69 protein-coding genes and 4 pseudogenes (1 of these 73 running past the window's edge) are annotated in these 56,753 nt (G+C 38.5%); 26 read left to right on the top strand and 47 right to left on the bottom strand.

The annotated features are described in order from the left end of the window. Positions 1-516, top strand: a 516-nt coding sequence (locus MMY81_RS20910) for an alpha/beta fold hydrolase (protein ID WP_252314372.1), incomplete at its 5' end; no start/stop codon positions are given. 843 nt (positions 517-1,359) lie between these two features. Here MMY81_RS20910 and MMY81_RS20915 read toward each other — a convergent pair. Continuing rightward, on the bottom strand, positions 1,360-2,133 hold the full coding sequence (locus MMY81_RS20915; RefSeq protein WP_252314373.1) for an anti-sigma factor: 774 nt from the start codon (positions 2,131-2,133) through the stop codon (positions 1,360-1,362). Continuing rightward, positions 2,123-2,692 carry an RNA polymerase sigma factor gene (locus tag MMY81_RS20920; RefSeq protein ID WP_252314374.1) on the bottom strand — a complete coding sequence of 190 codons (570 nt, stop codon included), beginning with the start codon at positions 2,690-2,692 and terminating at the stop codon, positions 2,123-2,125. Before MMY81_RS20920 ends, MMY81_RS20915 begins: the two co-directional genes overlap by 11 nt. Positions 2,693-3,103: 411 nt before the next feature. Between MMY81_RS20920 and MMY81_RS20925 the strand changes: the two genes are divergently transcribed. The 4 genes from MMY81_RS20925 to MMY81_RS20940 all read left to right on the top strand — a co-directional run bounded on the left by MMY81_RS20925 (position 3,104) and on the right by MMY81_RS20940 (position 5,187). Next, on the top strand, positions 3,104-3,565 hold the full coding sequence (locus tag MMY81_RS20925) for a DoxX family protein (protein WP_252314375.1): 462 nt from the start codon (positions 3,104-3,106) through the stop codon (positions 3,563-3,565). After that, on the top strand, positions 3,562-3,813 hold the full coding sequence (locus tag MMY81_RS20930; RefSeq protein ID WP_252314376.1) for a DoxX family protein: 252 nt from the start codon (positions 3,562-3,564) through the stop codon (positions 3,811-3,813). Before MMY81_RS20925 ends, MMY81_RS20930 begins: the two co-directional genes overlap by 4 nt. Positions 3,814-4,128: 315 nt before the next feature. Continuing rightward, positions 4,129-4,758 carry a CHRD domain-containing protein gene (locus MMY81_RS20935; RefSeq protein WP_252314377.1) on the top strand — a complete coding sequence of 210 codons (630 nt, stop codon included), beginning with the start codon at positions 4,129-4,131 and terminating at the stop codon, positions 4,756-4,758. A 138-nt stretch (positions 4,759-4,896) separates the two neighbouring features. After that, on the top strand, positions 4,897-5,187 hold the full coding sequence (locus MMY81_RS20940; RefSeq protein ID WP_252314378.1) for a c-type cytochrome: 291 nt from the start codon (positions 4,897-4,899) through the stop codon (positions 5,185-5,187). A 134-nt stretch (positions 5,188-5,321) separates the two neighbouring features. Here the strand turns inward: MMY81_RS20940 and MMY81_RS20945 are convergent, their stop codons facing one another. After that, positions 5,322-6,320, bottom strand: a complete 999-nt coding sequence (locus tag MMY81_RS20945) for a class F sortase (RefSeq protein ID WP_252314379.1) — start codon at positions 6,318-6,320, stop codon at positions 5,322-5,324. Between the two features lie 485 nt (positions 6,321-6,805). On the opposite strand from MMY81_RS20945, the gene MMY81_RS20950 reads away from it, so the two are divergent. The 3 genes from MMY81_RS20950 to MMY81_RS20955 all read left to right on the top strand — a co-directional run bounded on the left by MMY81_RS20950 (position 6,806) and on the right by MMY81_RS20955 (position 8,568). Next, a complete protein-coding gene (locus tag MMY81_RS20950; RefSeq protein WP_308215425.1) occupies positions 6,806-7,885 on the top strand; it encodes a copper amine oxidase in 1,080 nt (359 codons plus the stop codon). Then, entirely contained in the window at positions 7,869-8,159 is a 291-nt protein-coding gene (locus tag MMY81_RS34385) for a hypothetical protein (protein WP_308215426.1), read from the top strand. Before MMY81_RS20950 ends, MMY81_RS34385 begins: the two co-directional genes overlap by 17 nt. A 208-nt stretch (positions 8,160-8,367) precedes the next feature. Further along, positions 8,368-8,568 carry a hypothetical protein gene (locus MMY81_RS20955; protein WP_252314380.1) on the top strand — a complete coding sequence of 67 codons (201 nt, stop codon included), beginning with the start codon at positions 8,368-8,370 and terminating at the stop codon, positions 8,566-8,568. Between the two features lie 589 nt (positions 8,569-9,157). Here the strand turns inward: MMY81_RS20955 and MMY81_RS20960 are convergent. Together MMY81_RS20960 and MMY81_RS20965 are read right to left on the bottom strand one after the other, a co-directional pair. Continuing rightward, positions 9,158-9,604, bottom strand: a complete 447-nt coding sequence (locus MMY81_RS20960; RefSeq protein WP_252314381.1) for a GNAT family N-acetyltransferase — start codon at positions 9,602-9,604, stop codon at positions 9,158-9,160. Between the two features lie 105 nt (positions 9,605-9,709). Next, positions 9,710-10,384: a hypothetical protein gene (locus MMY81_RS20965; protein ID WP_252314382.1), complete on the bottom strand. Its 675-nt coding sequence runs from the start codon at positions 10,382-10,384 to the stop codon at positions 9,710-9,712. A 681-nt stretch (positions 10,385-11,065) separates the two neighbouring features. On the opposite strand from MMY81_RS20965, the gene MMY81_RS20970 reads away from it, so the two are divergent. Further along, positions 11,066-12,094: a hypothetical protein gene (locus tag MMY81_RS20970; protein ID WP_252314383.1), complete on the top strand. Its 1,029-nt coding sequence runs from the start codon at positions 11,066-11,068 to the stop codon at positions 12,092-12,094. Between the two features lie 670 nt (positions 12,095-12,764). Here MMY81_RS20970 and MMY81_RS20975 read toward each other — a convergent pair. Then, positions 12,765-12,923 (bottom strand): hypothetical protein, encoded by a 159-nt coding sequence (locus MMY81_RS20975; RefSeq protein WP_252314384.1) that lies wholly within the window; start codon positions 12,921-12,923, stop codon positions 12,765-12,767. 474 nt (positions 12,924-13,397) lie between these two features. Here MMY81_RS20975 and MMY81_RS20980 point away from each other — a divergent pair, with 474 nt between their 5' ends. From MMY81_RS20980 to MMY81_RS21000, 5 genes and pseudogenes are all read left to right on the top strand, one after another. Continuing rightward, the gene (locus MMY81_RS20980) at positions 13,398-14,084 is read left to right on the top strand and encodes a restriction endonuclease (protein WP_252314385.1); all 687 of its coding nucleotides are present in this window, start codon (positions 13,398-13,400) and stop codon (positions 14,082-14,084) included. After that, positions 14,084-15,406, top strand: a complete 1,323-nt coding sequence (locus MMY81_RS34390) for a helicase-related protein (RefSeq protein ID WP_252314386.1) — start codon at positions 14,084-14,086, stop codon at positions 15,404-15,406. The genes MMY81_RS20980 and MMY81_RS34390 overlap by 1 nt, the downstream gene beginning before the upstream one ends. A gap of 175 nt (positions 15,407-15,581) precedes the next feature. Further along, a pseudogene (locus MMY81_RS35610) lies at positions 15,582-15,862 on the top strand (hypothetical protein). Between the two features lie 105 nt (positions 15,863-15,967). Next, complete coding sequence (locus MMY81_RS20995; protein WP_252314388.1) at positions 15,968-17,233, top strand: type ISP restriction/modification enzyme; 1,266 nt, start codon at positions 15,968-15,970, stop codon at positions 17,231-17,233. A gap of 17 nt (positions 17,234-17,250) precedes the next feature. Beyond that, positions 17,251-18,075, top strand: coding sequence for a type ISP restriction/modification enzyme (locus MMY81_RS21000; protein WP_252314467.1), 825 nt, complete (start codon positions 17,251-17,253; stop codon positions 18,073-18,075). An 11-nt stretch (positions 18,076-18,086) separates the two neighbouring features. Here the strand turns inward: MMY81_RS21000 and MMY81_RS21005 are convergent, their stop codons facing one another. Then, positions 18,087-18,257 (bottom strand): hypothetical protein, encoded by a 171-nt coding sequence (locus MMY81_RS21005; protein ID WP_252314389.1) that lies wholly within the window; start codon positions 18,255-18,257, stop codon positions 18,087-18,089. A 730-nt stretch (positions 18,258-18,987) separates the two neighbouring features. On the opposite strand from MMY81_RS21005, the gene MMY81_RS21010 reads away from it, so the two are divergent. The 3 genes from MMY81_RS21010 to MMY81_RS35620 all read left to right on the top strand — a co-directional run bounded on the left by MMY81_RS21010 (position 18,988) and on the right by MMY81_RS35620 (position 20,357). Continuing rightward, a complete protein-coding gene (locus tag MMY81_RS21010) occupies positions 18,988-19,188 on the top strand; it encodes a hypothetical protein (RefSeq protein ID WP_252314390.1) in 201 nt (66 codons plus the stop codon). Between the two features lie 69 nt (positions 19,189-19,257). Then, positions 19,258-19,572, top strand: coding sequence for a Y-family DNA polymerase (locus MMY81_RS35615; protein WP_374562494.1), 315 nt, complete (start codon positions 19,258-19,260; stop codon positions 19,570-19,572). A 155-nt stretch (positions 19,573-19,727) separates the two neighbouring features. Continuing rightward, positions 19,728-20,357: a DinB/UmuC family translesion DNA polymerase gene (locus MMY81_RS35620; RefSeq protein ID WP_374562496.1), complete on the top strand. Its 630-nt coding sequence runs from the start codon at positions 19,728-19,730 to the stop codon at positions 20,355-20,357. A gap of 452 nt (positions 20,358-20,809) precedes the next feature. On the opposite strand, the gene MMY81_RS34395 is transcribed toward MMY81_RS35620, so the two are convergent. The 10 genes and pseudogenes from MMY81_RS34395 to mobP2 form a co-directional block, all read right to left on the bottom strand. Next, the gene (locus MMY81_RS34395) at positions 20,810-20,995 is read right to left on the bottom strand and encodes a toprim domain-containing protein (RefSeq protein WP_308215429.1); all 186 of its coding nucleotides are present in this window, start codon (positions 20,993-20,995) and stop codon (positions 20,810-20,812) included. Then, positions 20,971-21,144, bottom strand: coding sequence for a toprim domain-containing protein (locus MMY81_RS34400; RefSeq protein ID WP_308215427.1), 174 nt, complete (start codon positions 21,142-21,144; stop codon positions 20,971-20,973). The genes MMY81_RS34395 and MMY81_RS34400 overlap by 25 nt, the downstream gene beginning before the upstream one ends. 1 nt (position 21,145) lies before the next feature. Continuing rightward, positions 21,146-21,298, bottom strand: coding sequence for a hypothetical protein (locus tag MMY81_RS21030; RefSeq protein WP_252314391.1), 153 nt, complete (start codon positions 21,296-21,298; stop codon positions 21,146-21,148). Positions 21,299-21,308: 10 nt separating this feature from the next. Beyond that, positions 21,309-21,749 carry a hypothetical protein gene (locus MMY81_RS21035; RefSeq protein ID WP_252314392.1) on the bottom strand — a complete coding sequence of 147 codons (441 nt, stop codon included), beginning with the start codon at positions 21,747-21,749 and terminating at the stop codon, positions 21,309-21,311. Between the two features lie 179 nt (positions 21,750-21,928). Then, entirely contained in the window at positions 21,929-22,129 is a 201-nt protein-coding gene (locus MMY81_RS21040) for a hypothetical protein (RefSeq protein ID WP_252314393.1), read from the bottom strand. Further along, on the bottom strand, positions 22,126-23,214 hold the full coding sequence (locus tag MMY81_RS21045; RefSeq protein WP_252314394.1) for an ImmA/IrrE family metallo-endopeptidase: 1,089 nt from the start codon (positions 23,212-23,214) through the stop codon (positions 22,126-22,128). The genes MMY81_RS21040 and MMY81_RS21045 overlap by 4 nt, the downstream gene beginning before the upstream one ends. Continuing rightward, positions 23,135-23,863, bottom strand: a complete 729-nt coding sequence (locus MMY81_RS21050; protein ID WP_252314395.1) for an ArdC-like ssDNA-binding domain-containing protein — start codon at positions 23,861-23,863, stop codon at positions 23,135-23,137. Before MMY81_RS21050 ends, MMY81_RS21045 begins: the two co-directional genes overlap by 80 nt. A gap of 11 nt (positions 23,864-23,874) precedes the next feature. Then, positions 23,875-24,153 (bottom strand): hypothetical protein, encoded by a 279-nt coding sequence (locus tag MMY81_RS21055; protein WP_252314396.1) that lies wholly within the window; start codon positions 24,151-24,153, stop codon positions 23,875-23,877. 21 nt (positions 24,154-24,174) lie between these two features. After that, the gene (locus MMY81_RS21060; RefSeq protein ID WP_252314397.1) at positions 24,175-24,600 is read right to left on the bottom strand and encodes a hypothetical protein; all 426 of its coding nucleotides are present in this window, start codon (positions 24,598-24,600) and stop codon (positions 24,175-24,177) included. Then, positions 24,597-25,633: pseudogene (gene mobP2, locus MMY81_RS21065) on the bottom strand (MobP2 family relaxase); the annotation flags it as partial. The gene MMY81_RS21060 and the pseudogene mobP2, both read right to left, overlap by 4 nt. A gap of 78 nt (positions 25,634-25,711) precedes the next feature. On the opposite strand from mobP2, the gene MMY81_RS33450 reads away from it, so the two are divergent. After that, complete coding sequence (locus MMY81_RS33450) at positions 25,712-25,837, top strand: hypothetical protein (protein ID WP_256497976.1); 126 nt, start codon at positions 25,712-25,714, stop codon at positions 25,835-25,837. Positions 25,838-25,893: 56 nt separating this feature from the next. Here MMY81_RS33450 and MMY81_RS33455 read toward each other — a convergent pair whose 3' ends face one another. From MMY81_RS33455 to MMY81_RS21185, 23 genes and pseudogenes are all read right to left on the bottom strand, one after another. Continuing rightward, positions 25,894-26,022, bottom strand: a complete 129-nt coding sequence (locus MMY81_RS33455) for a hypothetical protein (RefSeq protein ID WP_256497977.1) — start codon at positions 26,020-26,022, stop codon at positions 25,894-25,896. 248 nt (positions 26,023-26,270) lie between these two features. Further along, the gene (locus MMY81_RS21070; protein WP_252314398.1) at positions 26,271-26,477 is read right to left on the bottom strand and encodes a hypothetical protein; all 207 of its coding nucleotides are present in this window, start codon (positions 26,475-26,477) and stop codon (positions 26,271-26,273) included. After that, the gene (locus tag MMY81_RS21075; protein ID WP_252314399.1) at positions 26,465-26,944 is read right to left on the bottom strand and encodes a hypothetical protein; all 480 of its coding nucleotides are present in this window, start codon (positions 26,942-26,944) and stop codon (positions 26,465-26,467) included. The genes MMY81_RS21070 and MMY81_RS21075 overlap by 13 nt, the downstream gene beginning before the upstream one ends. 234 nt (positions 26,945-27,178) lie before the next feature. Beyond that, positions 27,179-27,751 carry a hypothetical protein gene (locus MMY81_RS21080; protein WP_252314400.1) on the bottom strand — a complete coding sequence of 191 codons (573 nt, stop codon included), beginning with the start codon at positions 27,749-27,751 and terminating at the stop codon, positions 27,179-27,181. Between the two features lie 26 nt (positions 27,752-27,777). Continuing rightward, positions 27,778-27,924 carry an NlpC/P60 family protein gene (locus tag MMY81_RS21085; RefSeq protein WP_252314401.1) on the bottom strand — a complete coding sequence of 49 codons (147 nt, stop codon included), beginning with the start codon at positions 27,922-27,924 and terminating at the stop codon, positions 27,778-27,780. Between the two features lie 71 nt (positions 27,925-27,995). Next, positions 27,996-28,856, bottom strand: a complete 861-nt coding sequence (locus MMY81_RS21090) for a lysozyme family protein (RefSeq protein ID WP_252314402.1) — start codon at positions 28,854-28,856, stop codon at positions 27,996-27,998. Positions 28,857-28,859: 3 nt separating this feature from the next. Beyond that, positions 28,860-30,807, bottom strand: a pseudogene (locus MMY81_RS34410) (VirB4 family type IV secretion system protein). A gap of 269 nt (positions 30,808-31,076) precedes the next feature. Further along, positions 31,077-31,460: a hypothetical protein gene (locus tag MMY81_RS21110; RefSeq protein ID WP_252314406.1), complete on the bottom strand. Its 384-nt coding sequence runs from the start codon at positions 31,458-31,460 to the stop codon at positions 31,077-31,079. After that, on the bottom strand, positions 31,444-31,770 hold the full coding sequence (locus tag MMY81_RS21115) for a DUF5592 family protein (RefSeq protein ID WP_252314470.1): 327 nt from the start codon (positions 31,768-31,770) through the stop codon (positions 31,444-31,446). The genes MMY81_RS21110 and MMY81_RS21115 overlap by 17 nt, the downstream gene beginning before the upstream one ends. A gap of 20 nt (positions 31,771-31,790) precedes the next feature. Next, entirely contained in the window at positions 31,791-32,654 is an 864-nt protein-coding gene (locus MMY81_RS21120) for a hypothetical protein (protein ID WP_252314407.1), read from the bottom strand. Next, positions 32,651-33,148: a hypothetical protein gene (locus MMY81_RS21125; protein ID WP_252314408.1), complete on the bottom strand. Its 498-nt coding sequence runs from the start codon at positions 33,146-33,148 to the stop codon at positions 32,651-32,653. The genes MMY81_RS21120 and MMY81_RS21125 overlap by 4 nt, the downstream gene beginning before the upstream one ends. A 189-nt stretch (positions 33,149-33,337) precedes the next feature. Further along, positions 33,338-33,466: a hypothetical protein gene (locus tag MMY81_RS33460; protein WP_256497979.1), complete on the bottom strand. Its 129-nt coding sequence runs from the start codon at positions 33,464-33,466 to the stop codon at positions 33,338-33,340. Between the two features lie 76 nt (positions 33,467-33,542). After that, entirely contained in the window at positions 33,543-33,725 is a 183-nt protein-coding gene (locus MMY81_RS21130) for a DUF8208 domain-containing protein (protein ID WP_252314409.1), read from the bottom strand. Between the two features lie 29 nt (positions 33,726-33,754). Next, positions 33,755-34,714: pseudogene (locus MMY81_RS21135) on the bottom strand (pLS20_p028 family conjugation system transmembrane protein). Between the two features lie 354 nt (positions 34,715-35,068). Next, positions 35,069-35,341, bottom strand: coding sequence for a hypothetical protein (locus MMY81_RS21145; RefSeq protein WP_252314412.1), 273 nt, complete (start codon positions 35,339-35,341; stop codon positions 35,069-35,071). A gap of 183 nt (positions 35,342-35,524) precedes the next feature. Next, complete coding sequence (locus tag MMY81_RS21150; protein ID WP_252314413.1) at positions 35,525-36,052, bottom strand: type IV secretory system conjugative DNA transfer family protein; 528 nt, start codon at positions 36,050-36,052, stop codon at positions 35,525-35,527. Positions 36,053-36,088: 36 nt separating this feature from the next. Continuing rightward, positions 36,089-36,658 (bottom strand): hypothetical protein, encoded by a 570-nt coding sequence (locus MMY81_RS21155; RefSeq protein ID WP_252314414.1) that lies wholly within the window; start codon positions 36,656-36,658, stop codon positions 36,089-36,091. Continuing rightward, positions 36,606-37,538 (bottom strand): type IV secretory system conjugative DNA transfer family protein, encoded by a 933-nt coding sequence (locus tag MMY81_RS21160; RefSeq protein ID WP_252314415.1) that lies wholly within the window; start codon positions 37,536-37,538, stop codon positions 36,606-36,608. The genes MMY81_RS21155 and MMY81_RS21160 overlap by 53 nt, the downstream gene beginning before the upstream one ends. A gap of 46 nt (positions 37,539-37,584) precedes the next feature. Next, positions 37,585-38,697 (bottom strand): hypothetical protein, encoded by a 1,113-nt coding sequence (locus MMY81_RS21165; RefSeq protein WP_252314416.1) that lies wholly within the window; start codon positions 38,695-38,697, stop codon positions 37,585-37,587. Between the two features lie 81 nt (positions 38,698-38,778). Beyond that, the gene (locus tag MMY81_RS21170; protein ID WP_252314417.1) at positions 38,779-39,078 is read right to left on the bottom strand and encodes a hypothetical protein; all 300 of its coding nucleotides are present in this window, start codon (positions 39,076-39,078) and stop codon (positions 38,779-38,781) included. A gap of 218 nt (positions 39,079-39,296) precedes the next feature. Beyond that, positions 39,297-39,491 (bottom strand): hypothetical protein, encoded by a 195-nt coding sequence (locus MMY81_RS21175; protein WP_252314418.1) that lies wholly within the window; start codon positions 39,489-39,491, stop codon positions 39,297-39,299. A gap of 12 nt (positions 39,492-39,503) precedes the next feature. Next, positions 39,504-39,923, bottom strand: a complete 420-nt coding sequence (locus tag MMY81_RS21180; protein ID WP_252314419.1) for a hypothetical protein — start codon at positions 39,921-39,923, stop codon at positions 39,504-39,506. Positions 39,924-40,512: 589 nt separating this feature from the next. Next, positions 40,513-40,773 carry a hypothetical protein gene (locus MMY81_RS21185; RefSeq protein WP_252314420.1) on the bottom strand — a complete coding sequence of 87 codons (261 nt, stop codon included), beginning with the start codon at positions 40,771-40,773 and terminating at the stop codon, positions 40,513-40,515. Between the two features lie 1,369 nt (positions 40,774-42,142). Here MMY81_RS21185 and MMY81_RS21190 point away from each other — a divergent pair. The 3 genes from MMY81_RS21190 (at position 42,143) to MMY81_RS21200 (ending at position 44,641) form a co-directional block, all read left to right on the top strand. Then, positions 42,143-43,333, top strand: a complete 1,191-nt coding sequence (locus MMY81_RS21190; RefSeq protein ID WP_252314421.1) for a replication initiation protein — start codon at positions 42,143-42,145, stop codon at positions 43,331-43,333. A gap of 149 nt (positions 43,334-43,482) precedes the next feature. Next, a complete protein-coding gene (locus tag MMY81_RS21195) occupies positions 43,483-44,265 on the top strand; it encodes a ParA family protein (protein ID WP_252314422.1) in 783 nt (260 codons plus the stop codon). Beyond that, the gene (locus tag MMY81_RS21200) at positions 44,240-44,641 is read left to right on the top strand and encodes a hypothetical protein (RefSeq protein WP_252314423.1); all 402 of its coding nucleotides are present in this window, start codon (positions 44,240-44,242) and stop codon (positions 44,639-44,641) included. The genes MMY81_RS21195 and MMY81_RS21200 overlap by 26 nt, the downstream gene beginning before the upstream one ends. 1,660 nt (positions 44,642-46,301) lie before the next feature. Here MMY81_RS21200 and MMY81_RS21205 read toward each other — a convergent pair. Beyond that, positions 46,302-46,766, bottom strand: a complete 465-nt coding sequence (locus MMY81_RS21205; RefSeq protein ID WP_252314424.1) for a hypothetical protein — start codon at positions 46,764-46,766, stop codon at positions 46,302-46,304. Positions 46,767-47,107: 341 nt separating this feature from the next. On the opposite strand from MMY81_RS21205, the gene MMY81_RS21210 reads away from it, so the two are divergent. Beyond that, a complete protein-coding gene (locus tag MMY81_RS21210; protein ID WP_252314425.1) occupies positions 47,108-48,172 on the top strand; it encodes a tyrosine-type recombinase/integrase in 1,065 nt (354 codons plus the stop codon). 23 nt (positions 48,173-48,195) lie between these two features. Here MMY81_RS21210 and MMY81_RS21215 read toward each other — a convergent pair whose 3' ends face one another. Together MMY81_RS21215 and MMY81_RS21220 are read right to left on the bottom strand one after the other, a co-directional pair. Next, positions 48,196-48,441 (bottom strand): hypothetical protein, encoded by a 246-nt coding sequence (locus MMY81_RS21215; protein ID WP_252314426.1) that lies wholly within the window; start codon positions 48,439-48,441, stop codon positions 48,196-48,198. A 79-nt stretch (positions 48,442-48,520) separates the two neighbouring features. Then, positions 48,521-50,080, bottom strand: coding sequence for an ISL3 family transposase (locus MMY81_RS21220; protein ID WP_252314427.1), 1,560 nt, complete (start codon positions 50,078-50,080; stop codon positions 48,521-48,523). A 1,224-nt stretch (positions 50,081-51,304) separates the two neighbouring features. Here MMY81_RS21220 and MMY81_RS21225 point away from each other — a divergent pair. Both MMY81_RS21225 and MMY81_RS21230 read left to right on the top strand, forming a co-directional pair. After that, positions 51,305-51,580: a hypothetical protein gene (locus MMY81_RS21225; protein ID WP_252314428.1), complete on the top strand. Its 276-nt coding sequence runs from the start codon at positions 51,305-51,307 to the stop codon at positions 51,578-51,580. Between the two features lie 240 nt (positions 51,581-51,820). Then, positions 51,821-52,282 carry an SRPBCC family protein gene (locus MMY81_RS21230; RefSeq protein WP_252314429.1) on the top strand — a complete coding sequence of 154 codons (462 nt, stop codon included), beginning with the start codon at positions 51,821-51,823 and terminating at the stop codon, positions 52,280-52,282. Between the two features lie 202 nt (positions 52,283-52,484). On the opposite strand, the gene MMY81_RS21235 is transcribed toward MMY81_RS21230, so the two are convergent. Then, positions 52,485-53,435: a nucleotidyl transferase AbiEii/AbiGii toxin family protein gene (locus MMY81_RS21235; protein WP_252314430.1), complete on the bottom strand. Its 951-nt coding sequence runs from the start codon at positions 53,433-53,435 to the stop codon at positions 52,485-52,487. Continuing rightward, the gene (locus MMY81_RS21240) at positions 53,401-54,051 is read right to left on the bottom strand and encodes a hypothetical protein (protein WP_252314431.1); all 651 of its coding nucleotides are present in this window, start codon (positions 54,049-54,051) and stop codon (positions 53,401-53,403) included. Before MMY81_RS21240 ends, MMY81_RS21235 begins: the two co-directional genes overlap by 35 nt. Before the next feature lie 524 nt (positions 54,052-54,575). On the opposite strand from MMY81_RS21240, the gene MMY81_RS21245 reads away from it, so the two are divergent. Beyond that, positions 54,576-54,881 carry an ArsR/SmtB family transcription factor gene (locus tag MMY81_RS21245; RefSeq protein WP_252314432.1) on the top strand — a complete coding sequence of 102 codons (306 nt, stop codon included), beginning with the start codon at positions 54,576-54,578 and terminating at the stop codon, positions 54,879-54,881. Positions 54,882-54,908: 27 nt separating this feature from the next. Next, the gene (locus MMY81_RS21250) at positions 54,909-55,847 is read left to right on the top strand and encodes a cation diffusion facilitator family transporter (protein WP_252314433.1); all 939 of its coding nucleotides are present in this window, start codon (positions 54,909-54,911) and stop codon (positions 55,845-55,847) included. Between the two features lie 217 nt (positions 55,848-56,064). Here MMY81_RS21250 and MMY81_RS21255 read toward each other — a convergent pair whose 3' ends face one another. Both MMY81_RS21255 and MMY81_RS21260 read right to left on the bottom strand, forming a co-directional pair. Beyond that, entirely contained in the window at positions 56,065-56,484 is a 420-nt protein-coding gene (locus MMY81_RS21255) for a disulfide oxidoreductase (RefSeq protein ID WP_252314434.1), read from the bottom strand. A 4-nt stretch (positions 56,485-56,488) separates the two neighbouring features. After that, positions 56,489-56,753 carry the final stretch of a DsbA family protein gene (locus tag MMY81_RS21260; protein ID WP_252314435.1) on the bottom strand. Its footprint extends 440 nt past the window's final position, so the window shows 265 of its 705 coding nt (coding positions 441-705); its start codon lies beyond the right edge, outside the window; its stop codon occupies positions 56,489-56,491.

The raw sequence follows: 56,753 nt of genomic DNA on the forward strand, positions 1-56,753 counted from the left end.
GGAGGCGGCGTGGCTTCCCGTTATATGGGACGCCATCAAGGGCATGGAGTATCTAAGCTTGTCCTCGCCAGTGCCGCCGCTCCCAAGATGACCCAATCGGAGAACTTTGCAGACGGTCTGCCGACAGAAAATGTAGATGGACTTATTCAAGGCGCCCTTCAAGACCGGGCTGCCACCGTTCAACAAGTAGGCCAGATGTTTCTAGGGGAAAACACGAGCGATGCCCTGCGCGCCCATTTTCAGGATATGGGAATGGCCTCCTCCTCTCTTGGAATGGTCGGTGTCGCTGAATCGCTTCGTGATGCCGATCTACGCCCGGACTTGAAAAGCATTACCGTGCCGACTGCCATTTTCCATGGGACGAAAGATCAATTAACACCGTTTGTATTTGCGGAGCATATGAATAAAACAGTGGAAAACTCTTTTATTGTCACGTTTCAGGAAAGTGGCCACAGCACGATTTACGATGAGCCAGAGACCTTTAATAAAGAACTTTTAGCTTTTTTATCTTCGTAATTCATTCAAACAAGAGGCTCTCCTAAGGCACTGCACCCCAAACGTTAGAGTAAAATCTACATTTTGGGGTGTTTGCTTTGGCTATGAGCGACATATTTAAAGAACAAGCGGTTCAGGAGTAGCTTTTTAGGCCTTGCTTGACGATAAACGATTGACTCAAACCTATGGAAGACCCTCGAGTACACCGATTAAAGAATGAGTCTTTACCTATCGAACCTTGGGCAGAACGGATGAAAAAGAAAGACAACTAAGACAGTCTGCTCTATTCCCTTCAAGTGGGATGTTTTATACTGGGGAGAACGTCAGAAAAGTGCGGATTTATAACGATAAGCGTAATTTTCGGACACTACCTCGTGTGGAGCAACAATAAAGCTGCTTCTATTACAATCGAGTTGTTTCTTTCGCAAAAACACCCATAAAGATCGCTTTTTCTATATAAATATCCACATTCTTGTCAAAATTCAAGACAGCCAAGAAGAAAAATAGGTCTATCACCACACTTTGACTTTGTTAAAAAACGCTTATACATTAGATTGTATCTATTTACATAGAAAACCTCGTTTACTATACTCCTTATGTACTCCCCTTTTAGTTTAGGCTGTTCTAACGCATGGAGTAGCCTAAACATATATGAACAGTAAAGGCATGATATAATTGCTATATCATGCCTTTTTTCTTTGTGTTGTTCCGCTTTTTTGCCCCCGTGCCCTTGAAGAAAAGCAACAAACACGCTTGGATTCTTAAAAGTTACCCCATGGGCAAAAAACCTGGTTAGGAAAAGAGTAGAAGAAAAGCGGGCCGAGGCAGGCTTGTCTGTCTCGGTCCGCTTGCTTTGTTATCGGATCACAGAGTGGCCTGGAGTACAATCTCCCCTTCCGGCAGTTGATTGCCCGGGTGCGGTTCTCTTGTAACGGCGACGGCATCCCAGGTGGCGTCCCTTTCGGTTAAAGGAAAGACCGCCCCACCACGACCGTTCTCATCCGTTGTAAAGGCACCCGCCGGGATCGGTGACTCACCTTCAAATAACCAAACCTGATAGACTTCATTTCCTTCCAGTCCCGCAAGTTCCTGCGCCTGCACAAGCAGTTCCGTTTGGTTTCCCGATTCTGCAAGCGTTGCAATACCGGTCCCTTCGGTATCTTCAGCCGGCTCCAGGTTTGCCGTTACCACCGGGCTCGCCGTCCGGCTTTCCTGCTGCTCCATGGCTGTCTCTACGGAAGTCAGTTCTTCATCCAGCTGTTCATTCTGGGAAGCCACCTGCTGAAGCTGGGTGGCAACAAAAACGTTGGCGCCTATCGATAATAGGAGGCCGGCTGCAAGCAGGCCGCCGATAAGACCATAGCGTTTATTTTTCGTTCTGCCCGTATATACCGCTTTCGGTGCGCGGGATTCTTTTTTGTCTTCTGCCAACACCAAGCCAAGCACCCGTTCTTTCATTCCTGCAGGAGGATCGACGGAGGACAAAACCAAGGCCGGTTCTGCCAGGAGGTCCTCCCATTCCTGCAGCTCTTTTCTTCCTTCTTGATGGTGTGTCAGCTCCTGTTCAAAGGTTTCTCTATCTCTATCCGAGAGCTGATGGTTCAGATAGTCCAGAACCATATCATAGTTAGTAGTCACGTTCCATCTCCCTCTCCACAGCGACCATACCCTTCAGTTTTTGGAGCGCCAGCCGGAGTCTGCCTTTTACGGTTCCAAGCGGAATATCACACGCTTTCGCAATCTGGCTCTGCGACATCCCCTGGAAGTAAAATAAACAGATCATCCGCTGCTGCTCGTCCGGCAGTTTATGAATAACGGCCTGAAGCTCGGTCCGCTCTTCCTTCGTCTCTATTTCTTCTTCGACGGAAGGCATTTGTTCCTGGACCGAATCCCGTTCTTCCCATTCATAAACCTCTATTTTCTTTTTCCGCAGATGATCAATGGATGCATTGCGCGTAATCGTCAACAGCCAGCTCGAGAATTTGCCGCGGGACTCGTTGTAGGCCCCCGCCCCTTTTCCTCGCCACAGCTTAAAGAATACATCCTGCATCACTTCCTCTGCCGCCTGCTTATCGTTGATCATATTGTAAGCAAACGAGTACAATAGGCGTTCATAGCGGATGTAGAGAATTTCGAGCGCTTCTTTATCCTGCGCTTGAATTCTCTTGTATAGCTCCGCATCGGTTTCTGGCGACATGTGTTTTCCCCCCTTTTGTTTTACCTAAAACATGATGCAGCCGTGTCAAGGGGGATATTGTGTACCTATGTAGTATACGGATGAAACCCCTGATTGGATGCTTATGACATAAAAATAGGCAAACGACCGTTCTCTTTCCACCAGATAGCTAGATGGTCCCCCGCCGTTCCTACTCCCCTTATCCATTAAGCTATTTTTTCGTCCGTTCCTTTTTTTCTTTTGGATCCTTTGCTGCTCATGGAACAGGTCTTGGTGTGGCAGGACGAGAGACGAACCTACTCCCTGCTTTCGTCTTTCTTATAGTATCATGTTCCCCAAAAGGTGATCCACTTGAGATGTTTTTACGTTCTCTTGGGAAAGGGGGGAAGAAGATTCCCTCCCAAACGAACGAAACGAAAGAAGGAAACCATCATGAACAAACAAACCGAATGGGCGCTTGTTGTTGGTCGAATGATTCTGGGAGCGATTATGCTCACGCACGGCGTCAGCAAATTTATCGGCCTGGATGGCCTGTTGGCTCAATTTGATGTCTTAGGGTTTCCGGCCGCATTAGCCTATGTCACCGTGTTTGTGGAAGCCGGAGCTGGAGCGACGCTCTTACTGGGTATCTTTGTCCGCATCTCTGCTGCTTTGCTTGGGTTCACCATGGCCGGAGCCATTATACTGGTCGATTTTCAATACGGCCTGATTCAGGGCTATGAACTGCCCCTTGTGCTGCTTGGCTTATCGGCTGTTTTAACGCTGGTGAAAACACGAAAAGGGGCTTTGTATCCGGCCTTTCATCGACCGGTGTCAACAGAAAAACACAACTTCCCCTCCGGGGAAAAAAGGCGTTCTACTCAAACGAACGAAACAAAAAGGAGCATCTCATGATCTCTCACCCGCAATGGGCCTTTTTGATCGCCCGAGTTGTCACCGCCATTGTTCTCATCGCCCATGGTTTCGATAAATGGGGGGACACGACCGCTACGATCGAACAGTTCCAAACCTTTGGGTTGTCTCCTCTTGTTGCCTACGTCACTTCTTTGGTGGAAATCATCGCGGGCTTCATGCTTCTCGTCGGCCTTTTCGTCCGTCTTAGTGCTGCCCTGTTGGGGGAACGATGCTTGGCGCGATCGTAGTACAGGGGCCCAGCGGCCTCATCGGCGGCATGGAACTTCCCCTGGCTCTGTTCGGACTATGTTTGATCGTGCTTGTGGCCGGGAGCACCAAATGGGCGCTATACCCAACCTTTCGAGGCCAATGGTAGGTCTTTCGGTTTATATCACCAACAATGACCTATGGAAGCGCTTTCAAATACGTGCTAAAGTTACTCTATGTAAGTAAAAATAATGGGAAATTGGAAATCATACCAGCTTTTATACTCTAGAGAAAGGAGGCCCATCCACCGTCCCTCCAGTCGCACTCAACCAACAATCGAAAAGGGGTTTTCTAGTATGAAGAAAAAAGTTATGGTACCAGCGTTAGTTTCTGTATTTGCCGTCACTAGTTTTGCGGGCACCGCATCCGCCGCTCATGAAGGCCAAGCTTTTATGGCAGATTTAACACCGGACCAGGAGGTTATGGACGTTGAAAGCGAAGCGACGGGAGAGGCCCATATTCAAGTAAGCGAAGACGGGGAGTCTCTGGACTACACGGTGGAAGCACATGATCTGGATGATACGATGGCAGGACACATTCATAGCGGCGCCGTAGGCGAAGACGGCCCCGTGGAAGTCTTCTTATTCGAAAATGAAGAAGGAATGGACTATGACGGCGAAGTCGCTACGGGCACATTGACCGAAGACGATTTAGTCGGCGACATGACCTGGGAAGAGTTTTCCGGGGCGCTAGTAGCGGAGGAAGCCTACGTAAACCTGCATACGGAAGAGTATCCGGATGGAGAAATCCGTGGCCAGGTGGAGACTGTCTCTGAAGACGAAGCAGCAGCTATGCCAGACGAAATGCCGCAAACAGGCATGGGCGGAGCGAGTAACGATGGCTGGATGACAACCTTCTGGGCCAGCATCACCGCCCTTGTTGGTGGCGCAGCGGCTCTCTTTATTCGAAAGAAAAACCAAGCATAAGAACCAACGGATCAAAGAACATCCCAAGGAGAAGAGCTTTCGGCTCTTCTCCTTTTTTCTCTTTTTTTGTAAGGTATAGAACCATACGTCGGGAAAGAAAGACGTGCCATGATAAGAAATCAAAAAGGGGGCTTGAGGATGAAGAAACGTCTACCGATCGCTGGTTTTTTTCTCTTGCTGCTGACGGCCTGCGGTGGAGATACTGAAGAACCAGAAAGTAGTGCCGGGCCGGAAGAACTGTACCTTGGCAGCTGTGCCAGCTGTCATGGGGAAAATTTAGAGGGTACCACCGGCCCCGCTTTAGCCGGGACGGGTCTATCGGAAGAAGCCGTTCGTTCTAAAATAGAAAACGGTGGAAGTGGCATGCCAGCGGATATTTTAGAAGGCGACGAAGCCAATAAGGTGGCTGCCTGGATCGCCGAGCAATAGGGAACCGCAGCGACGAGACAAGCGAACAAGCCCCCGCAAAGACGATCTGTCTTTGCGGGGGCTTGATTTTGTTTCCTATCTCCCGATTCGGCTACGATTAGCAAAAATGCTCTGCCCACCCACCGGCTCCTCGTTTAGTCGGTAGACTCGGACGGTTCTGATTCCTGGCCGTACTGATCGACCGTCGTCACGTAATAACTATGATCCGCTAGATCCGGCGCACTATAGCTTTTCCGTTCGTGGTCGCCGATACTCGCCACTTGTTCGGTGTTTCCTGCTTCATCGGTTTGATAGACGCGGTACCCGGCGATGTCGTCCTCGTTTCGCACCGCATGAAACGACACGTGGCTGGCCGTCTTCTCGACAGCGGTAGGCGCTTCCGGCGGTTCACCACCGCTTTCAATGGCCTGCCTGTCTTCGTCCTGCAGCTCCGTATACACCACCAGCCGTTCATCGTGTGTCCCTTCGGCTTGATCAAACGTGCCCGTACAGGTAATCAGGTTTAGGTTTCTCGTGTTGGATGCGCCAAAGATCTCCTCCAGAGGCGCATCCTTGCGGTCATAGCTTTCCGCTCGCTGGACCACAAACGTTAAAGTCTCTCCTTCGTCATCGGTGACCTCGATCTCGTCTCCCGCTTCCAGCTCTTCCAGATCATAAAAGATCGCGGGCCCGGTTTTGCTATCGACGTGACCGGCTAACACGGCATTGCCCTGTTCTCCCGGGGAGACGCCGGGCTCAAACCAGGCCACCCCGTTTTCCGTTGATGGCACGCCCATCTGCCCGTTTTCCAACACACCCACCGGCTCCAGGTCCGCCGTAATATCGATAGCCGGTACTGCCAGCGATACCGGATCCGGTCGCTCTGCTTCGGTGTCTCCCGCCTCGGCGGCGACCGCTTCCGTTTCGTCGCCGACGGAGGCAAACTCTTCTTCGATCTCCTCGGAAACCGGAGACGCCTGTGGTTCTATGGATGGCGTAGAAGCGCTAGCCGGTACTTCTTCTTCGGTCATGGAGGGCGTATCAACAAACACTTGAAAACCGGAATAACCGGCTACTCCTAGTAAAAGGAGCATCACAGCCCCCATCAGCCATTCTCGTTTCTTGGTTTTTTTTCTTTTGTCCATTCGTGGCATCTTTTTCTCTCCTTTCTCCCCTTCGCTACAGATTTTTGTCTATAAGTTATCGATTTTGGGAGAACGTTTTCTTTTTAGTCTACTATAAACCCTCGAGCAAAGAGAAGTACTCCGTCTTTTCTCAGAAGAAACCATCCCGTCCCCGAAGAAAACAGGATGGTACGCTGGATTCTTTTCCATGGAAAGGTTTTTTGTTCCAACACGGGTTTGCTGGTACGTAAACCTCTCCTATTCGCTACCATGCACGAAACCATCACATCTTTTTTCGAAAAGAGTGATCCAGAAGTTGTTTTCTACCGTATACCTACTAGAGGAAAATAATATTTTCTTTATTAGGTATAAATAACCCTATATGTTTGTCTTTTTTAGGTCTTTCTATTCGTTATTTTTTTATTTAATAGGAAATAAGGTGTAAAATAGTCTTTTGTAGGGTATCCTAAGAAGGAGATTCATATTTTCTATCCGAACGAAGAGGAGAGATACACATGAAAATGAAACGTACCGTCGCAGGAGCGATGAGTTTAACTTTATTAATGCCCACCGCCGCTATGGCCGCTGATCACGAGGAACAGGCCATGGATCCAGCCATGACAGGGGCCACGCCAGCTTCCGATTTACGAGCCGACCTGGATTATTTACTGTCGGAGCATTTTGCCTTAGCCGTAGAGACGATGCAGAAAACATATGACGACGCACCCGATGCTCAAGTAACGGAAGATGCCCTGTACCAGAACTCCAAAGACATGCTTCCTGCCATTGAATCCGTGTATGGCGAAGAAGGAGCCGCGGAGTTTGACCGTATCTTCACCAGCCATAATGATTACACCGACGATATTGTCGAAGCTGCCAAATCAGGCGATGAGGAAGCACGCGCCGATGCCGAAGAAGAAGTCGAAGAGTTTGTCGTCGAATTTTCGACCTTTTTAGCCGGTGCGACCGAAGGAAACCTTCCGCAGGAAGCCGCGGAAGAAGCGATTAGAGATCATGAAATGGATGTGCTCGACACGTTTGACAGCTACGTAGCAGGTGATTATGAAGCCGCCTACACTAGCTATCGCGAAGGTTTTGCTCATATGTTCGACATCAGTAAAGCGTTATCAGGAGCGATTGTAACGCAAATGCCGGAGCAATTCGAGAATACGTCGGTGGACACCCCGGCCGCGAATCTTCGTTCGACGTTAAACCAATTAGCGTCCGAACACTTTGCACTAGCAACATTGGGCATGCAAAAAGGCGTGAACCAGTCGGACGATTATGACTTCGTAACGTGGGCGGAAGATCAAAATACGGCTGACTTCTCCGCCGCTGTCGCTTCGGTCTATGGCGAAGAAGCAGGCGATCAATTTGCCACGCTGTGGCAGCCGGATCACATTGACGCGCAGGGCGATCTTGTGGCCGCCGAATTAGAAGGCGATGAAGAAGCTCGTACGATGGCACTGGAAAACATTGATATGTTCACTACCGACTTAGGAGCGTTCCTGGGCACAGCGACCGAGGAAAATCTTCCAACCGAAGCGGCCCAGGAATCCTTCGCATGCATGAAGACAAGTGCTTGCTACATTTGATCAGCGCGTCGCAGGAGATTATGAAGAAGCGACCGGCTCGTATCGAGAAGGCTTCCAGTTTATGTTCGGCGTGGGTGAAGCACTGGGTGGCGCTATTTCCGCCCAAAACCCTGACGAATTTGGTGGCGAGGAAGCAGCTATGCCTGAAGAAATGCCACAAACCGGTATGGGTGGAACCAGCAGTAATGGCTGGATGACCACCTTGTGGGCCAGCGTGACCGCTCTGATGGCCGGTGGCGCCGCTCTCTTTCTTCGCAAAAAGAAAAACGCATAACGATAACGCACCAAAAATCTTGGGAACGGAGAGAAGAAGAGCTGCGGCTCTTCTTCTTTTCTTTATCCAAAGGAACAACGAGCTAGATTAAAAAAGCACGCCATTCATTGCAGGTGAATAATTATGTAACGATAGAGAGAGAAAACAAAATAGCCGACTAGAGGATCCAACATCAAGAGCCCTCTCCAGAGGAAAGGAGGAAAAAGCCATGCCTCAGCCCACCATTCTTTTTCATTTCAACGATGGTAGTGTATTTGAAACCAAGCAGGTCAACGGCACCTATGATGAATTATTCGCTTTATTAGAAAAAGGAAAACGATTAAATGCTCCTTTTGAGGAGCTGGATACCAACGGAAACGCCTTAAATAAAACCGTAAACGACATCAAGAGTGTGGAAATCACCGTCTAGGAAAGGGAGTATAGGGAGCCCTTAGATAGGGTCTATAGGGTCGATATGGAAAACAGGGTCTAAGAACCCGCTTCGTTTCCTTCTATTCCGCCTTGGTACAACAGCCCTACGCTTGGCTCCCCTCGCCCATAGGATAGACATCAAAAAAGGTCGCCGCGTCGGTGATGACCTTTTTTTGTTTGATTTCGTACGAAAGAAATGTACTAGTTCTTCCGTAAACGCTTCTTTTTCTTCAAAGAAAAGACTATGGCTGCTTTTTCCAAAAGAAACCAGCTTAAGGATAGGAATAAAAGGTAATCATACATTTCTTGAATGTATCCCGTTCAAACAGATGTTTCTTCTTTGATTAACATAATCCAACTTATCAGTATTTAACGAAATAAAAAGGATAGAAGGTGCTGATCAAAGCGTCTTCTATCCTTTTCCAGTTTGTAAAAAAGTTATAACTTTTAATACAGTATCTATCTATAATAAAAACATCATTTAAACCGATCATGTAGAAACATTGATATTCAGCATTTTTCTACTGAGCTTTTTAAGTCTACCCTATTGAATCACAGCAACTTTCTTATGAAGTTGATTTTCATCTTTATTCAATAATTTTTGACATAACTGTTAGTTGAGGTTGAAAGCCATATTCTTTATACATTTTCTCTGCTGGGTTTCTTACTACAATTTTCAAATCAATCATCTCTATATCATTTCTTTGAAATTCGCTCATTGCCCAGTCCATTAATAAACGTCCGTATCCTTGGCTTCTATATTTTTTATTCACATATAAATAATCTAACTTCCCATTTCTTCTTTCAAAACTAATTTTACAAAATCCAATGACTTCTCCCTCTAGTAATAAACCATTGACTATACTTGAAGACTCTTTTATTTGTTTTTTTATAGCATTCAACGTTTCTTGATATGATTTTAACGGATAAATACCATTAAAATTTTTCGATACAGTATTATGATAAGTAGCTAATTCTATTAAACAGTTTTCTAAAAGATCAATCTCTTCTATGCTCAATATTTTCTGATCCAAATGAAACAACTCCCTTTGTAATCTTTGTTTATTTATATAGTAGTTTATTTCCAGTTACAACCAGAAACTATTTTTTAATGTTTTTAACCTCCCTCTATATCGCTGTTAAACAGCAATATAGAGGGTTTTATAATCGAAGTGATGGCAGTTTACACTTAGCTTGATATGGTCATCTGTTTGCTCGTCTACGTGTACCCACCAACCAGAAGGCGACTCCGTTAATTCTTTAGCAAAACTATAAAGAGGAATCATTCTATTTTCATGAAAATTTACCGCATTATCATGAGCATAATCATCGGTTAAAATCATATCTGTATGACCTTTCGTTACCTGCCCGGCTAAAATGGCTTTTGCTACTTTATTAACTGTCCATTTTGTAGAGGTATTTACTTTTTTGGGTGTATGAAATGGACTAAAAATATCTTTTGCTTTATGCTCGTTTTCTTTTATGATTAAGTCCTCCTGTTCTGGTGTTGGCAACTGGTCGGGATGATATAAAAGAGTTTCGATAATCTCATTATCCGTTAGATTTAAGCTTAATAGATAGTTTTCCAATGGCGGTTCCTGATAGTCTCGGAAGTCCATAAATATGAGCATTACTTCTTTTACGGTTTTCCCTTGTTTCATGGCATCGGTAATATCTCTTACAATCAACGCATTTTCCCGGCGACTGATCTGTATTTGTTCCTTTTCGATATACACCATATCCTCGTATAAACGTAAGTCCTCTAGTTCTCTTCCAGAATTATTTAATGCGTTCAAGTCTTTAAATGTTTTCATGATTTATTCATCCTTTCGGGATTTTCGTTTTTTCTTGCTAGGCAAATAGGGAACCAAAGCTTTTTTTGCTTTGTTGCGAAGCAATTATCCTGCCCTTACAAGACTGTCAAGGGAACGGTTCTCGTGATTTCTCGCAAAAGTTTTTAGCGCAGCGGTTTAAAAAGTTTTGAGAGAAACCCTTGACCGAATTGTGCGGTTCTTAGGACGTAACGGGGGAAACGGCGACAGCCGGGAATATTTGCCCCGGTTCGTCCTTAGAACACGCAGGGCATGGATACATTGCCTAGCGCAAAGAAAAAATGGCACTAAAAAAGAACACGCCGGGGCGTGTTCTTTCCTTTTGTCTCTTAAACTTTTGATTTCTTCTTTTTACTGTCGCGGGCAAGAAAGAAATAAGACAGGAACGTACAAGCCCTCAAAGCTCTGCTTTGATAGGGATTGTCGTTCACGACTTATTTCCTTGTACGGTGAGATGCGTGGCCAGCTTCAAGCGACTTTTGCTTGCAGCTTGCTTTGCAGACCCGAAGGGCAGTCCATAATCTGTACTTATTCGTTTTATTATCCTTCTTAAAAATATAAAATTTATATTATACTCTCATCTAAAAAATCTTTTTCAATTGGCAGTATAATAGAACATAACACCTAAAAATCATCATACTAACATGCGAAAAGAGGTATTTAATGGATAATCCAAAAGACAGATACGAAAAGATATTTACTAATGTAAAACATAGATTAGCGGTTGAACAACAACTAAAAAAAGCTAACGATATGATTAACAGTCCAACTTACACTATGCTCAAAAAACAGAAGAAAGCATATGATGATATTTCTAATAATCCTGGTTTAGCTATGATCGAAAAACGGAAGAAAGCTTATGACGATATTTCCAATAGTCCTGCTTTAGCTATGATACAACGTGAAGAGAATTTCCGGAGTCTAATAAAAAATAGTTCTGGTTATTTCATCAATCGACAAATAATTGATTTACAAAAAACCTTAAACAATCCTGCTTTTATTATGATTCAACAGCATAATAATATTTTTAAACAGATTAAAAATACTAAATTAGAATCCAACGAAATTTATATAAACCATATCAAAAAAGTATTTAACAATTCTGTTTTATCTATGATGGCAAAGCAGCAAAATAACGCAAAGAATATATTAACACATCCTAATTTTTACACAATTAGAGCATATCAAAATCAAATGAAAGAAATATTTAATGATGATTCTTTACGCATTGTGGAGAAAATCAGTAGCCATTCTACCTCTAAATCTGAGTACAGCAACTACTCTCCTGAATCACTGATAGACGATTTTAACTCTCTATACGAGGAAATTGAAGATATAGAAAAAAACGGAATGAAAGAAGAATGGGATGAAGAAGTTATAGAAAATATCTTTCGTATTAAGCAAAACATTGAATTTATACATTTGTTGAATAGAATTATTAATGTTGTAAGTAATAAAGACATCATAATGAGTGTACTTACTGTAATAAGTAGTTTAATAACAATTACCACTGTTTTTTTACCGGAAGAACCTCCTGTTGAAAAAACTGAAATAATACAAGAAATTCATATTCATATGTACCCAACTAATTACAAAACAACAGAAATTGGTAACTATAATCTCAAGTCTAATAATAGTTTTGATAATCAAATTCAAAAAAAGCAGTTTGAAGAATTCATCAAACAAAAGTAACGATTTTATAAAAAATAACTATAAATCTAAAGACCTCTCTGCTCTATCTTTTTCATCCTGCGTAATAATAATATAGCGCAACGTTTCTCGTGTACTGCTGGGATTTAATAATTCCATCTTTTAATTTTGCCTACGTCTCGAATAGCCTCTACCGCTTTCATAACCTTATATGATTACAATGCATACTATGACATATTCAAAAATTAACTTTATTACAGACAAACAGCAAAAAACGCCAAACCTACTGCTACAGTAGAGTCTGGCGCATCTTAACGAATGTGACACAATACTAATGGATTTTTGAATTTCTCCAAGTGAATCATGACTATCTCCTTTACTTTCGATTTTGAACTTAATAATTCTTTTTATCCCTTTTTTTTGTCCTGGTATTGGGTTGTCGCTGTCATGGACTTGCCCAGAAGCTGACAGGAACCTACAAGCCCTCAAAGCATTGCTTTGCTAGGGCTTGTGGTTATAGGGTATTTCCAAGTCCAGTGAGCTGTATCATGCGGCTTCAAGCATTGGTTGCTTGTGACCGCATGAAAAAAACGCAAGGCAGCCTATATTTAAATTAACAAACTTGTGCTACATTTTGTTTTAACATTTCTTTTAATGACTTTGCATTATGACCATTGAAGCACCTTCCGGGGCATATTTTTAAAATCATAAGCTATAAGTAACCTTTTATAATCAGTTTTGCCTTTTTAGCCGGGTCAAAATGTTTTATATAGTATTCTATATCTGCTAATGATATTCTATCTTTCATAATACCTATAAATATTTCATATTCTCTATTACTCATATTTATATTTTCATTTTCATCATTCATTTTTTCTCTTTTTCCATTACAGTTTTGATTTTATTTTTTTGTATATCTTTTAATGTTTCTGCTGTATCTAGGTTAGGCTGAACTCTATTAAAACACTAAAGAGGAAGAAATTTACTATTTTGTGCTTCTGTTTATCTATTAAACTCAATAATTAATAGTTCGATTCTTTAATTAATTCAAAGTAAATCGTAATTATCTCAGCAATAGGCTTATAATCATAATTAATAGTATTTTGTGAACTAATAACTAAAAATTTTTTATCGTTATTCAGTGATGCAACATTTTCTGTAAAATTTAACTTCTATATTTTTTATTATTTTAAATGCGGTACTCCCCACCATTATAAGTGTACATAATAGTTTGCTACCATAAGTCATTATCTATTTCTCCAATTTCTATCGAATACTATCTTTGTAGAGAAAACACTTGATATAATCGAACGTGATACCAATTAAGAGAAAAGACGGTGAAATTTTGGAAAACAACCTACATAAGAGTTTTATAGATTTAATTAAAGAAATAGATAAAGAAAAACATGAGCAAAGAGACAGAGGAACTTTATTTGAAATATTAATTTCTACTTATTTAAAGCACGAACCAATGTATAAACGTTTGTATGATGAGGTTTGGATGCTAAACGAAGTACCGGATTCTTATGATATTCCGAAGATTGATACAGGTGTTGATCTTGTTGCTAGAAAGCGAATAAATGGTAATCTAGTAGCTATCCAGTGCAAATTTTATTCAGAAAATACAACCATTCGTAAAGAACACGTAGATTCATTTCTAAATGAGGTAGGGAAGAATTATTATGCAGAAGGCATGATCATTTCTTCTACGGACAAATGGAATCGAAATGCAGAAAGTGCGCTAATAGAGCGAAGCAAAAGCATCTCAAGAATTGGACTTGAAGATTTAAAAGAAAGTAAAGTCGATTGGTCATCCTTTTCATTTTATGATTCAGTCCCTGTGAAACTGTTGGAAAAGAAAAAACCGAGACCGCATCAACAACCTGCTATTGAAACCGTAGTTAACGGTCTGAGAGAACATGACCGTGGGAAATTAATTATGGCTCCAGGTACCGGTAAAACCTACACGTCAATGGCCATTGCAGAAGAATTAGCAAAAGAAAAGACGGTACATTCCGAGTTCTATATTTAGTGCCAAGTATTCAGCTTCTTTCTCAGACGCTTAGAAGCTGGTCAGCCGACACTAACCTTCTTATGGATTCTATTGCTGTGTGCTCCGACCGAAAAGTAACCAAAGAAAATAAAGAAACCGGTATTGGCGATATTTCAACTGCTGATATTGGTTTTCCAGCCACAACAAACTATGAGAAATTGCTCTCATATCAACAAGAAATAGACAGTAAAGAGGAAAAAATCGAGTTTTTAACTGTATTTTCTACATATCAATCTATAGATGTTATTGCTGAAGCACAAAAGCATGCTTTTTATGAGTTTGACCTTGTGGTATGCGATGAAGCACACCGCACTACAGGTATTTCTGCCGAGGATAACGGCGATGTTAGCATGTTCACAAAAGTTCATAGTAATAATAATATCAAAGCTAGTAAAAGGTTGTATCAAACCGCAACCCCTCGTATATATGGAGAGGATGCACGCAAAAAAGCTGCCGAGAAATCTGTGCTATTAGCAGATATGAACGATTCAACAGTTTATGGTGAAGAGCTTTATCGAATTGGGTTCGGAGATGCTATCCGAAAAGGTATTTTAACGGATTATAAAGTCATGGTATTGGGTGTTGACGAAAATATGATTGCCAGACGCTTTCAGCAAATGCTGGCAAGAGAGCAGGAGTTGGAGTTTGATGACGTAACAAAAATCATTGGATGCTGGAATGGACTTGTTAAAAGAAAGCATAATTCAGACGAAACTCTAGGTAATCCGATGAAACGAGCCATTGCATTTGCAGGCACCATTAAGGAATCTAAATTGATTTCTAATATGTTTACAGATGTTGTTGATCAATATATAAGCAATAGCGACAGTCTAACGGGTACGTATAAAGTTGAAGTAGACCATGCGGACGGGTCAATGAACGCTCTAGAAAAAAATAAGAAAATTTCATGGTTAAAAGAAGAAGTGCCAGTGAATACGTGTCGTATATTATCAAATGCCCGTTTTTTAACGGAAGGCGTAGATGTACCAGATCTCGATGCTATTATGTTTTTAAAACCTAGAAAGTCAAAGATTGATATAGCTCAAGCAGTTGGACGTGTTATGAGGAAAAGTTCAGGAAAGACTACGGTTATATATTTTCCGATAGGGATACCAGCTGGAGTTGAGGCTCATTCCATACTTGATAACAATGAAAAATATCGTGTTGTGTGGGATGTATTAAATGCTTTGCGATCACTAGATGAGCGCTTTGACGCAACTATCAATAAACTAGAACTGAATAAGAAAAAACCTGATCAAATAGAAATAATAGGGTTGGGGATTCTCCAGATGAAGGTCTGACACCCACCAGAGATTCTGAACAAATTCCTTTGATATTCTCTGACGATGACTTAACCGATCTTGAACGTGCTATTTATGGAAAAATTGTTCAAAAAGTTGGTAATGTGCGGTATTGGGAGCAGTGGTCAAAGATGTAGCTGAAATTGCTCAACAGCATATTACTAGAATTAACGTTATGCTCGAAAATAAGGATAGTGATGTTTATAAAGAATTCACAAAATTTGTGTCAAGTTTACGTCATAATATTAATGACTCGATTCTGAGGAACAGGCGATCGAAATGTTATCACAGCATTTAATTACGAAGCCAGTCTTTGAAGCTTTATTTCAATCTTACAGTTTTGTACAGAATAATCCTGTTTCACAGTCTATGGAATCTATTTTGAATGTGATGGATAAACAAGGTTTAATGAAAGAACAGGAGAAATTGGAAGTTTTTATGAAAGTGTTCGTGTGAGGGCACAAGGTATTGATAATTTACAAGCTAAACAAGAGATTATCGTGCAACTGTATGATAAGTTCTTTAAAACTGCATTTAAGGAAACAACGGAGCGCCTAGGAATTGTTTTTTACGCCAGTTGAATTAGTAGACTTTATCATTCATTCTGTTGATGATATATTGAAGAAACATTTTGGTAAATCTTTGACAGATGAGGGGGTTCATATACTTGACCCATTTACTGGAACAGGAACATTTATCACTCGTGCGTTACAAAGTGGGTTGATTTTAAAAGAAGATTTGCTTCGTAAATACACTCAAGAACTCCATGCTAATGAAATTGTGTTGTTAAGCTACTATATCGCAGCTATAAATATAGAAGAAACATTTCACAATTTAACAAATAGTGATTATTTGCCTTTTCAAGGAATTGTTTTAACGGATACATTTAAAAGTGCAGAACGTAACAACTCTTTTATAGATGAATTGTTTAATGAAAATAATGAACGATTGAAGAAACAGCAAGAAGAATCTATTTTTGCTATAGTCGGGAATCCTCCTTATAGTGCCAGACAAACTTACGATAATGACAATAATAAAAATACTAGTTATCCGATAATTGATGAGAAAATTAAAAACACTTATGTAAAATATTCGAGTGTTACAAATAAAAACACGCTATACGATCCACTTGTAAGAGCATTTCGATGGTCAACAGACAGGCTTGGGTCAAAAGGTGTCATAGGTTTTGTAACAAATAGTTCTTATATTAATACTCATACAACCTCAGGAATCAGAAAAACTTTTTATGAAGATTTTAATTACCTTTATGTAATTAATTTGCGAGGCTCGGTAAGAGGACGTTCTGGAGATGATGCTAAACGTGAGGGGCAGAGCGTTTTTGATATTTTAACAGGTATTTCAATGTGTTTTCTTGTTAAAGATGGATCAGATAAACATGAAATTAAATACTTTGATATTGGTGATTATTTAACAAGAAAAGATAAGTTAAGTAAAATAGCCAACCTTAAATCTATTGATAATGTGAACTGGTCTGTTATCACTCCAGATAAAAACAATGACTGGATAAAACAACAGAATGATAAATTTTCAAATTTTGTCTCAATTGATCCCAAGGAGTCTGGAATTTTTATAATGAAATCTCTTGGAGTGAGCACAAACCGCGACGCTTGGGTATATGGATTTTCTAAAAAAAGTGTTACTGATAACGTCAATCGAATGGTCGAGAATTTTAACTCAGAAATAGATCGCTTGAATAAAGTTAAAGATAAGGAATCAAGAATATCTCAATTAAATTCAGATCCTAGTTTTATTAGCTGGAGTCGTGGACTGAAGCAAGTATTTCAAAATCTGAAAAAATCGATTTAAACCCAAATGAGCTTAATATCCACGTCTATCGTCCATTCACCAAGAAATGGTTGTACTATGATAAAAATATTATTGAAATGTCGAGAAAATTTAAAAGAACTTTTGGTGATAATAATAAAGTAATACTAGTTCCAGGTAATGGCTCTAGAAGAAGTTTCTCCTGCTTAATGATTGATGCGATTCCTGATTTAAATATTTTTGATGCAGGATCACAAGGTTATTCATTATATAATAAGGAAACGGTTTCTAAATTGTTTGAAAACGATAATAACAACATATCTTCAACAATCTCAAAAGAATTCGGTTTATCTACGGATGATATATTTTATTACACTTATGCTGTAATGCACTCAGAAGATTATAGAAGAGAATTTGCAAATGACTTAATAAGACAGCAACCTCGTATTCCAAAATTGAAAAATAAAGATAAATTCATTGATACTGGACGAAAGCTTGCAAACTTACATCTGAATTATGAATCTTATCCACCATATGAGGGAGTTAAATTTGAAAGTGCAGTAAATCCTTCATATAAAGTCATTAAGATGAAGCATCCTAAGAAAGGTATGCTTGAAAAAATTGTTTTTAATGCTGACATAACTATTACAAATATCCCTGAAAAGGCTTATGATTATGTTGTAAATGGTCGCCCTGCGATTGAATGGATTATGGATCAATATCGAGTTAAAAAGGATGAAAAGTCAGGTATTATAGATGATCCTAATAAATATTCCAGAGATGAAAAGTATATCTTCAATTTACTTCTTCGCATCATCAATGTGTCGGTTCAAACAGTTGATTTAGTTGAAAATTTACCTCCATTAGAAATAATTGAAAGTTAATAAAAGAAGGCTTAGGTGTATAATAAAATACCTAAGCCTTCTTTTATTTTATTATTATAAAGTTCTTTGATTAAACTTAACAGATGATGGAGAAAAGAACACGCCTCGGCTTGTTCTCTTCTGTTTTCTATTGGCCTGGCACTGGTTTTTTCGCTCTCATGGGCTTGATTATAATCAGACAAGAACCTATACTCCCTCAAAGCTTGGCTTTAAAAAGGCTTGTGGTTATCAGATGCTTCCAGCATTTATTGCTTGTGGCCACATGAACAAATCCGAAGGGTAGACCCTTATTTTAACCCTTCTATAAACAATCTTTTTCATATGTGAAGAGTATATAATAGTACTAATCTTATTGAGAGAGAGGTTTTACTATGTATTACAAAACGATTCATTTATTCGATGTAATAGACTTCTCAAATATTGATTACGATATCCTTATAAAAACTATTAAAAAGTCAAAAGTACACCTCGGTTATATACAACATGAACCACGTAAAAATGAATATTACACAAAGTACTTAGAACAAAAAAAGCAAGTATATTACTCTCATTTAGAAGATAAAGAATCAAGCTCTCCATATACTACTTGTAATAATTGTAGTTTTCTTAAACATAAGAAAGCGTAAAAATTTAAGAAATAGAAAAAACCTCTCTTCTAAATAGAGAGGTTTTTTCTATCAAAAGTTCTTGAAGAAACACTTTTATGGTCGACAAGCAGCGGGCTTGTGGTGTAAGACCAGATGAGTACTATAATAAAATAGTTACTTAATTATCATAGACAATTAATTAAAAAATGTAAATAGTTTTTCATGAAGTCTAAAAATTTTCACATTATAGAACAGTAAAAAGAAAAAAACAAGACTTTTACAGGAACGCACGTTCTTATAAAATTAGTTAAAAAGGAGGAGTAGATTGAAATTTCAGGAAGAATACCCTCAAATCTATAAAGAATGTTCGGAAGCGAAAAGTACCAAAGAGGTTTTACAGATTTTACGTAATCATTCAGATCAAATAGAAGATAAATATGGTTTTGGGTTTCAATCTAAAAAGGATAAAAACCATGACAAGAACGATTATGCTTCTGGATATGCAGTCTTTCTATGCGAGCATTGAAAATTACACCTTTTTAACGGGGAAAAAACTCCCTTAGTTGTAGCAGGCGATCCAAAATTCAGAAGTGGCGTGATCTTAGCTGCCTGTCCATTAGCCAAAAAAGAGGGCGTTCAAACAGGAGAACCCTTGTGGCAGGCTCAACAAAAGTGTCCTGACCTCCTTATACGCAAGCCACGGATGCAAACATACATAGATATATCTCTAGGCATTTGCGCCATTATCGAAGAAACAGGGGCGTATTTGGAGCCTTATAGCATTGATGAATTTTTTCTGGATGTCACAGACTTACTCAAACGATCCAGTCGAACCCCTTTTGACCTGGCATCTATCTTAAAAAGCGCATCTATCGATCTACCGGGCTTCATGCCGGTTTGGGATTGGTGAAAATAAAGTAGCAGCCAAACTCGCCTGCGATAATTTTGCGAAAAAGAATAAAGAGGCTATTTTCACCTTACATCAGTCGAACATTGTCGAATGGTGGGAATTGCCTGTAGGCAAGATGTGGGGCATTGGCAGCCGTATGAGAAAACCTATCCAACATGGGAATACGAACCATCGGACAGTTAGCCCATCATCCATTAACGGACTTGAAAAAACGCTGGGGCATCAATGGCGAACTCATCTATCAGACCGCCCATTTAATAGATGCTTCTCCCGTTACGGAAGATTCCCATGAAGGACAAAAAGCGATTTCCCACGGGATGACCTTGCCTAAAAACCTGCATATCCTTTCTGATATGCTGATTCCTTTACGGGAACTCTGTGAAGAAGTCGCTCATGATGCACGGAAAAAGGGATACATGGGAAGTGTGGTATCCGTTGGTGTCAGTGGAACTGATTTTGATTTACCAATGGGCTTTCACCGTCAAAAGAAACTGAGCGAACCAACCAATGATGGGAAAGTGATCTTTGATGCCCTAAAAACAGTATATAGAGAGCATTGGACAGGCTACCCGATCCGTAGGCTGGGGGTAGGATTAACGCAACTAACAACCGATGCCTACCGTCAACTGAATTTATTTGAACCCATCAAAGATAATATCGCACAAAATAATGTAATGGATGCCATTAAAGAGAAATACGGGAAAGATGCGGTTATGTATGCTTCTTCTATCATGGATGCCGGACAGGTTCGACAACGGGCAAAAATAGGTGGACACTATAAGTAGAGAATTTGCGAACCATCCGAAAGCCCGGTAGACTGGTTACTACCAACACAGAAGGGAACACCATGATTGAGAACATTATAGCGATTGCAAACACGCTAATTGCTTCCGGCTCGTTAGTTGTGAGTTATCTGGTTTATCGTGAGACTAAGAAGCCCAATCAAGAATAGATATAGGCACAAAAAAGCAGCAGGGAGAGTTATCTTCCTGCTACTTTTTTGCTTTTATTTTATTCCCTTAATGATTCGACCATCCAATAAGCTCCTACTAAAATAACTCCCAGCAAAAGAAGCGTGGGAGTTACATCAAGAATACCGTTTATAATAAAATCCGTAAGACGATTGCTTAGACTTTCAAACATACTCAATATATACGCAAATCCAGGTAAAACTAAAGCTATAATTCCCACCGAAAACATTGTTTTCATCGACATATTTAATTCCTTTCTTTAGGCATCAAATACCCATTTGTGCTTGTTGGTTCTGTTTAAATGAAACTTCTAATTTCCTCACGTCGTTCCAATCTTTGTTCTCTGTTGGCCTTTGATCGTCTATCCTATCTTCACCAAACTGTTCTTTTAATTTTTCATGAAACGTCTTTCCTGCCTTATCATTATCTACAGCCGATATAATAGTATCAATTTTATGTCCCTGGAATGTGCATCCTTAATTGCCTGATTGACGCTGCCTATTTTTAACCCACCCATACTAAGCAGCTTTGTATCTTGAACGTTGTTTTTATGAACAGACCAATAGGACAACATATCTATTGGCGATTCAAAAACAGCCATCTTATTTGGATTTACCTATATCAATACTGAACCCACCAGTATCTTTAGAATTAGCTATCATTCCTTTGAAATAACCACCATTATCTAATTGTTTCGTACCTTGTCTGTCTGCACCGACTACTTCCCCTTCTTTATCTTTCCATTTAAAAACCACATTGTCTTTCTTATCTTGTACTATTAAGTCTTTCTTTTATGCACCAGTCAACCACTCTTGAATCGATTTTTCGTTCATTTACCAAGTAATCTTTAAGTTGATCTGTTTCTTTCACTTCAAAATATGAAGGATACTTAAACGGCTCTTTACTCATGTTCATTTGCCTGGATTTTGTCGGTACGTACTCGTGTTCATTCACACGCTGGACAGCTTCAGGGAATTTCAGATCATAATAGGTCATCGCAAAACTTATGGCTCCGTAACCGCCTTTCTGTTGGCTGTTCCAGAAGAATTTTTCCCCTTTCACTACAAAACTATCATGATCTTCTAATCGATAATATGGTTCTTCTCCTGCACCTTCCTGTTTGGCCGAAATACTATTCGCATCCATGAAATCAATAACCCGTACTTCTTTTGCATGATCGATTTCATCAGTCGTTACTCTAGCCATGTTTCACTTCTCCTTTCACTGACTCATACCAGCATTGAATTGTTTGGCTGCATTTCTTTTAAATGGATTGTCTGAAGTGCTTGGTTGATTAGTGGCACTTTTAGATTGTTGATTTTCTGCTTTATGGCGTACAGAAGATTCCATTTGTTGAATCGAGTCTGGAGAAGCAAAACCTTTCTCTACAGCTGCATTTTTACTTCACTATACTTATTTTCTGCTTCCATTCGTTCAATGAGCTTATCTTGCGTCAGTTCCCCTTTACTTGTGGATTCTGTTACCCGTTGTGCTGTTTCAAAATAGCCTTTAAGGTTCACCATTGCGTTTTGCGTGTTCATTTGTTCGGCATGAACATCTACTTTGGCCTGTGCTTCCGTTTTCACGTTGCTAATATCTTTAGGCGTGAGATAATTTTTTGAAGAGCAAATGATTCTATTTTTTGTAATTTATAAGACGTATCTTCCATTTTTTCTTCATTCGGATTATGAGCTAATTTTTCAAATTGATGGTCTGCATATACGCTTTCTAATGCAGGAATTAATGTCTCTTTATTATAGATAGAACGTAAATGCTCTTTCGTATCCGGTATGCCCTGCATAGAATGCGATAGGTGAGAGCTTAAATCGTGGTACTCTCCATCTCCTAAATCGATACGATCAAGAGCTATCGTACTTGCTGGATCATTCTGTTCCACATCTTCAGATTCTTTCTGTCCTGGAACGATAGCTCTCACTTTCGTTTTGTCATAAGAAGCGTGTCCATTTACCAGACTATCCAAGTTTTCACCAGCAAGCATTTTATCCATTTCTTCCCCATTCATTAACTTAGAATTCAACGGTTTCTCTGAAAATTCCACATAATATTGAATATCACTTTTCGAATCATCAATGAATTTTACATTGTCTGATGAAGCACTCCATGACTCTTCTATTGCATTAAACTTCTGAATTCTTTCAAGAGGAGTCCCTTCCTGGAACTCTTTATCTGCTAAAATATTCCGGCCATCTTGCGCTTTGAAAATAGCATCGAACGATTGTAAATCCATATCTTCAATCGATTGAATTCCATCACGAGTAGCAATTTCATATGCAGCAAAATCATTTTTTAATTCTTCTGTAGAAACTTTTGCATTCTCTTTCTCCCATTCAGGTGTCAGATCGTTTTCTAAATGCGTGATGAATGTATGAGAGGTATCTTTTACTTCTTCTAACAATCCGAATTTATCGTTAATATCTTTCTCACTGCTTGTATATGATTTAAGGTACTGTAAGCTGTAATCACTGGTATCCAAATTGAAATAGGAAGCAACGGTAAAAGCTGTCATTTCTGCTTGAAATTCTTTTTCTGGATGTGTTCTATCGTGTCCTTTTGAATCACCACTATGCAGATCAGCATGAGCCAATTCGTGAATCATTGTTTTTACATTTTGTAATTCTGAATTTCTTGGATTTTGGAATGCCACGGCCATCTTCCATGTATCCTTCTTCATTTAACTTGGTATATTCTATATAAGCTCCTTTCGCAGCTCCCAATTCATCCATCGGTTCATCTAACGTTTGTACACCCATGTTTTCCCCTAGCTTTTTCATGGACTGAAACATATGCGCATAATTTTCTACAGACCCTTCTAACCATTTGTTAGGAAAAATCTTCGGTAAATCTTCAGCCGTTGCATTCGTTTGGGAAACATCAAATACGCTGCCTTTTGTATAAGCCAGCCGTTCTTTCGTTTTAATTTCCCCACGCTTGATAGCTGCTTTTTCCTCATTAGTGGCCTGTTTTACGTTTACATGTACCGTACTTTCCCCATTCTTTCTCTCAAATGTTTTAAAAGGAGCAGGGACAAGGATGCTAATTCCCTTCTCCCCTTTTTGCACCTGAAAACCTTCTTTTTTCCAGAAGTTATAACTACCAACTGCTTCAGCACCATTAAACTGTTTTTGTATGAGAGTGGAATTACGAGTAGAGTATTTATGAAACTTCCCCATGAAATGTAAATACTCTTTCATATCTTCCGGTGTATTAAAGTATTTTTCTACTTGTTCATTTCGATCTGTTGCTAATTTATCTATTTCTTTTTTCTTATCGCTAAATGATTTTCGTTTATTTACAGCCATGCTATCCCTCCTTATTTAACATATCCATCGCTGTCTACTGCATCACTTTCAAGATCAGCTAACTCAGGTTGATGGTGTTCTGTCATATTTAATTCATCCTCGAATACAAGGCGATTGTTCTTTGTATCGATGAGAACATAAGGGACATCTTCTTCTAGTAAAAGAATCTGAATGACTTCTTCTTCTTCATTAGATAGTGTTATATGGTACTCCTTGTTGGCAGCAGAAACGATTACCTCCTTGTTACCAATCTCTTTAACAATGCCATGCTCAAATTGCAATTCACTCATTATTTTCACCTCCTTTTTTTGCTAACCAGTCATCACGTTTTGCTTTTGATTTTGAATATCTTCTGCTACTTTTTCTTTGGCTGTTTTTAAACCTGATGTTTCATGTTCATCTGTCGTTAATATACTTTGGAAGTTTTGATTAATCATGAAACCGTTCATAAGCTGCAAAACGATTTGAGTGTTTCGATCTGTGTTATTCACCCCTAAAAGGATACGAGACATTTCTTTTTTTACATTTGAAGAAATGGATTCGGACACCTGATTAATTAGCTCTTCTTGCAGATTATCTTTATCGCTTGCAGCTTCTCTATATTCTTTGTGTTCTTTAATGATTTCATTGATAGCACGATTCATATGAGTGGGTTGTATCCCATTCTTTTTACTATAATCATCTATATACGTTGCGGACTCTTCCGATATTCTTAATCGTTTCACTACATCACTCACCGTTGATTGCTCCTTTCAATATCACGCTGCAACTTCTCATGTGCAGCTAAATTTTTCCCTGTATTCATTTCTGAATGTACCGCCCTATCTAATCCGTATCGCATTTGCTTTATAGCAACATTCATTTTCGCTGTTTTAAATGTATTGCTTTTCCTTTCCCACTCTTTTGATTGCTTCATTTCGTTCCTTTGTTTATCATATGCTTTCATTTCTTGTAAAAAAGCATTTCCCATGCGCTTCTCTAAATCATTCAATTTATTCGCTTTATAATCTTTATACCGATCACTACCGCCAGCACCATACGCTCTTTTTAATTCATTTACTTCTTTGTCTAACTTCTTATCTAACGCTTTATATTTTTTTTATAGTGCTTATTTATATAATCTTTTGTGAGTTTATTTATATCCGGTTTGACATGATTAATGTTTTCATATCCGTAATTCCAATACCGTTTGTTTTCCGGTAACTGATTGTATATCTTTAAAAAATCTTTCTTAAATGTTCGATCAAACGTAGAAAATGTTTTCCGTTTCTTTTTGTTATTCACCATATCTTTTCTAATAATATCGTTTATCTTTTGATGCTCTTGTGACCGATCTTGTATCTTATTTACATACGTAGACTTCACCTTTTCCAGTGTCTTTTCTTTCCTCATTCCTCTTTGATCTTCAGGAGGAGCTAAGTCCACTGTCGCAATATGGATATGAATGTTATCCGTATTATGATGAATGGCAGCCGACCATACTATATTATTCCCCATGTTATTTTTATCTTGCATCCCTTTCATTGCTTCTCTCGTAATTTCTTTTAAACGGGGTTCATCTACCTCTTTGGTTTTAGAATTATAAACGCCATATTCTTCTAACCATTTATTATCAAAAGAGACGACATCCTGATAAAGAATACTCCCTCGATCCTGGCCGACTTTAAACGCTTCTTGTAACGTCTCTTTTTGTTCTTGATCTAATGAATCATGAGCCATTGTAAATAAGGAGGTAGCCTTTGTTTCGTTATCCATATAATCATTATATGAAGAGAAGTTATCTTTATTTTAGCTTCGTCTCGATCTAAATAAGTGACATAACTACCAAATCCTTTTGAACTGGACTGAATGAATTTTGAACTGATAATCACCGCTGCTTTTTTATCGGTTGATGATCCCAATATCAAACACCTTCTTCACTTAATTCTTCTAACAATTGATTATTCTTTTCCAGTTGTTCTTGAAGCAAACTAATCACTTCCGTATTCTTTTCAAGGGTTACTTTGTATTCCGTCTCTCGATCATTAAAATTATTTAGCATGATAAAATTCTCGATCATCTTTTTTCAAATATACTTGCCTGGACTCGTTATTTTTTTTCGCTTTTTCATCAAGGCTTTTCATGATGTGAGGGTCTATATCTCTTAGAATGATATTCAAGTGTTTACCTCCTTCTTTCAATATCGCTAAAATCAAGGCAAATAGGGTCTTTTAGAGAGAAGAGCATAAGGGAAAACCGATATCACCTACGGTTCTATATCAGGCAAAGCCTGATGTTTACGTGATATCACGTTTGTTTGAGTAATTGCATAGTTTGTGCATACTTTTTTGGTTCGATTGCACACTTTGTGCATACCCTGTAAGGAAGAAAACAGCCTGGTATGTCATACCGGACTGCTCTATAAATTTCACTGATTCATGTAACCTAATGAAGAATCTCGTTCTCTTTGTTTCAAGTTATTGATCCGTTCTTCTTCTGTTTTTATTTGTTCTTCCATCCGTTCACGTTCCGTATCAAGGTCATCTTTTTGTATGTCTAGTGCATTGATTTGATTATCTGTTTGCAATTCTTCTTCACTTGTTTGATACTGTTTTTCATTATTTAACTCTTCCATTTCTCCTTCAATTTCTTTTTTGCTTCTTCTATTTTCGCAATATCTTCCTTCATTTTTTCTATATCTTCTTCGCTTCTCTCTACTAATAATGAGGTGATATATTCCACATCTTCTTCATTGTCATCGACCATAATTTTTCCATTTTCTATTTCTCTGTGATCGATATAGAGAGTAGTTAAATGATTACTTTCTTCATCCACTTCTTCATCCACTTCTTCATTCGTTTCTTCATTAACTTCTGCATTTGTTTCAAAATCATTCTCTAATATATCTTCCTCTTCTGTTGTTATTTGCAAAGAAACCTGTAAAAAATCTTCATCAATATCACTAATTCTTAGAACAACATAATCTTCATATTCTAATATTTTCTCTACAGAAACTTCGCTTAAATCAGATCGTTGTCTGGCCGCATAATGAATATTATCTGCTTCATGGCGGTAATCCGTCATATCAAGTATAATTTCCATTTCATTTACTTCTTCGTCATATTTCCACTCAATAATTTCTAAATTTGTCCCTGAAGTAACTCTAATATCCTCCCCAACTGGAGAAGATATATACTTCTAATTCTTCTTGCATATAAAATCCTGATGTGAGAAAAAATACTAATCCTAAAAAACACTAACGGTTGCAATGATGTATTTTCTACTAAGGTTTCGTCTCAATTTAACTCTATCTTTATTAACCATATATACCTCCTTTTAAGACATATCTTGAAATTTGGTTGCTATCCAGTTATCATTTTTCTTTGCGAATGTTACTTTTACAAATGCTTGTGATTGTTCTTCCATATCCGTATTTAGGTATTCAATTTTATGGTCTACATCCATGACAATATCGATTTCTTCTCGATTTTCACTAATATTTTCGATATAGATAGATGAGTCTTCAATAGACGTTTGTACTTCATTTCCACCGTACATATCAGCAGAGAAGAAGCGATCAATAAGATCATCATTCATCACTTCATCTGCTTCCGCTTTACTCGTTTGATATGTTTCAGCATCTTGTTCAAAAACGGATGTTAAAAACCGATTGGCTTGACTCTCCAAGTTATCAAAACTTTCTTCTCTTGCTGTTAGTGTTTCAGTTTCTTCTAAATAGGAGAGTCTTTCATTTTGTTCTCTAAGCTCTTCCATTTCTTGCGCTTGTGCTTCACTTATACTTGCTTCTTCATCCTCATTGTTATTAAGAAAGAAGATAACACCGTTTCCTATTAATAGAAAAGTAAGAGCAATAATAGAAACATATTTAAACGCTTTGAACGTATCCAATAAGAAGTCTCCTTTCTCTATAATCTTTAACTCTGCGTTAAATGTGTTTGCCCAGTAGCCTTCTTCATGCTTTCAATGGCTACTCCTGTACTTGATTGTGAACCGATAAATTGACCGTCACCAATGTAAATTCCTACGTGGCCATCAAGTTTATACGTGTCAAAAAACACCATATCACCAGGTTCTGCATCCTCGTATGAAACCGTTTTCTCCTTGCACTTTAAGCGAGTCTGTATTAATCCGCTTAGTTCTCTAAGTCCACTCCAACTTGTTCAAATGCCCAATGTACAAATGCAGAACAATCAAAATTACCATCTTCTTGTTCGGCTCTCGTTCGACCTCCACCAAACGTATAATAAGAGTTATCAATCCATTCTGTACCGACTTCAGCGACTTCAGAATCAATATCTATATCACTGTTATTACCGCGAGGCTTCACGTAACTCATTACTGCATCCACATAACCTATATCTCCATAACAAGCACCAGTCTCTGCACTTTCTGGACGAATACATGAATAGTTTCCGGTGTGTTTTACTTTCTGATATTGTTGTTTGGAAAATTCAATAGCAAGGTCTTTTGAGTATTTTCCGTTATTGTTTGCATTGGCATAATCAATAAATCCTGAACCGAAGTTATAAGATTGTAAGGCCAGTTCTACATCATTGTTTGCTTCTTCAAGTACTTGTGCAAAGTATTCTGTACCTACATCTATACTCTCTTCTTTGTTATCAATAGTATTCACTGGAAGCCCTTGTGATTCACTTGCTTGCATGACATCTGGCAGCCTGCCACCGGATTCCTGCATGGTTTTTGCCATGAGTAAGTCAACATGTTCTGGTATTCCATGCAGCTCTGCGTACTCTTCAAATACTGGCCTTAACTCTTCCACTTCAGGTGATAAATTTTGTGTCCCATCGGATACAAAGTTGGAGTCCCGTTCTATTTCATCTTGACCACCATCACCAATCAAGGCTTGAAACATGCCGATAAAAAGGAGTATGGCTACTACTAGAATAAATAAGCTAAGACCAACGATTACTTTTGCTTTTAAAGTAGCAAAAAATATCCCTGCTTTTGCCACTCCTTTCACAAATCTTTGCATGAATTAAGCACCTCCACCAAAGAGATCAAGTTCTTCTTGTGATACATCCACACTCATTTTTTATATTCTTAACAGAAGAAATTGATAATACGACCTGACCTCTTCGTAAATAAGGAATTTGACTTAATTCTGATTCATTAAGCTGTCCCTGAAATATATCTTGAAGTCTGCCTAGTGATTCACTATCTTGTTCAGCAATAAATTTATACTGTGTAAGGCTAAAAAGTTTTTTTACTTCTTCCGCAGCACTTTGTGTTGAATTATCTGGTAACAAAATCGGTCACAACGTGACTGGCAAAGAATAAACCGCCAAAATTACGTCTTGCTTCTCTCATAAACCTTTGTAGATATTGAACCCCATGTTCACTACCTTTACGGGTATTAATAATGTGTTGAGCTTCATCGATTAGTATTAAATAACGTACAGCATCTTCAAACTTTAATTTGTGATTATTAAAGGCTCTAAATTGCGGTTGGCCGTTACTTAACATGCCATCCCATAGCATATTCATTACGTTAAATAGCTGTGCCTGAAAAATTTCTGGTTTCAATTCTGATAAATTACGCAAAGGAAACGATACAAATTGTTCATCTTCAAAATTATCTAAACTGGAATGTGTATTGAATAAATGAGCGTAAGACTGAACAACATTTTGTATATTCAATTCAATATTTTCTAAACGGTATCTCTTATTAACACTGATAGTTTTCATTTACTTTTTGCTGTTCTATATCGATATATAATTCTTCTTGGAGCATTTCAAGGAAATCAGAAAAAATAGGGTAATCTTCAGCAGGTAAGGTTGTAATATTATTTTCAGCTTCCTTTTCTTCTTTCCATAGCCCTTTCTTTACATACAATTTTCGAAGTAAGTTTTCGTATTCTTTAATCTCTTCATTTGTTACATCTGGATTTAAGAACGATAAAACACACTTAATTTAGATAAATGCTGTGTGAATGAAATTCTCTCTCTTGTTACCCCTTCACTATCAATAGCAGCTTTATATACTTGAAGAGGGTTGATTGATCCTTGTTGCCCGTCTAAAGCGACTACTTTTCCATCTAACGCATGAGCTAAGTTTTCAAATTCTCCCGTTACATCTAGTACACGTATCTTATGACCTTTTATGGCATTATCGAGAGCCAGTTTTTTTATTAAAGTTGATTTACCAGACCCCATTTTGCCAATCATTACACCGCAATACGATTTTCTTTTTTCATCACTATGAAATAAATCAAAGATCACATTCCCATTCGTATCTGTTGTGCCGTAGTGAGTGCCATATGGATCATCCAGAGACGTGTAATGGAAAGGGTATCCCCCAGCCAACGATAGAGCCGGAATTTCTAATCCTTTTCTTTTGTTGGCGTATTTTTTTTGAGAGTGAAATGATTTAAACATTCCATCCCATTCGTATTCTTGTTCGTTAAGAAAAATGCTTCCTCGAAAGTTCATCGATTCTAAATTATCATCACTTCTTTTGAAACCAATTCAATTTCATCTATTGTTTTGGCATAAACAAACAACCGCAAAATAATTCGTTTTAATACTTCCCCTTGCCTTACTTCGTTATAGACTTCTTTTAATTCTTCATAGCTTTCATTAGCATCGATCAGATCAGATGTATCTTTGGCTTGATTTCCTCTCGTTTTCGCTTCGGCCATACTTTTATTAATATTGGTAATCATTTCTTTTCGATCAGGAGTGGATATATCTAAACTTGCAACCACATTTGGCATATTCATGATTTGTTCTAACCAAAAGTCGGAAACTAAGGTCTGAAAATCATACACATGAATACACGCTTCATAGCCATCGCCCTTACGTATAAAGGCTTCATTAAATTTAATTCCACCTTGCGGCTGAATTTCGGAAAGAAGATAAGGATTATAACCAGTTTCCTTTTTAGAAGATTGAGTACCTATTTTGTTTAGAATGGTCTGTATCATTTATCTCTCTCCTTGCGTACTTTTATTCTTAGAATTGAAGTTATTTAACTTATAGAGAATGTTTATTTTCTTTTCATCTGATAATCGAATAATCGGACTCACTATACTCATTTGGGATTCCACATCATGAATACGAGACTGTAAAGTAAATTCATCTTCGGCATACAGAAACATATAAAACTCTCTGTTTGTCCGTTCCGTTTCAATAAATTGCAGCTCTCTTAGCTTCTGCTCTAAAAACTTTTGATATTGCCTTTTTGAAGTTTGGTTTAATTTTTTTTGAATAAATTGCTGTTGTTTTGAGGTATCCACCGGAAAATTGAGTGGAATAATTTTAATGTCGTGTTGATACCATTGAAGGAAAAAAGCGAACAAGCTAATTTTTTCTCTTTATCACTATTATTTAATGCGTATATATCCGTTGATGACACTTGAACGATTTCCATGAATCCATCATCATTGGAAAGTTCTAAAAATCCGTTTCCAGTAATATCAGTGATTGGAGTAATTTCAGCAAAGCTAGATTTCACAGATATTTTCTTTTCCTTATCTTCTTTTCTGCGAACGGCTTCTGATTCAACAAAAATGGAATTCCCTTTAGGTTGAACCTTTTTTAACAGACCTTTTTTATTTTTTTCATCGAATACTGCCACCTTGTTCCTCCTGTTCTTCTTCCTCTTCATCTACTACATAATCAATGGCTGTATACGTGTTTTTCCTTCTGCGAATAGCAAAATATACAGCTTCATAAATTCGCTTCTTCGGGTTAGTAGCTGGCCGGATAATCAGTAGGCCAGCCAGAATTAACATAAAGATGTAGAAATACATGAGAAGAGACGAGTGAATAACATTACTCATAACGAATGTGAATAATAAAAGCCCCATTAGAATGCCTAAATCCATCAGATACAAAGCTTTATTAATCTTTAATTCACTCGATACGTTTTGTGGAATACGATACATCGCCACAATTTCTCACTCCTTTATTTATTTCTAGGAATATTCTTTTTGAAATTCCTCCGAATTTCTTTTCGTTTTCCAATAGTAGAGGAATACATTTTATTTACACCTTCTTCTTTTGAAGTAGTACGTTGATTTCGTGATACTTGCTGCCTTGATGTTCTACCCAGGCCACCTTCACGAATAATTTCATTCTCTTCTTCAATGACATGACGTTCAGGAGCTGCATCGGCACTACCACCGGAAACTCTAGATGTAGTTTTTTCTCTGGAGATGGTTTGACCGCCCCCACTGGAGGAGACACTGCTAGAACTTCCGGTTGAGCTTCCACCACTTGAACCACTTGAGCCTGCACTAGAAGGGCTTGTATTAGACGAATCGCCTGTACTGGAGCTAGAACCACCACCAGACACACTTTGTTGAACGTTGGTTGTATTCCCTCTACTTTCTTGTCTTGTAGAAGTAGTAGCTCTTCTTTCTTGTTCCACGGTATTGCTTCCACCGTTTTCATGGATAACTTCATTTTGTTCTTCTACTATTTCTTTATTGGTAGACCCGTTAGAAGAACCACCTTGTCTTTGCGTGTTTTTTACTGTAGATGTTTTTGTTTCTCCATTATTAGTACTACCAGTTGCAGAAGAAACAGATGGAGATCCACCCGATGAACCCGTTAAAGGAGATACAGGTTGATTAGTAGGAGCTTCATTATTAGAAGAACCACCACCAGAAGTAGTTTGGCTTACGGAAGTCTGCTGGCCTTCATTTGACCTCTGACTACCTGCCACAGATCGTGTTTCTTGCTCTACATTATTAGAAGAGCTATCCCCGACTGTATCTGTTTGTTCTTCCACCATTTCTTTACCGACATTTCCATTTTGGCCTGTCATTTGTTGCGTATTTTGCTTAGTAGATGTTTTTGTTTTTCCACCAGAACCACTTGCAGCTGCACCACTTGCAGTTGTGCCACCTGCGGCTGCTCCACCTGCGATTGATCCACTTGTGGCTGCCCACTTGTTGTTGTTCCACTTGCGGCTGCTGGATTACCTGAAGAAGTTTGGTTATTTGATCCTCCAACTTGTTTTTGCTCACTTACACTTGCTGCTTCTCCAGGTTGTTCATTTTGACTAACTTGTTGATCTATTGATTCTTCAGGAACAGCATTTGTTCCACCATCATTGATTGACTCGTTACTTGAAGTAGTTTGACTTGCTCTACTTGCGGCTGTTCCACCTGCGATTGATCCACTTGCGGTTGCTCCACTCGCATTTTTTTTGCCTTGTTTAGTGCCTTGTGTTTCTTTTTGTTTCATTTCATCGTGCAAGGATGTAGGACGGTAATTTCCACTCTCTTCCTCTAAAGCATGGCCGCCATCTTTATCCATTTCTTCATGAATGGAAGTCGGAGACATACCCTGTGAAGGAGAATCATCCGTAGATTGACCGTTATTTGTTTGTTATTTGATGGAGTGGTTTTACCAGCACCTTTAGCATTTGCACTCTGACCACTAGTAGCAGCTCCACCTGCGGCTGTTCCACTTGCAGCGGCCACGTTGTCCATTTGATTTCCTTTGCTACCTTTTCATAGCGGCTGCATCTTTAGCTGCTAGATTTTGCTGAGATTGTGATTGTCCCTTTTCTTGATTTTGTGCTTTATTTGCTACATTCTCATTGTTTTCAAGATCTTTTGAACCTTCTCCCATTTGGCCTTGACCGTTTTCAGTATTTCCGCCTTTTTTGTTGGCAGCATCTGATACATTTTGATTAGCTATTTTGTTATTATCTTTGCCCCATCGTTTTTACCCATTGCTCCGTTAGCCATTGAAGCAGCACTTTTCGTTCCTTTTGATGCAAGTCCGTTGCACCTTTACCAATGGCATATGCGCCTGCTAGAGCTGCCATGCCACCCTTACCGCCTGCATCGATGCCAAACATTCTCTCTATAATATTTGGACCGTTCATTACTGCAACGGCCAGGCCGATCATCGCAATTAAAATATGGAAAAACCATTGAGCTGTTCGCCCAGGAAGCCTGTACCAATGAGATAAATCTTTAAACTTAAAAAAATCATAATCGTTACTAGTAAAATGTTTAAAATATTTTGAGTCACTTGTTTCATACGTTGCCCTGAGTGCATATCACTAGCAGCAACAAAAGGAGCAAGAATATAGTTAAACGTAAGCTCAAAGAATAAAGAAGCTAATTTAACCGATACAGTAATTAACACCACCGCCATAACGGACAGCGTACCGATTAAATTAATCCAATCGATAGTATATCGATAGTAATATTGCTGGGATATATCTGTTATCCAATTACCATCTTCTAACTCTTCAACAGCTCTTGAACCATCGGCAAAGGTAACGACCTTATGACTTAAAATATCTTCTCCTTCTGGAGACAGTTCTTCCTCTGCTGTTACAGCACTACCCTCTGTGAGATAGGAATTTATATCAATATCTCTAGCAAAAGGCGTTTCGATCTGATTGCGGTTATCTAAATCCGGTGTACTCCATCCTTCCTGATCGAACACTCCTACATCCGTAATATTGTCTTGAATCACCTGATTAGCTATTGTTTCATTATTGTATTCATCATCTACGTTAATGGCATCAATCGTATCTCCCGTAAATTCATTTCCCTGTTCCATTGCAGAACCGAGAGCCACCACAATGACTAAAGCCATAAACACATTAGAGAAAACTCCTGCTCTATTAAATTCTTTTTGGAAAATTAACAAATAGCCTATAAATAAAATATTGAAAGCAAAAAGATAACTAATAAAGGCTGCATTTGAGTGATAAACTCTTGTATTTCTGGATTATCTAAAAAGATACGCAACCCTAAAAATCGTGTCTGCAATGTTCTCCAGTGCATCGATAATCCATGCCATACCCAGAACCAACCACCAAGCTACGGTACGGAGAAAGTCTAAAACAAATGTCCCCATTGTGAGGGATTCACTAAAATCTAGTAATTTCTCCAGAATTTCTTCTTCGCTCAATGTATTCCACCCCTCTCTTTATTGTTTTTCTAAAAATGTTTGCAGGTAGAAGAGATAGTTAAATCACTTTCGTGACAATGCACTTCGTAATAATCACTTTCTTTTTTTTGCTTGATTGTTACATTTCCATCGGCCAACCCAATCACTAAATCATGGTGCTGCAATTGATACTCATAACGCTGTAAACCGTTGATAAAGTAGGTTCAGATAAGAACTCCCTATTTACCGATTTATCTTGCATAGCTTTTCTCTCCTTCTTCATAGGCTTTTTCTTGCTTTCTTTCATTTCAGAAAGGTTTTCTATGAGCCTTTCCTTAATTTGTTTCGGTTTTTCAGCTCTATTCCAGCTTGTATAAATTCTTCGACTGTTAAATCTGTACATTCTTCTTCTGTATACATATCTTCCGCCATTGCTTCTTTAATGACTGCACCAAAAACGGGATGATCTAAGAATTGCTCTTTAGCATTTAATTTCTCAAATGGTACGGCGCTAATTGGTTCTTTCTGAGCTTTATCATCCGTATTACTGATCTCTGCTTCAGCCTGTTCGTCTTTGTAAAAGTTATAGGCCATACTTTCCAGGGACACATCTGCATGAGAACAAGAAATATCAATATCGTTAATTGGTTTTTTATTATCAAATTGATCGGCCAGGTATTCATACCGATATTTTCATTCTCGTTTTTCCTTTGTTGTAAATTGGATATGCTCGTATCTTTTTTTGCTCTATATCCTGTCGCTTGATCCCACGAACGACTACCATTTCGCCTTCTCTAATTGCGTTAATTCTGTGGCCGTTAATAAACGTCTGCCATCTGTTCCTTCCGTCTTGCTCTTTTTAAGAGATAATGTACCGCCAGAGCGACTATGAGAAGCAATGGTACGTTCTCCCATTTTCTTACTTACAGCTTCAGCCGTATCGTTATCCGTTGTTAGAATATAAATGGTATTAGCACAGTTTCCATCAATCGTTTTCCATTGTTTATCGTATTTATATTCCAACTGAGAGTAAGCCTGAATAACCAAGTTAAATCGAATATTTCTACCTAAACAAACCGTAATGATAGAACCCATATCATCAATGGCAGGCATGTTACCAAATTCATCTAAGATGAAAATGACTTCTCGAATACATTTACCGCCTTTTGTATTACTGGCTGTTCTTGCAAGCTCTGTGTAAAGCTGCTTAATATACAGAGAAGCAATCACATGAAGCGAACTATCATAGTCTGGCGTAATCATAAATATAGCCGTTGGTTTTTCAAATTGTTCTATTTTTTTCAAGCGTGATCTTTTCGTCTGTTTCTGTATTTTGTTGATTCACTTTTTCAAAAGTAACCTTCCATCTTCTTCATTTATTTCTGTTATGTTTATTTCTAAAAATATATCTTTTGCTGGCTGCTCTTCTGGCTCTACGTCAGCACCCTTTTTCTTTTTATCTTTCGTTTCTTTGTCCGGCACTACTTGAATATGAATATGGTCATTCACCTTAAGTGCATAATCATGTGTAATAGAAAACAAACCGTTCAAATCGCTACGTACACTAGCTGTACCATCAGGAAATGTGACGTTCACTCTGGATAATGGCTTTGCTTTTCCCGTAATGGATTTACCAAATCCTACTTTCTTCATATCGAATGTATTTTGAGAAGTCATTTTTGCAATAGGTGTTAAGGTGAAAATATTGAGTTTGTCGAATGCATTCGCAAAAATACCTGCCACCGTTTGACCTGCGCCAGAAGCAAATTTCACGGTAGCGTATTGCAGTTTCGCTGCATGGTTAGGCGGTAGGCTATCAAAAAACTTATCTAATCCCGTAATCATTTTTCCGTTGCCATCATCTTCTTGATCGGAAGCAAGTTGATTTAAAGTACTGGCAACGGTATACATCGTGATTTTTTTCTTTATGATTAGGAATGTTCTTTTCACATAAACCGAGAATTAAGGCCGTACATAAAGCACTTGCACTGTCTTGCCAAAACTTATCTTTTGCAGCCGGATCACTATATAACATGCTAGAAATCGTTTTAGCGTATTGTTCCGCTTTTGCCATATTTCCTTCTTCATAGGCATCTATGACAATCTGTAGCACTTGATAGGACATAGACTGTAAAGGATTATCTAAATTCAGTGCTTCCACATGATACCCATGCTCTTCTAAAATCTCTTTAGAAGCAGCGAATAATTCCCCTTTTGGATCGTTAAATACCATTGATGCTTTTTCTTCTGCCCTGGAGTAAATATCAATCATCGGGAACATTCCCATTTCCCCTTTACCAGAGCGAGTTGTACCGACCCACATATTATTTACAGGTGAATCGTCAATGAAAATTTTATCTTTATACCGAGACACCGGCACACCACCGCCCCCTTTATAGGGAGTCGTCTTTTCTGGTACGGCTTTATATTGATGCTTAATTTCATCCAGTGTTGTAAATCGACTTGACCCTTTTGCATGCTTCTCTTCCAATTCTCTAAAATTGGTACGTAATTTGTAGTAAATAATACCGAATAAAATAAAACCAAGTGCGCTTAGTACGTAGTAAGCACCAGGCGGCAACAAACGAAACGTGAATAGTAAAGCACCCACATCAAAGACCATCGTGGATATATCAAAAGCTCCTTCACTCTGAAGAAATACTTGTACGTTCGTAATAATAAAATTCAACACCGTATTAAATAAGGAAAAAAATAACCACCCTCCAAGCAGGGCGGCTAATAAATGGACTTTCCTTTTTTTAACGAAGTCTTTAACGGCTATTTCTTTCAAATGGAACACTCCTTTTACATAAAGCTAACTAGCAGCACCCTTACACTTAAATGCTACTTCTTTCATTTTCCAGTCTTTCTTTTTGTTCTTCCAATGTTTCTATTTCTTCTTCATCTTCCTCTTTATCCAAGTTTTCTATTTGTTCATTGAGATCAGAGATTTCCGAATTCAATTCTCCATATCGATTTACTCGTTCGGCTAGTTCAGTAGAAGTGTTATTTTCTAGTTCGCTTCTTGCTCCTTCAATATCTCCTGTTTCTAAAAGGGCTTTCGTTCGCATTTCACTTCTTCGGCTATTCATTTCTACATTTTCTACATGGAGTAATTCTTCATAGTTTTCTTCAGCAAACGCTATATCAAATCGTCCTTCATTGGTAGGATATTGTTCATTGTATGCCCTCAATGCTGGAATGTTGCCTTGCTGACCTAAGAACGTAGCGACTAATCGATTATCCTCTTCAAACAAGGTATTCAATGTCTCAAAATCTTGATTATCCGCAATCAAACTAGCATACACATTTCTTTCTCGATCTGATAAGGAATCAATGTCTTTATCACTTAAAAAGGTTTCTAAATTACCTTCTTCTCCTAATAATGCTTGCTCGTAGTATTCAATCGCTTCTTCCTGTTCTTCTGCCTGGGCGACACTCGTTTCTGTCTCTTCACTAATTGATGCTATTTGTAGAAGAAAAAAAGAAAAGATACCAATACACGCTAATCCTAACGCTCCAGCCAGACCATAAATAGATCGTCTTTGCCAACTTTTCAGGCGACTAATTCTGGAACGATCTAGATTTTGAAAAGGGTTATCTTCACTATCATCTTGCTTTTTGCATTCTTCATCTACTTGTGCTTCCATATCAGTAATAAAACTTAATCGCAGCTTTTCGTTTTCCTTGCTCGTTTTAATGGATTGCAATTTGTTGATGATATGAATGTATAAGTTAGGTGAAGAGTGAGAACCAAAAACAAATTCGCCCTCGTACAATGTATCCACCATTTCATCATCGATAACGTAAAAATAACTTGGAATCGTTGACTTCTTTTCTCTCATTTCCGCTTCTATTCTATGAGATAAGGCCACTGCTTCATTGAAAGGAATACGTTCGTGTTTCGGTAAATCTTCATGATTGCCTTGTACAAAGTTAATGTACAGCATGGTGTTCCCTCCATCTTTTATAAACATATTCTTGTCTAATTCGTTTTTGAAAGTAAAAATAGAGAGCCGTTTAATGGCTCTCTATTTTGCTTTGTACATATTAGCGAAAAATGTAATGTTATCATCGATACCTGTTGCAAGACTGTATGCGCCCATAACGACAATAAGACCAACCGCTCCACCAAGAAACCATCCTATTGATTTTGTACGCCCTCGATCTCCACCAAACATGAGATAGTAACCACCAATACAAAAGGCAATCGCCGCACCAATTAATCCTAATCCTTGCGCCCAAGCTAAAATAGATTCTCCTGTTGAAACGAGATTATTCATCCCCGATAAAACTACTAATTGCTGCATGTTTTCCATAATTCCAGTCATACAATCTCCTTCTTTCTAGTTGTTTTGTTTTCAATAAAAGGAAAATAAAGAATTTATTTACATTCAGAGATAAAAAGAAAAGAGGGTTTTATCCCTCTCCTGCTGTGAATCATATTTAATATAAATGCAATTTAACTTAATTTAGTGAATACCAAGCGATAAAAAACACACTATAATGAACATTTTGGGTAAAAATTAATCCTCCTACTCAGACACTACTAATTGTCTAATGTGGAAGATGTTTGGCCTTCAGTAGAAGAAGGTTCATTCATGTCGAGATACGTTTCTAAATTATTATCAATATACATGCTGTGCTGTTGATGTAGCCAAGTTTCATAACCACCTGATTCCATCTGATTAATCATTTTCTTTGCAATGTTTTTTTTCTTTTGCATATCTTTTTTTGATGCCATTGTTCCACTCCTTTATTGGTAGTTCTGAATAAAAGCACCTAATTTGTTATTATGCTCACTCTCATGTAAATCAGTATCAATTTCAATTTCGTCTACCACTTCCCCATCATCCAAGTAAGCGACTTTATTTCTAGGGAAATATAAATCTACACTACTATATTCATTTTTATATTGTTCATTAATATCTTCTTCTAAATCAAAAGTATTTAAAAAGACTACTGATTCATTATTGTTATTAAAAATATCCTCAACAACAAGATCAATTTCTTCCTCATTTTCATTATAACTATCTAAAAGATAAGCAAATCCTGTATATTCCTCTGTATTTAAAGTATCTCTAAACTCTTCATAATTGGTTTCTTGGAGTCCTGTTTCACTTCCACATGCTGTTAATAAACCAATCATTAGCAGTAGGGGAATTTTTATTTTCATAGGGTTTCCCTCCTTTTCCACAGATTCTATTATGAAAACAGGAAGTAGTCTTTACCTTATGGCTGGAGGTATACCCTATGGAAACCTGCGTACTAGATTTCTAGTAGCTTCCCAATGCACATCGTTTTTGGCATTATACGAAGAACCCTAGAGAGATAGCAGCGTTTCACCATATTAGGCGAGAAGATTTGTGGTATCGAACCTTCTAAACCAAAGCAATTGTAAACTGCTGTTCACACGCTGAAAATGCACAGCAGCACCGATATGTAATTTTACAAAATCATATATATTGAAAGAGGTTTCCCTCTTATCAATTACTAAATGAATAACGTTGTTTACACTTACAAAGTTCATCATTAGGCGACTTTCTTTTCGCAATGATTATTTGCTGGTGATTACGAACATTGCGCACGTTATAGTATATCCGGGCTAAATTAGTTATATCTCCGTTTTTTGTATTCACAGCGATATTCCCGTTCACTATATACTCTTGATTGTCAAAAGTTTTTATGTGCGCTGCTCGATATGAAAGATCAATATGTGAGAATCGTTTCCTATTCCCTTTCATCATAATCACCTCTTATCATAATTAATCAAACATTTGTGTAGAAGATCTAAAGCCTTGTACTTTGTCATAATATATCTTCCTTACATCGTTTTCTTGATCGTTTATGATTAGAAAAAAGTTTTTAAAAATAAGAACCCTTTCTATAATAATCCTTCTCCTGGCTTCATAAGCTATCATTACTAACGGTTCAGAAAGTCTACCAGTCTCTTCATCATGATTAATTTGTAAAACATCTAAAGCTCGATGAAATTTATTTACTGCTATTTTCATTTCTTCATTCATTGCTTATACCCCCACTGTACAATATTTCCATTCTTTCTGCAATATAAATTTCAAAAACTGCAAAACAAACGTCAGTAATTGAATTATCACAGGTCAAAGAATAGTCTTAGTATAACAGAGATATAAGCCGAAATAGTGTATCACAGCAACGTTTTATTTAATATCTTCATCCAAATAATAGTATTCTTTATCTGGATTTCCGGATGCGCTTAATCAGTTTTATTGAGCGATATTTTTTCAAGTCTACTCACATATAATTTGTACATATAACCATTTAAATTATTTATTTATGTTTTCTAAAATGACGCATTATTTTTGAGATAGAGTAATCAATACATTTTTTATATCATTCTATTTTAGGTTGTCTTTTGCAAAAAATATAAATCTAATTCAGTGATACATTTAGTCATATTCTTTAGAGACAACGTTCAGTATTGTGAAAAAACGATCAAGAATTTCTTTGCTTTTATAATACTTATAACAGAAAAATCCTTTTATTCCTGATAAGATTCGGCCAGCTATATAGAAGAATTGAATATATAAATAAATTTGTTTTTTTATTTTCTTTAAGCAATAAAATCTTTACTTTCAAGAGAAAAAATGGTGATTCTTACGTAAGATCTTTCTAATCCTTGTAGATATATGATGGAAATATTTTTTTAATAGTAACTGATAATCACGTAATACTAAAGAATAAATTTTATGTTTTAAAGTATAGCATTACATAGTTATAACATGAACATGCATTTACCTTTTTATTGGAAAATATTTAAACTCTTTTTCTATCATATGTATTATTAATGAATAGAGTATTTGGTTATTTAGGGTTTAATTTAAAAATTAATATTATAAAAAAAGAAGACTCTTTGTTTGTTTTACAATATGTTTTAAATGATTTAAATTGTTTTTAATTGTTTTAGAGAGCTTGTATCCCTTGTATATCAACGAGTTTGGGGAATAGATATCACACATAGGTGAGTGAGGTACCACAGATAGGTGAGTGAGGTGCCACACATAAGTGAGTTAGATATCACACATAGGTGAGTTAAAGTGCCACACATAGGTGAGTGAGGTGCCACACATAAGTGAGTAATATAAAAAGCTTATTTATATGGCATAATGTTATAATACGTTGTTTAATACTCATCAATGTGTGGCATCTAAGTGAGGTTTGCGTACTATCCCCATAATATTAGGGAAAAAGTTTTTTATTATCTAAAATTTGTTACTGATTTTTTAATAATTGGATAGAAATATTGCTATAGCACATATATTAGAGATTATCTAAATGCCACACATAGGTGAGTAGCAATCTGACAGCAAATTATAATATAGTAAATTAAACGTGCTTAAGAAACGAGGGAAGATTATGACCAGTAGCCATGAAGACAACGTTATTGTACCCTTACAAGACATCAAATTGTCTCCGGATTACGTTGTTACACAATCAAACAACCTAATAGAGACCCCTCAAGATTTAACGCTACAGGAGCGTCGTATTGTCCTGGTATTGGCATCTCTAGTTCAACCTGAGGATGATCATTTCAAAACCCATAAAATTAAAGTGAGTGACCTAGCGGATATTATAGGTATAGGCACGCGTAACTTTTATAAAAAAGTAGAGCAAACTTTAATCAGTTTACAAAGTAAATCAGTAACTATTGAATCAGCCGAACGCAAATTAGTTGTAAACTGGTTAGAATGGTCTGAATACTATACAGGAAAAGGTTATGTAGTCTTGAAATTTTCGGACAGACTTCGGCCTGTTTTATTGCAAATAAAGAGAGAACATACTCCTTTTAAGCTTATTAACGCATTACGCTTAAATAGTGAAAAACATATAAAAATTTATGAACTATTAAAGCAGTACCAAAAACTAAAAAAAAGAACCATAACCATAGGAGAACTTCGATACTATCTTAATATTCCAGAAACCCAATACAAAATGTATTCACATTTGAAGAATCGAATCATTTTAAAGGCTCAGGAGGATATTGCTAAAAGAACCGACATATGTTTTACGTTTGATGAACATAAAGATGGACAAAAAGTAATATCTTTGACATTTCATATCAGGAAAAATACTAAATTTATAACTGATGTCATGCAAAATGAACTTCAGGATAAAGACACATACCAAATGTTAATACGTTTTGGTATTCGACCAGATACTGCTCGTGAAATGAATACTATTTATTCTGAAGAACGTATAAGAGAAAATATTCATTATGTAGTAAAAGAAAAAAATATGGAAGATATCGACAATGTAAGTGGTTATATTTTAAAAGCCATCAATGAAGACTATAAAAAAATTGAACGATCAGAAGGTCAAGAGTCCTCCCCTATCTTTTACGAACAATCATTTTATCATTGGTTAAAAAAACAATACACTAATGTTAAAGAAGCGACTCCTGAATTTCTAATTGAAAAAAAAGTAATAGAATATCTTTCTGAGAATATGAGTGAAAAACAAGCAGTGGAATTTTGGACTAAAAATAAAGAAAAAATAATGAAAATGGTTAATGATCAAGTCGATAAAAATAGGAAAAAAGGAAGATAAAACTCTTCCTTTTTTATGTTTCAGTTTTTGTAATACTTTACGTTTTAGTTTCATGTTAAGTTTACGTAATATGAATATGTTTTGTTTAAAAAACAGGGTACATAACATGTTATAATGAACTAGAGTAAGAATAAACTGGAGGTGCTGGTATGACAAAAACAATTACATTTGGTATACAAAAAGGTGGCGTTGGAAAAACTTTATCATCTGGAGTTACTGCTTTCTTGTTAGCGCAAGAAGGCAATAGGGTCTTATGTGTAGATATGGACTCTCAAGGTAATTTAACCCAATTTATATCAGGAAATGATGACTTGACAGATTTTGAAAATGAAACTGTGTTAGAAGCTATGAAAGATCAGGATGCTAGGGCTTATATAAAAGTTATCAATGAGAATTTGCATTTATTACCCGCAGATGATTATCTTGCTACGATTGGCCAATTCTTATATCAGGAATTCGATGGCAATAGATCACTAGCATTAGACGGAGCATTAAGCACTGTTCGCAATTATTACGATTACATAATTATAGACACCCCTCCGGCATTATCGGAACAAACTATCAATGCCTTATGTACATCTACTCATGTAGTGATTATGTTCGAAACAAGCAAGTTTTGTTTTTCGGCCGTCCCAAGGTTTATTGAAACTGTAGCAACTACAAAAAGTAGATTGAATCCGGATTTAGAGATTGTAGGAATCTTAAGAACTTTAGCAGATGCTAAACGAATCGATTCACAAGCTATGATTCAAATGATTGAAGACGAATATCCAGAGCAAGTTTTTGAAACAGTAATTCATCGAAGAGCTACTACTGGAAGGTTACCTATTTATGGATTAATAGAAAATCCTGAGGCTAAACAAGCCTTCGAATTTCATAAACGATTTTTAAAGGAGTTGAAAGAACGTGTCCACTCAAAAACGCGCAGCTAAAACAGGTGCTGACAAAATAAAAGATAGTATGAATCAATCTAAAAAAAGACCCGCTCCAGCAAATTTGTTTTTTGAACCTGAAGAGAAAACAAAAAATGAACAACAAACTATTAAGGAAACTGAAACAAAAACTGAAACATCTGAAAGCCAATTTATTAATACCAACAGTGAAGAAGAAAAAGAAAACAATTTTTGGAATACTTTAGAAAAGAAAAAACAAAAAGTAGAAGACACCCACAAAAGAAGTACTTTTCTTATAAGAAAAGATTTATTAAACGAATTCGATCAATTATCTAAAAACCAAGGGAAGGGTTTTAAAACTCAAGCTATTAATTACGCATTAGAAAAGTTGATTGAAGAAATGAAAAAAAGATAAATGCATAAGTAAACAAAAACTGAAACTTTTAAGTTTCAGTTTTTGTTTACTTAATATGGAATTCTCTTTTTCGCCGACGCGTATCTCACTGAATAAAGGGAAGCCGGGCCCCTGTTACATACGAAACTCGTGTAGGAATAGACTGGTTAATATTCTCTCCCTTTAGAATTAATAAAATAGGTAATGTGCATCCTCTCCGTTGGATTTCAGTCGTATGTCCTTTTGGCCATGAAGCACCTGATAGCAATTTGCGCTGCACTATATATATTCTATATTTCATATTTGGTTGACATAAATAAAAAAACTTTTCAGAATACCATATTCAAAAATAGAAACACTACATAAAATGGAACAGTAAACAAAAACTGAAACATAATATTTTCAGTTTTTGTTTACTGTTCCATTTGTACATTATGAAAATGATAGACATAAATCTTCACATGGCGAAACTTTAGATATTTAGCAGTTGTCTTTTAGATAGATGTATATGTTTGATATCCATGAGAATTTTCTAAAAAAGGATAGGGAATAGTTATTAATAGATAAGTTATCAGGAAGGTAACTATTTATGAAATTTTGAGGGAATGCTTTAGCGACTGTGGAAATGATCATACTTATGACGTTCGTAATTATTAATTGAATGAACTCTCATGAAGTGACTCAAAATCATCTTATTGGATGTATTGTAATAACATATATTGATCTTATTTTTCCCGAGATATCTTACGTTGCGAATAAAGTTAATTCTAGCTAGAGAAATGTCTAAATATGCGGATTCAAGATAACTTAGTGTTGACACTAGGTTATCTTTTTTAGATCTGTGAAGCATAAATGAAAATGGTTTAAAACTAGTATGGGGATCGAATAGTGATTACATGCGAAAATGAAAGTAAATAGTCAAAATGACAATTTAAAATTAAGCATATTATATGAGACATACAATAATACATGCATTTTTTAAAAAATAGTTGTCATAAGATTTCAAAAGGATAGCATCCCATACACTTGTGTCAGAATTTGTATCGTTGTTTCAATGCCAGTTTTAACTACTCGTCATTAGATAACTTTATAAATCTAGCTTCTACTCAATATAATTCTATAAACAGTTGCTGCCTTAACAAAAAGACATACTCCTTCTATATGAAGCAAAGTATGTCTTTTTCTTCATGCTCTTTTGGTCTGAGGGTCTGGTTTAGTGAAAATCAATGGAAATAGCATCTATATACGGATATTGGGCGTTTTTTCATGCAGAGAAACGGCTTCAGACCGTTTTATCTTCATGTGAACGGGTAAAGGTGCCTTTCGTTTCGTTTGAGGGCGAATCTGTCACTCTGTTTCTCCTTCTTTCTGGTCTAAACGCTTCTATTAGAGACAAGCACACGACAAAAAGGTGCTTTATGGGAAATCAAGGCGAATGAGAGAACCTTTTTCTCAAGAACCACAGGCCCTCTTATCCCTTCCTGCCTCTTCTGATATATACACTTAGTCCCTTTCGATCGTATAAGGATTAGTATGTTCTTCTCATCTTTCAACAGCCATATTTCCATTTTCTCCCCACTGGATGTAGTCTCCCTAATACTCGGTTTGGTATGCTCCTACCGGGGCCTCCAAATAACGATTGTGATCATACGGAACGTACTGCGCATAAGATTCCTCCTGCTTATAGTAGGGCATTGATACTGGTTGTAATTTCATTCAATTTTCGTACGTAAACGATGGATAAAACTGTAATCATTATGACGCTAATAGTGATAATAATTTTTTGGCATGTTTTAGAACGTATGTTTAAAAAAGATAGTTTTTTATATTCCCCTAATAGCAATACTATAGAAGGAATGAGGATAGTATAACCTAACAATACGTTGTGTAAGGTGTTTATATCATACTGAATCATAGCCAAACGTAATTCATCAGAGGTACTTATATGTTCTACATTAAATTGATAAGTGTTGGTGAGAAGCAACCCTTTTTCAATTATTGTTTGTCCATTTGCTTCTTCGGCGGTAAGGATACCGGGGAATAAATTGAAGACATTAATCAAACAAAATAGTGCAATAAACAAGGCACTATACAAGAACAAATTTTTCGTCGGAATAGCTGGATGGTTATTTTGCTTTTTTTGCATAATTCCTCCTATTGTAATGAATAAAAATATAGCGTCTATATAGATTACCTTACCAAGGAAATATTGGAAGAACAAGACAGTGCGTGTAAGGATAACCAGCATATAAAATTTCATGTACCATACATAGTTGAAAAACATAAATTCTCCATAAAAGGAAAGAGACGTTTGTCTTTTTGACAGAACAAAAATACCCTTAATAAAAACCTAAGGAAATGTTGTATTTCCTTAGGTTTAACGATAAAATGAACAAATGGGAGTTCTTTTCCATCGAGCAATATCCTGACTGTGTATTTAATTTATTTAAATAATTTGGTTTGTGAAATTATAAGAAAAGAGGAATCATGATGAAACCCTCCTTACTTGCTTCATCGAATGCGTCATCTATCATCTTGTCGCTCGACGAGCCCACCTCGTTTATCCAGGAAGAACTCTATCGACAAATTTCTTCGGACGGGTTCGAAGGGGTCGAGTGGGAGACGATTCCGGACGAGTTTCTTCTATATATATACGTGCACCGACACACGACGCTGCGAACCCGTCGCACCGACCGAACGAAACGAAAATACTTGGAGACGTTACGACCGTTTGTGCAGTATGTCCAAACCTATGGAGGATTGAGAAGCATTACCTCCCAGCGTGTGTATGCGTATCAGCTGCATCTCGAACGGGACAAGGGCTATAAAGCCTCCACCCTGGCGCGTCACAGCACGGTGATCAAGCAGTTTTTGCGGTTTTTATACCGGGAAAGCATGCTTGCGACTGATTTAACGACGAAAATGGTCCCGGTCGCGCAACCATCTCAGGAAGTCGTGGATCGGGACCTGCATGAACACGAAGTGCAGCAGCTCTTGGGCTACTTCCGGGAGAAAGATTTATTCGCGTATACCCTGTTGGCGCTGTTGTCGAGTACCGGGATGCGGATTGAAGAACTGGCCACGGCGAAATGGAAAGATCTCACCTGGCGCTCGCCCGAGCAGGCGTTTTTCCTGGAAGTGACGGGCAAAGGCGACAAACGCCGGCCGATTTTCGTCTTCCCCGACGTGCTGGCTATTTTGAAAAGCTTTCGGGCCGATCGTCAGCAGCCGATCAGCGACTTTAGCGGCGACACCGCCCTGTTTCCGAAACGAAAGGGTGGCCATTATCACGTCAACTATCTGGGCGATCGCTTCAGCAAATTGATGGCCACGGCACCCTTTCCGTTTGTGCAGCACCGACGTGATCCGATCACCCCGCACACGTGCCGGCACTACACGACGCATTACATGTTGGAACACGGCGCCGACCTGGCATCGGTTCGGGACTTGTTGGGCCATAAGTCGATTCGCACGACGGAGCGGTACTTGTTGCGGCGCCGGAACTACGCGGAGCATGCGGGATTAAAAATCAAACATAATAACTTTATATAATAAATGAACTAATAATAAACTTTTCAAAATGTTTCTATTTGTGATTTATAAAGTTCATCCATTTGAGCTATGAAATCTCCCCATGAAGGGTTATCCTCTTTTTCTTTTTTTGTTAAATAATAATGAAATTTATACAAAAAACGAAATTCTTTTTTTAGGGAACTATTGTACGTATATAAAAAGTAGATAACTTCATACATTTTTATTGTACTTACTTCTTCCAAACTAGTTTCTAATTCTTCTGCTTTTTCTACAAGCTTTAATGTCAAGGCCGGTCTATTTCTGGTTCTCCCGATCTTTTGGTGAAGGAAAACATGAGCATATGTAAGGTCAAAGATTATTTTTTCGCTATACCTTCGGCCAGGTATAGAGGACTTTCTGACGCAACAGATCGACGTTGGCCCGACCATACATTTGTCGTTTTATCACTTTAATACGGTTCACATGACCTTCCACCAGCCCATTACTCCAGGGGAAATGATAGGCATTGGCCACGGCCTTCCAGTCCGAAATCAAGTAGGTGCTGACGTTTTGCATTTCGGGAATAGAGCTTTGAGCCGCCTGCTGGACCCAGGCTTCAAAGGACGGCCAGTCGGTGCGATGCTGCATTCGCTGCTGAAAGGTCTCCACCAGAACTTTCACTTCTCGGAGGGAAGGATGTTGGTCCTCCAATACGTTGACGGCAGCTGCTTCCTGCGACGAAAGCGCTGAGGGGGACCAAAGATACGTATGGAGACGGTTTCGCGACAGAGGAAACACATGGGGAGAGGTGTGGCCGGCCGGACTAGCGCGTACACGAGCGAGAAAATCCTTTAAGGTCGAGAAGGATTTTTGATAGCCTAGGGCTTGAATGACCGTGAAAATATGGGTGGCAGAAACTCCCTTCTTGACTAAGGGAAGGATGACCGATCGATACGGTTCCACGCTATGGGAGCGGTGGCGTGCGTGGCTCATAGGAGTCCGGAGCGAACAGTATTTCCGGACCGTCTTTCGATCCAGAGACAATTCCCGGCTGATGCGGGAGATCGAAATGCCCTGGCGGTGCTGGGCCTGCACCTGTTGGATCACCTGCCATTTTTGTTCTTCCTTTTCGGTCAACGGGCGCGAGGTTGGGTCGCTGGCTGTGGATGTGGAGGAAGCGATCAAGACCGAAATCGTCCCCTTTCCGGGAAAGACTCGTTTCAGCCAGTGATCGATCGACCGGCTCACATGATGAAAAAGGTGCCACCGGTCCGTGATTTGAAGGGCATCGGGACGAGCTTCCGTAATGGCTTTGGCGTATTCCCGGGAGCCATCCCTGGTGACCATGCGAATCGAAGGATAAGGAGCTAGCCATGCTTTCACGGCTTCCGTCGTTCGTCCGGCAAAAAGACCGATCGGTCTTTTGGTTTCCAAATCACAAATAAGGGTGCCATACTGGTGCCCTTTCTTCATCGCCCAATCATCCAGGCCAATCACAGTAGGAGCCTGAAAGGCACGAAGGGGCTCGCTTCGTACCAAAGCTAAAAAGGTATCTGCACTTACTCGAACGCCATAAAAAGGAGCCAACCGGCTGGCGGCTTCGGCAGCCAGGGAAAAAGCCAGTTTGGTGAGGAAAGATCGAAGTCGGTTGGTTTTTCGGGCGTACGGGTGACACCAGGCCGGATGCCGTTCCGTAAATATACGCTGGCTGCAAGCCTGCTGACGGCAAAAGAATTTTCGGCACCGAAGGTGAAGAATCACCGCACGCTCGCCCATGGGCGTATCAGTTAGGGTTCGCCAATAATAGCTGTGTATGCGTTCCGATGAATGGCTGCAAGACGGGCAGACACCGTCAAGGCTCGGCCTTTGGAGGTAGACATTCATTTGGTTCAACGACAGACCAACATGTAAACAGTCCCAACCAGGATATAAGCAGGACACGTTCATCCAACCGCCTCCTCTTCCTCGTGATACTATTTCTATTCCCCGAAAACATCTTCACCAAAAGATCGGGAGAACCATTTTATCACCGGCTCTGACATAAAGAAAGAAGTTGGTCCAATTAAAACTTATTATAGAAAACGTCAACGTATAAAAGCCAGCAACCGAGGAATTGGCTGCTGGCTTTTATAGAACAGTCTTATCCTTCTCTATAGAAGAAGAAGCTGAAGAAGAAAACGAAGATATCTTTATCGTTCCCTTTTCTGCTCCTTTTAATCCTTTTGTTTTTAGTACATATCAATTTCGCCGAACAAACACGCCTTTTTTGTTTTCGTTTTAATTGATTCATCTTTCCTATACAGACTACAATACACCCATCCCTCTCTAAAAAAGCTATTATAGGACGTAAAAATTCTATATTGATAATGCACATTACATCGTTCTCTGGATCTTCTGCATAGGTAGTTAAATTAATAAGGTAGTAATCATAAAACAAAAGGTTAGATACTATCGCCTATTGGAGAATTGTACATTAAAAAAGGATCCTAAACTTTTCTCCATAGTGTGACTTGGCATCCATGAAAGAGTAACACTTCTACTAAAGACGTTTACTTGTGTTCAAAAAAGGTAAAGGAATCTAATGATAGTAAAGGACGTGTTCATCATAGCTATTTCATTGGAATTTATAGAACGACAAGAACTCGAATTGATGCAGCGTGACATAGAACGACTTTCTCTCTTTCGTATTCCTTACGAATATAAGATGGTCGAAGCATCTAGCTATCGAAAAAAGGTAGACAGCGAAATAAGGGAAACCTCGCTTTTATTGCACACCATCATCTCTGACCCTATGATTATTGTAGTAGATACCTAGATAGAGACAGAATTGCTAGTACCTGCCTTTTCTCTATTGGTTACCGAAAAAACGAAACAAAGACACTATTGATAAGAAGAGCTCGTTTATAGAAGCGTGGTTTTTTATTAATTTGCTCAACCTCTATAAATAACAACCTGCCTCTCCTCTCCCTTATCACACATCCTACACATCTAAATCCATGTTATTTGGCAGTCACACTCATATTTGATATTATATAAAAAGCAATATAACACTAGATCATTTTGAAAAAGCACTCATCGATACCTGACTTTATACTGTGTTTCTTTCACTCCTAAAAAATGACCAAAGAAACATATATAGGGACTAATAAGAGGAAGGGAGTAATAAATAATATGAGTGCCTTTACATTCACCTATGCAAAGGACAAAAATGAACTTTTGGTAGGGACCGCTCAAGACATTGCCGCCATCATCGGTCAAACACCCGAACAAACTTTTGACAACGTGGATGCATTGATGGAAGAAATGAACGCCTTTCGATCCAGGGAAGTTATTATCACGTTGGTTTCTGAAAACGAGTCTTTGCAAAAACAATGGAACAGTTCTTATGTTCGAAAAACGAATACTACGAAAACGAACATAGCACACGATACGTCGTCTTACATATAAAAAACATCTAAAGCGCTTGCCAATCATCAGGATCGGTAAGCGCTTGTTCTGGAACTAATATGTTTTCAAATGTGAAAATAATCAAAAAACCTATTATTGATTCGGGTATAACAGACAGCCCCAGTACCAAGACGACAAATACTTAATTTTTATGAATTTCAAGTTTTATACCCTTAGGAATACGGAAATAAGTACGTATTAAAACGAAAATGATTCTAATTGAAAAAAAGGAGACCTAGTATGTTTACGATTTCTAAAAGTGTATTTGTCAATTCTGCTACCACGCAAGAACCAGTGTTAACCAGGGAGCACGTATGGGAAGGGCTGGTCATGAAGGCCGAAGACGCGACACGTTTTGTGGAGGTCATGACGATGTGTCACGTATTGGAGCGCGGCGACCGCTTTTTACTACGGGAAGTGGAAGTGAAAGGCAATAAGAGTCGGGAGCGAGTGACGTTTTTCCCCCAACACATGGTGGTTTTCGAGCCGTTGGACGGTCCTACCCAAGGGCTCATTAAAAACGAAATTCTGGAAGATAGCCAAGGTCGTTTGGCGGTTCGTTTCACCTTTACATTTGAAATGCCTAATGAAGATAAAAGAACGGAACAAGCCTATGCCCAAAACATGGAAAAGAGTTATACGGCGGCTGTAGAAACGACCTTAGCCACGATCAGAGAACTCGTGAAAGAGAAAAAACTGTAGCTTCTTCTAAGCAAAAAAAGAAGAATCCCGTGCCTTCATACTTTAACAAATGATTAGAAACAGTACTGTTTTATCCTTCACCTTGTCTCTTATCCCTATTCCTCGTTCGTTATTCGTTCTCTCCTTAACCCCCTTTGCTTCTCCCTCTATCTTCTGTTAAAGAGGAACAAGATGAAATAAAAGATGAAGAACCTAAAAGGATTTATTCTATTCTTTTCGGTAAAAACCCTTTTTGTATAATAGCTTCCAGACTGTTGATGGTCTCTTCGTACGACACATCTTCAGCCAAAAATGTTTTGGTGTTTCGATGGTAATCTTGCTTGTAGAATGACGTAGCAATGATGTGCTGCAAGTTTTCGGTTAACGCATATCCCGGTTGACTGGATACCGTATCTTTCCCCTCTTGGCGAATCGCAATCACCTCTGGCAAGATCATCTCTAACGTAGAAATGTCCAAATAGCTGCTTTGCCAAATCTTATGTAGGTCATATAAATGACGAGAATAGCGTGTACTTTCCTCTTTTTCATAATAATCACAGATAGCAAACACCTTGTCCAAAAACGTTCGATCAATGGACTGCACATTAGTCAGAAATGGAGCCATGTCGTACTCTTTGAAGAAACTCTCCTTTTCCGCCTCTTCTCCAGCAGCTCCCATGACAAATTGAGTAATGTAATTGCTAACGGGTCGCTGTTCAAAGGGAAAGGGCTTAAAGGCCACATTTGTTTCCACCAGGATATGCGGGCTCATTTGCGCATCTCCAACAAAGTGTTTGTCATAAGCGATTTTGTATTCATTAAACTCGCGTCCCGATCGGATCTCTTCCGCATTTAGCAAGTCAAAGCCCAATTGATCGATGACCTCCACAATATCGGTTTTCAGTTGCTTCTTTTGGCCTCTGGAGAGTTTCGTCGTTCCTTCTTCTACTGGGACACTGACATCCAGATCCTCGGAAAAGCGCTTGATGACCTCATAGCATTTCGATAGAGAGGTGCCTCCTTTAAACACAATCGAAGGCCTCCTCTCTACTAACTGTTTAAGCAGCAGGGAGACATAATAATCTTTCTCTACCTGGAAGTCTCTTAAACCGAAAGCCACGGCTGCGGACTGGATAAGGCTATTGAACAGCTCCTTGTCTTCGTGTAATCGCATCAAATAACCCCGATTCATATACTTTTAGTTTTGTTTTAACTGGATAGGCATCCATGTACGTTTTCAATGTCTCTTCCTCGAACGAAACCCCATCCAAATAGGCTACTAGTTGGGATATGCCCTCGGAAAGGGACTTTTCACTGTATCGCTCGTAGTCATTTAGCAGGTCGAGTACCTGAAGCAGCTTATAATTTTCATTCGTGATCCGTACTCTCGGCTTTTTCACGATCACTTTGTTGGTATAGAAGGTCACTTCCCGTTGCACCGACGACGTCTGATTGGTAGCGATCGTCGCAATAGCTGCCGTTTGGGACGTTAAGCCGAGCCTGTTCGCAAAATTGGTTCCTACGATATAGCCCTCTACCTTGTCTTTTGGTTTGATAAATTTCCGTTCGATCATTCGTTCCACACTTAAGACCGGTGTCCCGAACAACGGTCTTTTCTTGGGAATAAAATAGAGCCCATTTTGGACCTTTTCCACCAGCCCCTTATCCGCCAGACGCTTGAATTGCTGCCGCAGGGTGTTCGGATTCATGGGCAGATCCTCTTTGACCTGATCGGTGAAGATCGGTTCATCGTATCCGTAGGTGTCTAATAAAAATTGATAAAACCTCATTCGCCTTCCCCTCCTCTATTTATTGTAACACTTTTCATTATTTATTTTCCATAAACGTTACATATGATCTTTATTAAAAGTAGAAGTAACCTCTTAGCGTGAACTATGATCCTATCGCAGTTATTCGAATGGGGACATCAAAACAGGAGCTGCAAAGAGACCATCCAAAAGTTCCTAAACATAGTGGGGAACAGCAGTCGTAGAAACGACAAAACATCTAGCAAAACCATCCAGCTATATGGGTCAGACAATAAGGTAGTGATCCCTAAAGTTAGAATAAAAAACTCACTTTGGGGATGTTTTTCATGGCAAAATATAGCGAAGAATTCAAACGGAACCTGGTCACCGAGTATTTGGCTGGCCTTTTGGGCTATCCAAGGTTAGCCAAGAAATACGGAAGGTCCGGCTATGGGCGATTCTACACAAGCTTTTGAACAGTAAAAATAAAAATTGAACAATATATTAACATATGTTAATATATTGTTATAAATAACCTGAATGGCTACTAGAAAGGAGTTTCTTGTATGGATTCATACGATCACAAGTCATTAGATGAAGAAACCTTATTTATGGTTTCCCAAACCTTCAAAGCGTTGTCTCATCCTAATCGTATTCGTATCTTACATCTTTTATCGCATGCCGAGTATTCGGTTAATGACATAGCGGAACAGTTGGGGCTTAAACAATCTTCTGTGTCACACCAACTTATTTTTTTGAAAAATCTACGATTAGTCAAATATCGTAGAGAGGGTCAAAGTCTGTATTATTCCCAGGATGATAAGCACGTCATGCATGTGCTTAATGAAATGATTGAACATGCCCAGCATTAAAAAATCCGGAGTCAGAAAGGAGATACTATGAGTCACGATCATAGTCACGGAGCAAACAAAAAAGCTTTAATGATAGCGTTTATCATCACGACGGTTTATATGATTGTGGAAGCCATCGGTGGATTTTGGACCAATAGTTTGGCTTTGCTATCGGACGCCGGCCACATGTTAAGTGATTCGGTCTCTCTTGGCGTAGGACTGATTGCTTTTATAGTAGGAGAGAGGGCTGTTAGTCAAAGTAAAACATTTGGGTATAAACGTTTTGAAATTTTAGCTGCATTGTTTAATGGAATAACATTAATCGTTATTGCGTTATATATTTTTTATGAAGCGTCTCAACGTTTTATCGATCCCCCCGAAGTAGCTTCCGTTGGGATGCTGCTCATTGGAATTGTCGGGCTATTGGTCAATATTCTTGTCGCCTGGATGTTAATGTCGCGGGGAGATACAAAAGAAAACCTGAATTTACGTGCCGCCTTCTTACACGTCATTGGAGATTTATTAGGCTCCGTGGGAGCTATCGTGGCCGGACTTCTCATTCTTTTTTTTGATTGGGGATGGGCGGACCCATTAGCAAGTGTTCTTGTAGCTGTTTTGATTACGATAAGCGGTGGTCGTGTGGTACGAGAGAGTATTCATGTTCTAATGGAAGGCACCCCTAAAAATATCAAACTCGAAAAAATAACAGAAGTGATAACCAGCCATACGGAAGTGCAGTCGATTCATGATTTACACGTATGGAATATTACAAGTGAACAGATTATACTTTCTTGTCACGCCGTTATTGAAGGCCAATATTCCATTCAAGAAGGGCAGAAGATACTGCGTGAGATAGAAACTGCTCTCCAGCCTCTTGGTATTCATCATGCCACCATTCAATTAGAAACAACGGAACACCCTCATGAAGAACAATTATTATGCGCTATAGATAGCACGGGAGCTGCCCATGAACCTCATGCCCATTAAATATACAATAGAATCCTTATAAAAAAAGCATGGTCCCTCATTGTGAGGCCATGCTTTTTTTTATACATGAAAAGAAAATTAGTACTTTCCATAAGAAGAAAACAGAACCTTCACAAAGGAAACAGAAAAAGCTTTTCCGGCCCTTGATAAGTCTCTGCTTCTTTTTTTCTTACGTCTTACGAAAAACACGCTTCGTTTTTAAAGGCATATAGGCTGCTTATTCATGCTTATTAGCTAAAAGAAGAAAAATGATAATAAGTACAAAGGCCGTTAACGCAAGAAAAGGGATCGTGACAAATCCGCCCCAATTAATATACTGCATGTTACAAGGGACACCAGAGGCACAGGGAGGAGCCGGAGCCCATTGTGGAAATTTCTGTATCCCGTAGTGATACAGGGAAATACTTCCGCCGATGCCTGCCAAAGGCAAAACATACTTTCTAATCCCATAATCGCTGTGATACGCAGCGATCCCTAACATGATAGGCAATGGATACATGGCAATGCGCTGATACCAGCATAGGTCGCAAGGGACAAACCCCTGCACCTGGCTAAAGTAAAGACTTCCTCCCACAGCCGCGATAGAAACAAGCCACGCGGCATACACCCAAAGGGTTGATCGTTTGGTTAATGTCATGAGCCTATGCTTCCTCTCGTTGTTGTTCCACGAGTTCTTTGATGGCTTCGTAATCAAACGGATCGTCTACTTTGACGTTTCCGACCATAATGGTAGGCGTAACTTCTACCTCATAGTCTTCTACCATAGCGATGTCTTCTTGAACCCGGTTCACATAGGTCTGCTGGTTAATATCGTTCGCTAATCTCTCTTCATCGATCGGCACGTCATTCGTTTCAGCTACTTCCACCAGCTTTTCCGGCGTTACCCATGGATCATCATGGGATTGA

The sequence above is a fragment of the Sinobaca sp. H24 genome, assembly GCF_023845525.1.

Bases quoted from the DNA above. Each gene is read 5' to 3' on its own strand.
- MMY81_RS20950 (WP_308215425.1), top strand. From the start codon at position 6,806: ATGAAAATGAAACGTACCGTCGCAGGAGCGATGAGTTTAACTTTATTA.
- MMY81_RS21120 (WP_252314407.1), bottom strand. From the start codon at position 32,654: ATGACAGGCCAAAATGGAAATGTCGGTAAAGAAATGGTGGAAGAACAA.
- MMY81_RS21225 (WP_252314428.1), top strand. From the start codon at position 51,305: ATGAGTGCCTTTACATTCACCTATGCAAAGGACAAAAATGAACTTTTG.
- MMY81_RS21075 (WP_252314399.1), bottom strand. From the start codon at position 26,944: ATGGAAATTATACTTGATATGACGGATTACCGCCATGAAGCAGATAAT.
- MMY81_RS21130 (WP_252314409.1), bottom strand. From the start codon at position 33,725: ATGAACGGTCCAAATATTATAGAGAGAATGTTTGGCATCGATGCAGGC.
- MMY81_RS21125 (WP_252314408.1), bottom strand. From the start codon at position 33,148: ATGGATAAAGATGGCGGCCATGCTTTAGAGGAAGAGAGTGGAAATTAC.
- MMY81_RS20930 (WP_252314376.1), top strand. From the start codon at position 3,562: ATGATCTCTCACCCGCAATGGGCCTTTTTGATCGCCCGAGTTGTCACC.
- MMY81_RS35620 (WP_374562496.1), top strand. From the start codon at position 19,728: ATGGGAATACGAACCATCGGACAGTTAGCCCATCATCCATTAACGGAC.
- MMY81_RS20975 (WP_252314384.1), bottom strand. From the start codon at position 12,923: ATGAATGATGAAAATGAAAATATAAATATGAGTAATAGAGAATATGAA.
- MMY81_RS21175 (WP_252314418.1), bottom strand. From the start codon at position 39,491: ATGGCATCAAAAAAAGATATGCAAAAGAAAAAAAACATTGCAAAGAAA.
- MMY81_RS21085 (WP_252314401.1), bottom strand. From the start codon at position 27,924: ATGGTGTTTTTTGACACGTATAAACTTGATGGCCACGTAGGAATTTAC.
- MMY81_RS21035 (WP_252314392.1), bottom strand. From the start codon at position 21,749: ATGGCTAGAGTAACGACTGATGAAATCGATCATGCAAAAGAAGTACGG.
- MMY81_RS21220 (WP_252314427.1), bottom strand. From the start codon at position 50,080: ATGAACGTGTCCTGCTTATATCCTGGTTGGGACTGTTTACATGTTGGT.
- MMY81_RS20935 (WP_252314377.1), top strand. From the start codon at position 4,129: ATGAAGAAAAAAGTTATGGTACCAGCGTTAGTTTCTGTATTTGCCGTC.
- MMY81_RS21185 (WP_252314420.1), bottom strand. From the start codon at position 40,773: ATGAATGAAGAAATGAAAATAGCAGTAAATAAATTTCATCGAGCTTTA.
- MMY81_RS21250 (WP_252314433.1), top strand. From the start codon at position 54,909: ATGAGTCACGATCATAGTCACGGAGCAAACAAAAAAGCTTTAATGATA.
- MMY81_RS21090 (WP_252314402.1), bottom strand. From the start codon at position 28,856: ATGCAAAGATTTGTGAAAGGAGTGGCAAAAGCAGGGATATTTTTTGCT.
- MMY81_RS34400 (WP_308215427.1), bottom strand. From the start codon at position 21,144: ATGGCTGTTTTTGAATCGCCAATAGATATGTTGTCCTATTGGTCTGTT.
- MMY81_RS21070 (WP_252314398.1), bottom strand. From the start codon at position 26,477: ATGGAAGAGTTAAATAATGAAAAACAGTATCAAACAAGTGAAGAAGAA.
- MMY81_RS21180 (WP_252314419.1), bottom strand. From the start codon at position 39,923: ATGAAAATAAAAATTCCCCTACTGCTAATGATTGGTTTATTAACAGCA.
- MMY81_RS21050 (WP_252314395.1), bottom strand. From the start codon at position 23,863: ATGGCTGTAAATAAACGAAAATCATTTAGCGATAAGAAAAAAGAAATA.
- MMY81_RS20945 (WP_252314379.1), bottom strand. From the start codon at position 6,320: ATGCCACGAATGGACAAAAGAAAAAAAACCAAGAAACGAGAATGGCTG.
- MMY81_RS21210 (WP_252314425.1), top strand. From the start codon at position 47,108: ATGATGAAACCCTCCTTACTTGCTTCATCGAATGCGTCATCTATCATC.
- MMY81_RS20920 (WP_252314374.1), bottom strand. From the start codon at position 2,692: ATGTCGCCAGAAACCGATGCGGAGCTATACAAGAGAATTCAAGCGCAG.
- MMY81_RS20970 (WP_252314383.1), top strand. From the start codon at position 11,066: ATGGATAATCCAAAAGACAGATACGAAAAGATATTTACTAATGTAAAA.
- MMY81_RS33450 (WP_256497976.1), top strand. From the start codon at position 25,712: ATGAATTTTGAACTGATAATCACCGCTGCTTTTTTATCGGTTGATGAT.
- MMY81_RS21115 (WP_252314470.1), bottom strand. From the start codon at position 31,770: ATGTATCGTATTCCACAAAACGTATCGAGTGAATTAAAGATTAATAAA.
- MMY81_RS20940 (WP_252314378.1), top strand. From the start codon at position 4,897: ATGAAGAAACGTCTACCGATCGCTGGTTTTTTTCTCTTGCTGCTGACG.
- MMY81_RS33460 (WP_256497979.1), bottom strand. From the start codon at position 33,466: ATGGGAGAAGGTTCAAAAGATCTTGAAAACAATGAGAATGTAGCAAAT.
- MMY81_RS21145 (WP_252314412.1), bottom strand. From the start codon at position 35,341: ATGGCCTATAACTTTTACAAAGACGAACAGGCTGAAGCAGAGATCAGT.
- MMY81_RS21240 (WP_252314431.1), bottom strand. From the start codon at position 54,051: ATGAGGTTTTATCAATTTTTATTAGACACCTACGGATACGATGAACCG.
- MMY81_RS20925 (WP_252314375.1), top strand. From the start codon at position 3,104: ATGAACAAACAAACCGAATGGGCGCTTGTTGTTGGTCGAATGATTCTG.
- MMY81_RS21155 (WP_252314414.1), bottom strand. From the start codon at position 36,658: ATGTATACCGTTGCCAGTACTTTAAATCAACTTGCTTCCGATCAAGAA.
- MMY81_RS21045 (WP_252314394.1), bottom strand. From the start codon at position 23,214: ATGGCCGTGGCATTCCAAAATCCAAGAAATTCAGAATTACAAAATGTA.
- MMY81_RS21190 (WP_252314421.1), top strand. From the start codon at position 42,143: ATGACCAGTAGCCATGAAGACAACGTTATTGTACCCTTACAAGACATC.
- MMY81_RS21230 (WP_252314429.1), top strand. From the start codon at position 51,821: ATGTTTACGATTTCTAAAAGTGTATTTGTCAATTCTGCTACCACGCAA.
- MMY81_RS20965 (WP_252314382.1), bottom strand. From the start codon at position 10,384: ATGAAAACATTTAAAGACTTGAACGCATTAAATAATTCTGGAAGAGAA.
- MMY81_RS21055 (WP_252314396.1), bottom strand. From the start codon at position 24,153: ATGAGTGAATTGCAATTTGAGCATGGCATTGTTAAAGAGATTGGTAAC.
- MMY81_RS21165 (WP_252314416.1), bottom strand. From the start codon at position 38,697: ATGCTGTACATTAACTTTGTACAAGGCAATCATGAAGATTTACCGAAA.
- MMY81_RS21255 (WP_252314434.1), bottom strand. From the start codon at position 56,484: ATGACATTAACCAAACGATCAACCCTTTGGGTGTATGCCGCGTGGCTT.
- MMY81_RS21205 (WP_252314424.1), bottom strand. From the start codon at position 46,766: ATGCAAAAAAAGCAAAATAACCATCCAGCTATTCCGACGAAAAATTTG.
- MMY81_RS21195 (WP_252314422.1), top strand. From the start codon at position 43,483: ATGACAAAAACAATTACATTTGGTATACAAAAAGGTGGCGTTGGAAAA.
- MMY81_RS21235 (WP_252314430.1), bottom strand. From the start codon at position 53,435: ATGCGATTACACGAAGACAAGGAGCTGTTCAATAGCCTTATCCAGTCC.
- MMY81_RS21245 (WP_252314432.1), top strand. From the start codon at position 54,576: ATGGATTCATACGATCACAAGTCATTAGATGAAGAAACCTTATTTATG.
- MMY81_RS20955 (WP_252314380.1), top strand. From the start codon at position 8,368: ATGCCTCAGCCCACCATTCTTTTTCATTTCAACGATGGTAGTGTATTT.
- MMY81_RS21170 (WP_252314417.1), bottom strand. From the start codon at position 39,078: ATGACTGGAATTATGGAAAACATGCAGCAATTAGTAGTTTTATCGGGG.